The sequence below is a fragment of the Roseateles sp. genome (assembly GCF_039929605.1).
Classification (GTDB): Bacteria; Pseudomonadota; Gammaproteobacteria; order Burkholderiales; family Burkholderiaceae_C; genus Pelomonas.
The window spans coordinates 1-40,757 of the sequence record NZ_JBDSQX010000178.1 but is presented as its reverse complement, the minus strand read 5'-3'; the positions used below and the strand labels follow the sequence as shown (position 1 = coordinate 40,757).

Genomic DNA, 40,757 nt, shown 5'->3' with positions numbered 1-40,757 from the left:
AGAACACCTTGGCATGGACGTAGTCGGGCGTGACCTCGATCGCATTGATCGTGGCCATGCCGATGCGCGGATCCTTGAGCTCGCGGATCAGCTCCGCCAGATCGCGCTGGATCTGGTCGGCGACGCGGAAGGCTCGGTTGGGGATGGCGCGTTTATGTCTCATGGCGGTTTCCTTAAAGGACAAACCCCGCCCCTTTCGGGCGGGGTCTGCGGGGTAACCCGAGGGGCTGGCGGTCAGAGCGTGCGGGCCACTTCCTTGATCTCGAAGAATTCCAGTTGGTCGCCTTCGGCGATGTCGCTGTAGTTCTTGAGCTTGATACCGCACTCGAAGCCTTCCTTGACTTCGCGAACGTCGTCCTTCTCGCGGCGCACCGACTCCACCTCACCGGTGTAGATGACGATGTTCTCGCGCAGCAGGCGGAAGCGGGCACCACGGCGCACCAGGCCGGACGTGACCATCGAGCCGGCCACCGTGCCGATCTTGGAAGCCACGAAGACCAGCCGGATCTCGGCCGTACCCAGCGCCTCTTCGCGCTGCTCGGGAGCCAGCATGCCGCTCATCGCCTTCGTCACATCGTCCACGGCGTCGTAGATGATGTTGTAGTAGCGCAGGTCGACGGCATTGCCCTCGGCCAGCTTGCGCGCACCAGCGTCGGCACGCACGTTGAAGCCGATGATGACCGCCTTGGACGCGATGGCGAGGTTGATGTCGCTCTCGCTGATGCCGCCAACCGCCGCGTGGACGATCTGCACCTTGACCTCGGCCGTGCTGAGCTTGAGCAGCGAAGAAGCCAAGGCTTCCTGCGAACCCTGTACGTCGGACTTGATGATGATGCCCAGCGTCTGGACTTCGCCACCCGACATGTCGGAGAACATGTTCTCCAGCTTGGCGGCCTGCTGCTTGGCAAGCTTGACGTCGCGATACCTGCCGGAACGGAAGGTCGCCACTTCACGGGCGCGGCGCTCATCGCTGAGCACCATGAACTCGTCACCAGCGCGCGGCACTTCGGTCAGGCCCTGGATCTCGACCGGGATGGACGGACCAGCCTCGGTACACGCCTTGCCGTCTTCGTCCAGCATGGCGCGAACACGGCCATAGGTGGAACCGGCCAGGACAACGTCGCCACGCTTGAGCGTGCCGGACTGCACCAGCACGGTCGCGACCGGGCCGCGGCCCTTGTCCAGCCTGGCTTCGATGACCAGGCCCTTGGCCATGGAGGCCACCGGCGCCTTGAGCTCCAGCACTTCGGCCTGCAGCAGCACCTGCTCCAGCAGCCCGTCCATGTTTTCGCCCGTCTTGGCCGACACGGCCACGAACGGCACATCGCCGCCGAATTCTTCCGGCACGACACCTTCGGCCACCAGTTCGCCCTTCAGGCGTTCAAGGTTGGCACCCGGCTTGTCGATCTTGTTCATCGCCACGACGATGGGCACGCCCGCCGCCTTGGCATGGTGGATCGCTTCCTTGGTCTGGGGCATCACGCCGTCGTCCGCCGCCACCACCAGGATGACGATGTCGGTGGCCGTGGCGCCGCGGGCACGCATGGCCGTGAAGGCCGCGTGACCCGGGGTGTCCAGGAAGGTGATCATGCCGCGCGGCGTTTCGACGTGATAGGCGCCGATGTGCTGCGTGATGCCGCCGGCCTCACCCGCGGCCACACGGGCACGGCGGATGTAGTCCAGCAGCGAGGTCTTGCCATGGTCGACGTGACCCATGACGGTGACAACCGGTGCGCGCGACAGCGACTCGTGCTGCTGCTCGGTGGTGCCCTCTTCTTCGAGGAAGGCGTCCGGATCGTCAAGCTTGGCGGGGAAGGCCTTGTGGCCCATTTCCTCGACCAGGATCATGGCCGTCTCTTGGTCCAGCTGCTGGTTGATGGTGACCATCTGTCCCAGCTTCATCAATTGCTTGATGACCTCGGCGGCCTTGACCGACATCTTGTGTGCCAGATCGGCCACCGAGATGGTTTCAGGCACGTGCACTTCCTGGATCTGCATTTCTGCAGGCGCCTGGAAGTTGGACGGGTTGTTGCCACCCCGGTCACCACCACCACGGCGGCCACCGGCACCGCCACGCGCCGGAGCGCGCCAGTTGCCACCGCCGCCCGGGCGAGCAGCGCCGGCCGGGCCGGAACCGATGGTCTTGAGGCCACGCTTCTTGGCGGCATCATCGGCCCAACTGGACGACAGCTTTTCGGACTTGACCGACTTCTTGTCGCCCGGCTTGGCAGCCGCGCCAGCAGCAGCCGGTGCGCCAGGCGCGCCGACCTTCTTGTGGATGGTGCCTTTGATGCCGGCAGCAGGTTCGGCCGGCTTGGGCTCTTCCTTCTTGGCAGCGACCATCACCTTCTTGGGCGCGTTCATCATCGCGCGGATGGCGGCAGCTTCGGCCTCGGCGGCCTTGCGGCGGCGGACCAGGTCGTCCTGCTTCTGCTTCTCTTCGGCAGCAGCGTCGACGGCCTTGACCACGCGCAACAGCGGCTTCGGAGGCTCGACCGGAGCGGCAACCACGACCGGCGCAGGCACTTCCACCGGCGCGGCGGCGGCCACCGGCTCAGGCGCGGGCGCCTCGACCGGAGCCGACTTGGTGCGACGGCTTGCCGCAGCCTTGTTGATGGCAGCCGCTTCGGCAGACGCCTTGTCGGAGCTGCGCTGGCGGGCTTCGGCAACGGCCTCCGGCTTGGCGGCTTCGGTGGCAACCTGTGCTGCGGCAGCTTGAGCAGCAGCAGCGGCTTCAGCGGCGGCCTGCTCCTCGGCACGGCGCGCCTCGGCGGCTTCGCGGGCGGCGCGCTCAGCATCCTCGCGGGCCTTCACCTTGGCGACCATTTCCTCTTCCTGCTGACGCAGCGCGGCGGCATTGGCTTGCGCCTCTTCCTCGCGGCGGACCAGCTCGGCTTCTTCCTGAGCTCCGCCGGTCTCTTCCCCGGCGTCGTCACGCTTGATGAAGGTACGTGTCTTCTTGACCTGGACCTGGATCGTGCGGGCCTTGCCACTGGCATCGGCTTGCTTGATCTCGGTGGTCGACTTCTTGACCAGCGTGATCTTCTTGCGATCCGCGCCGGCAGTGCCGTGGGAAGAGCGCAGGTGGTCGAGCAGGCGTTCCTTGTCGTGCTCGCTCAGCGAGTCATCAACGGAAGACTTCTTGACGCCCGCGGCTTGCAGCTGCTCCAGCAGACTGCTCGCCGGCTTGCTCAGCTCGGCGGCGAATTGGGCGACGGTAGTCACGGCCATGTGGGGATCCTTCAAATTACTTTTGGTGCAGCGCGGCGTGTCGAGATCAATCAATCGTTGAACCAATGTTCACGGGCCTTCATGATCAGCGTGCGTGCCGCCGCTTCGTCCAGGCCGGACAGTTCGACCAATTCATCCACGGCCAGGTCGGCCAGGTCATCACGGGTATTGATGTTGCCCTCGGCCAGCTTGCTCAACAGCTCGGGCGTCACGCCCTCGAGGTCGCGCAGGTCTTGCGAGACGTCATCGACCTTCTCTTCGCGGGCGATTTCTGCCGTCAGCAGCGCATCCTTGGCACGGGTGCGCAGCTCGTTGACGGTGTCCTCGTCGAAGGCCTCGATCTCGAGCATTTCCTGCATCGGGACGTAGGCGACTTCTTCCAGGCTGGTGAAGCCCTCGGCAATGAGGATGTCGGCGACTTCGGCATCGACGTCGAGCTTGTCGACGAAGAGCTTGCGGACGCTCTCGGCCTCGACTTCATGCTTGGCAGCCGATTCCTCGGCCGACATGATGTTGATGCGCCAGCCGGTCAGCTCGGACGCCAGGCGCACGTTCTGGCCGCCACGGCCAATCGCGATGGCGAGGTTTTCCTCGTCGACGACGACGTCCATCGCATGGCGCTCTTCATCGACGACGATGGATTGAACGTTCGCCGGCGCCAGCGCGCCGATGACGAACTGCGCCGGGTCTTCGCTCCACAGCACGATGTCGACACGCTCGCCGGCCAGTTCGGTGGTCACACCGTTGACGCGCGAACCACGCACACCGACACAGGTGCCGATGGGGTCGACGCGGCGGTCATGGCTGATGACGGCGATCTTGGCGCGGCTGCCGCTGTCGCGGGCACAGCTCTTGATCTCCAGCAGGCCCTGCTCGATCTCGGGCACTTCCTGCGCGAAGAGTTCCTTCATGAACTCGCCGCTGGAACGCGACAGCATGATCTGCGGGCCGCGCTGGGTCGGGTCCACGCCGAGGATGACGGCGCGCACGCGGTCACCGGTGCGCAGGTTCTCTTTCGAGATCATCTCGCTGCGCTTGAGGCGGCCTTCCACCCGGCCGCTCTCGACAATGATGTCGCCCTTGTCCAGGCGCTTGACGGTGCCGACGAAGATCCTCTCGCCGCGCGACATGAAGTCGTTCAGCAGTTGCTCGCGCTCGGCGTCACGGATCTTTTGCAGGATGACCTGCTTGGCAGCCTGGGCGCCGATGCGGCCGATGGGCAGCGACTCGACCGGCTCTTCGATGTGGTCGTCCACCTCGATGTCGGAAATCTGCTCTTGCGCTTCAAACAGCAGGATCTCGGCATCGGCAATCTGCAGACCCGCCTCGTTCGGCACAACGTGCCAGCGACGGAAGGTTTCGTACTCGCCGGAGTCACGGTCCACGCTGACGCGGATGTCGGCCTCAGCGCCGTAAATCTTCTTGGTGGCCGAGGCCAGCGCGGCTTCGACCGCACCGAACACGACATCGCGCTCCACGCTCTTTTCGCGCGAGATCGCATCCACCAGCATCAACATTTCGCGGTTCATTGCTTGAGACCTCCGTCAACCTTGTCTTGGCCGGGCGCCACCTCGATGGATGCGCCCGCTTGTTTCTTAGGTGCTGCTTTTTTCGGCTTGATGACGCCACGCTGGCCCGGCTTGCGGTCGGGTGCCGGCTCGCCGCCGCGCCCCTTGAAGCTGATCACGGGTACGAGACGCGCCTCACGAACTTCATCGAGCGTGAAGTCCAGCGCCTGATCGGCTTCGCCGTCGTCAAACACCAGACGCCAGGCCTGATCGCTTTCGGCTTGCGGCTGGGCGCTGACGACGCCGCGATACTTCTTGCGACCCTGGAAGGGAGCTTTCAGCGTGATGTCGATTTCCTGGCCGGCAAAGCGCGCGTAATGCGCGGCCTTGTTCAGCGGCCGATCCAGGCCCGGCGAGGACACTTCAAGCCGGGAATATTCCAAACCCTCGACCTCAAGCACATACTGCAACTGGCGGGTGACCTTTTCGCAGTCATCCACATCTATCAATTCGCCGGCATCCGCTTGCGGTTCCAGCAAGTCGATCGTCACGCGCAGCGTCCCACCACTGGCACTGCGTTCGCAGTCCACGAGTTCGTAACCGAGTCCGGTCACAGTCGTTTCCACAGCGGTTTGCCAACTCATGCGGGGATGGGCGAGGGGTAGAAGGAAAATCGAAAAAGCAAAAAAAATGGGCTGGATGAACCCGCCCAACTCGTTTCACCAAAGCCGAATTCGGCCAATTACGGCCAGCTCCGGGGGATGTCACCCGGTGCTCGCGAGGGCCGGCCTCGTTTCGGTGAAAGTCGGATTGTACGGTGCAAGTCCTATGCCGGCAAGTCGCTGGCTACGGCGCGTGACAGAATCTGAGGCTGTTTTAGACCTCACAGGAGACAAGAATGGGCTTTCTCGCCGGCAAGCGGCTGCTAATCACGGGCGTGCTGTCCAACCGCTCCATCGCCTACGGCATCGCTCGGGCCTGCCACCGCGAAGGCGCCGAGCTGGCCTTCAGCTATCAAGGCGAGCGCTTCAAGGAGCGCATCACCGAATTCGCGGCCGAGTTTGGCTCACAGCTGATCTATGACTGCGACGTGACCAGCGACGAGCAGTTGGAAGCGCTCTTCAATCAACTAGGCGAGGTTTGGCCCGAGTTCGACGGCTTTGTGCATTCGATTGGTTTTGCGCCGCGCGAGGCGATTGCCGGTGATTTTCTCGAAGGCATGACGCGCGAGAACTTCCGCATCGCCCACGATATTTCGGCCTACAGCTTCCCGGCCATGGCCAAACTCGCGGCGCCGCGGCTGCGCGCAGGTTCGGCACTGCTGACCTTGAGCTATCTCGGCGCACTGCGCATCGTGCCTAACTACAACACCATGGGCCTGGCCAAGGCCAGCCTGGAGGCCAGCGTGCGCTATCTCGCGCAGGCGCTCGGCCCCAAGGGCGTGCGGGTGAACGGCATCTCGGCCGGGCCGATCAAAACACTGGCGGCCTCGGGTATCAAGGACTTCGGCAAGCTGCTGGGCCAGTTCGCGGCTCAGGCACCGATCCGCCGCAACGTCACCATCGACGACGTTGGCAATACCGCCGCCTTCCTGCTGTCCGACCTCGCGGCCGGCATCAGCGCCGAGATCACCTACGTGGACGGCGGCTTCAGCCAGATCGCGATGGCCGGAGAGGCCTGAACTGCTCAGGCGCGGCGGCGGCGCCAGGAGGCGAAGCCCGCTGCGGCCAGCCCGAGCAGCGCCAGGCCGCCGGGCTCGGGCACCGAGGTCGTGTCGCGCACGATGATCGAGCCGGCGGCAACCTCACCGTTGTCGCCCACCTCGCCGATGTAGAGAAAGAGGCCGGCCGTCAAGACGGCGCCGGTCAGGTTGAAGTCGATGGCGCCGTCGTCGCCCAGGCTCAGGAAGCCGAAGACGGTCGGGCCGGTCGTGTTCTCGGCATCGAAAAGGCCCAATGTCGCGACCACGTTGTCGACTGCGACGCCAGAGCCATCCGTGCCGAAGAGCTTGGGATCGGCCGGCGCGCGCTGCGTGCCTGGCGAGAAGATCGTGCCCGTCGTGAAGTTGAACACCGACAACCCCACGGCGCCCTGCGCGCAGGTGGCGTCGCCACAGTCGGTCGTCGATAGCTTGATGGCATCGAGGTCGAAGCCCGAGAACTGGCCGGCCGAGCCGCCGAGCAAGCCGCTGTTGTCGCGGACACCGATGGACAGGACGCTGGAGAGGCCGATGCTGGACAGGTCGGCCTTGTAGACCGCCGTGCCAGACAGCGTGCCGCCGGTGACGCCCGTCAGCTTGGACAGCGCAACGGGCACGGCCTGCGCAGCAGACGCCAGCGCGAAAGCCGCCGTAGCGGTAGCCAGAACTTTGTAAGTCAATCTCATGGGATGCCTCCAGTCAGTGGTGAACAAGCATTTCTGAGCGCATAGCCCATGCCAGCCCGTCCCCCTAGCTCCCTTAAGTGACTGCTGCGTCTGCCATTTTCTCGAATCCTGCGCTACCGCCACGGGAGAAGACACGGCCGCAAACTCGTTGGTGTCATATCGACCGACACCCTAGTTCTAGGCTTGTGTGCGCGCAGCCCTGTAACAGCCTCACATCTGGTGACTCCGCTCACGCAGGAAGCAGTCGCGCCGCAGGACCTGGGTTTCATGGCCTGTTCACGCCGCCCGCACGCAGTCCACGTAGTAGTGGCCGCGGCCGGTCTCTTCGTCCACCTCATGCACGAGGCCGTGCACGTCGGTCGCGAAGCCGGGGAACTTCGAGTTGAAGTTCCGCGTGAACTTCAGGTAGTCGACGATCTTCTTGTTGAAGCGCTCACCGGGCACCAGCAGCGGGATGCCAGGCGGGTAAGGCGTCAGCAGCGAGGTCGTGATGCGGCCTTCCAGCTCATCGATGCCGACTCGCTCGGTCCGGCGCTGCGCGATGTGCGCGTAGGCATCGGTCGGCGTCATGGCTGGCTGCAGGTTGGACAAATACATGTCCGTCGTCAGCCGCGCAATGTCGCCTTCTGCGTAAGCCTGATGGATGGACTGACTGAGGTCACGCAAGCCCATGCGCTCGTACTTGGGGAACTTCGCGCAGAACTCCGGCAGGATGCGCCACAGCGGCGCGTTCTTGTCGTAGTCGTCCTTGAACTGCTGCAGCGCCGTCAGCAACGTGTTCCAGCGGCCCTTGGTGATGCCGATGGTGAACATGATGAAGAACGAGTACAGGCCCGTCTTCTCGACGACGACGCCGTGCTCCACGAGGAATTTGGTGACGACGGACGCCGGGATGCCGGTTGTGGCAAAGCGCCCTTGCATGTCCAGCCCGGGGGTGATGATGGTGGACTTGATCGGGTCCAGCATGTTGAAGCCTTCGGCCAGGCCGCCGAAGCCGTGCCAGTCCTCGTCAGCATGCAGCATCCAGTCCGCCGAGACGGGCACATTGCCAGGCTCGTCGCGCAGGAAATCAGGCCCCCAGACCTTGAACCACCAGTCGTCGCCGTAGTCGCCCTCGACCTTGCGCATCGCGCGGCGGAAGTCGAGCGACTCGCGGATGCTCTCCTCCACCAGCGCCGTGCCGCCGGGCGGCTCCATCATCGCGGCGGCCACGTCGCAGCTCGCAATGATCGAGTACTGCGGGCTGGTGCTGGTGTGCATCAGGTAGGCCTCGTTGAAGAGGTGCTTGTCGAGCTTCACCGTTTGCGAGTCCTGCACGAGCACCTGTGACGCCTGCGAGATGCCCGCCAGCAGCTTGTGCGTGGACTGGGTCGCGTAGACCATGGCTTCCTTAGGGCGCATGCGGTTCTTGCCCATCGCGTGGAACTGGCCGTAGAAATCGTGGAAGGCCGCGTGCGGCAGCCAGGCCTCGTCGAAGTGCAGCGTCGGGATGTAGCCGTCGAGCTTCTTCTTGATCGTCTCGGTGTTGTAGAGCACGCCGTCGTACGTGCTCTGCGTCAGCGTCACGATGGACGGCATGACGGTCGCGGCATCGATGTGCGCCAGTAGCGGGTTGGCGGCGATCTTGGCGCGGATGGTCTCCGGGCTGAACTCGCTCTCGGGGATGGGGCCGATGATGCCGTAGTGGTTGCGCGTGGGCGTCAGGAAGACGGGAATGGCGCCGCACATGATGATGGCGTGCAGGTTGCTCTTGTGGCAGTTGCGGTCGATGACGACGACATCGCCCGGCGCCACCGTGTGATGCCAGACCATCTTGTTGGACGTGCTGGTGCCGTTCGTGACGAAGAAGCAATGGTCCGCGTTGAAGATGCGCGCGGCGTTCTTCTCGCTCTGCGCGATCGGGCCGGTGTGGTCCAGCAACTGGCCCAGTTCCTCGACGGCGTTGCACACGTCGGCGCGCAGCATGTTCTCGCCAAAGAACTGGTGGAACATCTGCCCGACCGGGCTCTTCAGGAAGGCGACGCCGCCCGAGTGGCCGGGGCAGTGCCAGGAATAGGAACCGTCCTGGGCGTAGTCCATCAGCGCCCTGAAGAACGGCGGCGCCAGCCCGTCGAGATAGCTGCGAGCCTCGCGAATGATGTGGCGCGCCACGAACTCCGGCGTGTCCTCGAACATGTGGATGAAGCCGTGCAGTTCACGCAGCACGTCGTTAGGCAGATGCTGGCTGGTGCGGGTCTCGCCGTAGACGTAGATCGGGATGTCCGGGTTGCGGTTGCGGATCTCCTGGATGAACTTGCGCAGGCTCAGCACCACCGGGTCGAGTTCCGGGCCGGCGGTGAACTCCTCGTCGTCGATGGACAGGATGAAAGCCGACGCACGGCTTTGCTGCTGGGCGAACTGGCTCAGATCGCCGTAGCTGGTGACACCCAGCACCTCCATGCCCTCCTTCTGGATGGCTTCGGCCAGCGCGCGAATGCCGAGGCCCGAGGTGTTTTCCGACCGGTAGTCTTCATCGATGATGACGACGGGGAACTTGAACTTCAGCATGCGGCCTCCAGCGGGCGGGACGGAAAAACGAAGCCGCGAAGTGTAGGGCCGCAGCGTGTCAGAGCCGCGTCACCCCAGCCCTGACCGCGGTCTAAACTGCCCCAACACCAAAGACATGGGAGAGACAAGATGGATTGGAACTGGGCCACCGTCTGGTGGGTCGCGGCGGGCCTGCTGATCGCCGTCGAATTGGCCAGCGGCACCTTCTATCTGCTCATGCTGGCGGTGGGCGCCGCCGCCGGTGCGCTGGCCGCGCATCTGGGCGTGGGCCCGACCGGCCAGGTGCTGACGGCCGCCATCGTCGGCGGCGCTGCGATCGTCGGTTGGCATGTGAGGCGCAGCCGCATGCCCGCAGCAGCACCCGCGGCGAGCAATCCCGACGTCAACCTCGACATCGGCCAGTCCGTGCAAGTCACGTCTTGGACGCCCGACGGCCTGGCCAAGGTGCAATACCGCGGCGCGGCCTGGCAAGCCCGCTTCATCGGCATTGCGCCAGCGCAGAGCGGCCGGCATGTGATCCGCGCGGTTGAAGGCAGCTGCCTGCTGCTCGACCGCTGAACCGTCAAATCAACAACACCAGGGAGACCTCATGGGGTTCCAGATCGCACTCGTCATCCTCGTCATCGCAGCCATCTTCGTGGTGCGCTCGATCAAGGTCGTCCCACAGCAAAACGCCTGGGTGGTGGAGCGCCTCGGCAAGTACCACGGCACGCTCACGCCGGGCCTCAATTTCCTCGTGCCCTTTGTCGACCGGCTCGCCTACAAGCACTCGCTGAAGGAAATCGCGCTCGACGTGCCCAGCCAGGTCTGCATCACCAAAGACAACACCCAACTGACTGTCGACGGCATCCTCTACTTCCAGGTCACCGACCCCATGCGCGCGAGCTATGGCGCGAGCAACTACGTCATCGCCATCACCCAGCTCGCGCAGACGACGCTGCGCTCCGTCATCGGCCGCATGGAACTGGACCGGACCTTCGAGGAACGCGCGGTGATCAACACCTCGGTCGTCGAAGCGCTGGACGAGGCGGCGCTGAACTGGGGCGTCAAGGTGCTGCGCTACGAGATCAAGGACCTGACACCGCCGCCGGCCATCCTGCACTCGATGCAGGCCCAGATCACAGCGGAACGCGAGAAGCGCGCACTAATCGCCGCCTCCGAGGGCCGGCGCCAGGAACAGATCAACATCGCCACCGGCGAGCGCGAAGCCGCGATTGCCCGCTCAGAGGGCGAGAAGCAGGCCGAGATCAACAAGGCCCAGGGTGAAGCGGCGGCCATCACGGCGGTCGCCGACGCGTCGTCGGACGCCATCCGCAAGATCGCTGCGGCCATTCAGCAACCGGGCGGCGATCAGGCCGTGCAACTCAAGGTCGCGGAGAAGGCCGTCGACGCCTTTGCCCAGCTCGCCCAGAAGAACAACACGATGATCGTGCCCGGCAACGTGAGCGAAGTTGCGGGCCTCATCGGTACCGCCATGAGCCTGCTCAAGGCCGGCGGCAAGGCCTGAAGCACTGCGGGGCGCACGCCGTAGGAACGGCTTGCCCGCGAGAGGTCGAGCGGGTGACCGCAGAGCCCCCGCCTTGTCCTGTAGCGCCGGATGCCGAATCTGAATCATGTCGTTCATCAGATCGGCGGGCGACGGTTCATTCATCCGCTCAGACGCTGCATCAGCGAAATGCTGGGTTATGATTGAGGGCTTGCAGGAGAGGTGGATGAGCGGTTTAAGTCGCACGCCTGGAAAGCGTGTGTGGGTTTATCCCCACCGCGGGTTCGAATCCCGCCCTCTCCGCCAGGAACCCGTATAAGTTGTTGATTTAGATAAGTTTTCAACTCACAAATCAACGACTCAGAAGTCAACTCATAACGCCGCAGTGGCATGGTCACTGCGGCGTTTTGATTTCCGGTCGGGCTTTTTCGCGACTTACGCTGGCCCTCGCGCTTGAGCGCCAACTGGACGGAATCCAGGCGCCGCGCCCTGGGCAGGACTCGCCGCACGACTGGGCCAGCGAGAACCCGCTGGACCGGCTGGCGCACGCAGACGGCGCACGCTTTTTGCGAGAATCCGCCGACCCCATCCCCATGTATCCAGGCTGCCACCGACCCGGCCACGCAGCCACCATCTGAGGCTCCAGCACCATGGACACCCGCACCTCCGAAACCCGCCTGCGCATCGAGCGCCTGCGCGATGCCCTGGCCGCCCACGGCGCACAAGCCGTGTTCGTGCCGTCGAGCGACCCGCATCTGTCCGAATACCTGCCCGGCCGCTGGCAAGGCCGCGAATGGCTGTCGGGCTTCACCGGCTCCATGGGCAGCCTCGTCGTCACGCGAGACCGTGCCGCACTGTTTGCCGACAGCCGCTACTGGGACCAGGCCGAGGCCCAGCTCGCCGGCAGCGGCATCGAGCTGCAGAAGACGAGCTCGGGCGCCTCGACGCAGTACATCGAGTGGATCGCCCAGCAGTTGCACGCCGGTGACACGCTGGCCGTGGACGGCCAGGTGCTCGGCCTGGCGCTGGCCAACGCGCTGCGCGCCGGCCTTGGCCGCAAGGGCATCACGCTGCGCACCGACACCGACCTGCTGCAGCAGGCTTGGGACGACCGCCCCACGCTGCCGATGGATGCCGTCTACGAACACCTGCCGCCGCAGGCCGCCGTCAGCCGCGCCGACAAGCTAGCCCGTGTGCGCGCGGCAATGGGCACTATCGGTGCGACCCACCACCTCGTCTCGACCGTCGACGACGTGGCCTGGCTGCTGAACCTGCGCGGCAGCGATGTGGAATGCAACCCGGTCTTCATCGCCCACCTGTTGCTGGACCTGCAAGGCGGCCGCCTGTTCATCGGCAGCGGCAAGGTGCCTGCCGACGTCGCTGCCCGGCTGTCCACCGATGGCATCCAGCTCGCCGCCTACGACCAGGCCGCCGCCGCACTCGCCGCGCTGCCGGCCGATGCCACGCTGCTGATCGACCCGCGCCGCGTGACGCTGGGCCTGCGCGAGGCCGTGCCGGCCGGCGTCAAGGTCGTCGAGCAGATCAACCCCAGCACGCTGCTGAAGAGCCGCAAGACGCCCGCCGAGGCGGTGTTCATCCGCGAAGCCATGGCCGAGGACGGCGCGGCGATGTGCGAGTTCTACGCCGACTTCGAGGCGTCGCTGGCCCGTGGCGAGCGCTGGAGCGAGCTGGACGTGGACGCCAAGCTCTCCGCCCAGCGCAGGAAGCGCAAGGGCTTCGTGGGCCTGAGCTTCTCGACGATTGCCGGTTGGATGGCCAACGGCGCCCAGCCCCACTACCGCGCCCTGCCCGAGTCGTTCGCGCAGATCGAGGGCAACGGCCTGCTGCTGATCGACTCCGGCGGCCAGTACCTGGGCGGCACGACCGACATCACGCGTGTGTGGCCCATCGGCACCGTCAGCGCCGAGCAAAAGCGCGACTACACGCTGGTGCTGAAGGGCACGCTGGCGCTGTCGCGCACCCGCTTCCCGCGTGGCACGCTCAGCCCCATGCTGGACGCCATCGCTCGCGCGCCGCTGTGGGAGCACGGGCTGGACTACGGCCACGGCACCGGCCACGGCGTGGGCTATTTCATGAACGTGCACGAAGGCCCGCAAAGCATCTCCAAGGCCATCCCCGAGGCGACCATGGCGATGGAGCCTGGGATGATTACGTCCATCGAGCCCGGCCTGTACCGCCCGGGTCTGTGGGGCGTGCGCATCGAGAACCTCGTGCTCAACGTCGCCATCGACACGCCGGAGAAGAACGCCTTCGGCGAGATGCTGGAATTCGAGACGCTGACGCTGTGCCCGATCGACACGCGCTGCCTCGACAGGAGCCTGCTGCGCGCCGACGAGATCGCCTGGCTGAACGGCTATCACGCGACGGTGCGCGAGCGCCTGCAGCCGCTGGTGAGCGGGCCGGCGCTGGCCTGGCTGCTGGCGCGCACCGAGCCGGTGTCGGCATGAGGCGGCTGGCCGCGCTGCTGCTGATCGCGGCCGGCGCGGCCGGGGCGCAGACACGCTACGAAGGCCTGTGCGACGCCTCGGCGGGCGTCGCGCTGGACGCACGTCATTTCGTCGTGGCGGACGACGAGCACAACAAGCTGAGCGTCTACCAACGCGGCGAGCCGAAGCGGGTCGGCCAGGTCGACCTCAAGTTCCTGAAGGCCGACAAGGAGGCTGACCTCGAAGGCGCGGCTCAGGTCGGCCAACGCATCTACTGGATCGGCTCGCACGCCCGCAACAGCAGCGGTGAGGTGCGCAAGGACCGGCACCGCTTCTTCGCGACCGAGATCGTCGGCACGACGGTCGAACCCGTCGGCAAGCCCTACACCGCGCTGCTGGCGGACCTGCTGGCCGCCCCTGCGCTGGCGCCGCTGAAGCTGGCCGACGCCGCCGGCCGCGCGGCCGAGGCCGAGGGCGGGCTCAACATCGAAGGCCTGGCCGCAGCGGCGGACGGCAGCCTGCTCATCGGCCTGCGCAACCCCATCCCGCTGGGCAAGGCCGTCGTCGTGCCGCTGCTGAACCCGGCCGAACTGGTCGACGGCAAGGGCCCGGCGCGCTTCGGCGCCGTCATCCGGCTGGACCTGGGCGGGCGCGGCGTGCGCTCCATCGAGCGCGTCGGCGCCGGCTACCTGATCGCTGCCGGGCCAGCGGCCGACACGGGCACGTTTGCCCTCTTCCGCTGGAGCGGCAAGGCGGCGGAAGCGCCCTCACCCGTCCAACTGGACCTCAACGCGCTGCGGCCGGAGGCGCTGTTCGCCTGGCCCGACGGCCACGTCACCCTGCTGAGCGACGACGGCGGCGTGATGGTCGGCAAGAAGGCCTGCAAGGACGCCGACAAGGCCAAGCGATCTTTCCGCACGTTGGATTTCAGGCCTTAGGCGCCAGCACCGGATACCGCCATACCAGCGCCGCGCTGGTCAGCAGCAGCAACAGCACCGCGCCGAACAAAGGCAAGGCGCTGCCCACGCCGCCCAGGAAGGGTGCGACGAGTTGCGTGCCCAGCGCACCGGCGGCCAGCAGCGCCAGCACCAGCAGCGCCGTCGCACGGCCCATCTGCGCGGGCGGCACGGCGAGCGCGTCCACAAACGTGGCCGGCCCGCGGATGGCCAACGCGCCGCAGAAGCAGACCCAGTAGCCCGCAACGACCGCGTAAGGTGGTTGCTGCCACAGCCACACCACGGCCAGCGCCAGCACGCAGGCGACGATTTGCACCGTGCAGCCCACCTTCACCACGCGCGCATGGCCCAGCCGCTTAGCCAGCCGGCCGGACTGCGACGCGCCGAGCATGAAGGCGCTGACGCCCAGCACCTGCATCAGCGCAAAGGCGTCGGTGCCCAGGCCCAGCGTGTGTTGCAGCAGCTGCGGCGCGCTGGCCAGGAAGGTCAGCAAGGCGCCGATGCACAGCGCATGCGACAGCGCCAGGCGCAGGTAGCTGCGGTTGCGCAGGATGCCCGCGTAGCTCGCGTCATGCGCGAGGTTGAGGCCGGGCAGCTGGCGCGGCGCGATCTTGACGACCCAGGGCAGCACGAGCAGTGACAGCGCGGCCAGCACCCAGAAGGTGCCGCGCCAGTCCGTGAAGGTGAGCATCAACGCGCCCAGCACCGGCCCGGCCGCCGGCACGATGGCCTCGACCATCGAGATGGCCGCGATGCCGCGCACCACGTCGCCATCGGCCAGTGTGGCGCGCACGACGGTGGGCGCCACGACAGTCGCTGCCGCCGCAGCCACGCCCTGCAGCAGGCGCATCAGCAGCAACACCGCGATGTTCGGCGCCAGCGCGCAGCCCAGGCTGGTCAGCGCCAGCAGCGCCAGGCCGATCTCCATGCAGCGGCGCGGGCCGAGCCGGTTCAGCAGTTCGCCCCACAGCAGTTGGGCAGCGGCCAGGCCGGCGAGGTAGACGGCCACGGTGGCCTGCGCGAGCGGCACGCTGATGCCCATGCCGGTTTGCAAGGCAGGCACGGCGGGCAAGTAAAGGTCCATCGCGGCCATGCTGACGCCGGTGACGAAGGCCAGCGGCAGGATGGTGCGTATGGAGGCTGAAGCTGAGACGGAAGCTGAATGCACGGACAACCCTTTTCACAAAGGGCGCCCTGGTTCTGTCGTCTCTGCCGAGCGTGGCGGAGGCCTTTCACCGGGCTCTCCGTCGCAGCACCCCTCGGCAGGACGGCATCGCGAGACTGGATGTCCGACGCGACGCGGGGCGCATTCTAGAAGCCCGCTGGGCGCCCAGGAACCGGTCAGAGTCCAGGCTTGAGCGCAGCGTCCGCCGCCGCGAAGCTGGCGGCCAGTTGTGCCTGCACGCCCGCGAGTTCGGCTGCAGGCTTGCCCTGGGCCTGCAGCGACTGCAACAACCCACGCAGCGCCCAGCCGCTGGTGGGGTGCTCGGCCAGGGCGGTGCGAAAGCTCTGCTCGGCCTGAGCCCAACGTGCGGCCTTCAGCTGCATGTCACCCAGCGCCAGCCGCGAGCCGGCGGCGAGCATCGGCGGCTCGGTGCGGTCGGTGAACTTGCTGGCTTCCACCGCCTGCGCTTGCAGTTGCAGCGCCGCGTCTGCCTGCCCCTCGGCCAGCGCGACCTCGGCACCCAGCCGGGCCTTGGCCATCTGCACCACGCTGCGTGCGACCTTGTCCATGAAGTCGTCGCCGGCATGCGCGTTGACGAGCTTGTCCGCTGCGGGCGACAGCAGCGCCAGCGCACGTTCGTTGACGGCGGCGGCTTCGGCATAACGCCCCAACAGACCGAAGGTGTGCGCGGGCGTGTGCACCAGATGGGGCGCCTGCGGCGCCAGGCGCCCAGGCGCTCGGCCGCCACGAGGGCGCGGTGGGCCTGGCGCGGCGTGTCCAGCGCATGGATAAGTTAGTGGTTGACGCCGGTGTGCTGTGGGTGGCGGGCCACAGCCGCCTCCAGCCGCGTGCCAAGTTCACCGATGCGGCCACGCGGCTCGCCGGTGTCCTCGTCCCACCAGCCGCCACGGTTGGCGACCATCTCCGCCTCGACGTACAGCGACAGCAGGTCCGGGTCGTCGGGCGTGCGGTCGGCCAGCGCGTGCAGGCGGTCCGCATACGCCACGTCCAGCGGGTCCGCGCGCTTGCTCGATCCGCCGGAGGCCTGGCCGCAGACGGGCGAGGTCAGCACGGCCACTTCGGCGCGCTGGCTGGCATGGGCGTAGCGCAATGCCATCGCGTCGATCAGCTCGCGCTCGCTGGGGCTGGCGTTGGCGCGCAGCCGCACGGCCAGGTCCACGTAGCGCTTGGCTTCGGTCAAGTCGCCGCGGTCCGGCCCGTTGATGTTGGGGCCGAGCTGCCAGGCCACGCCCCAGGCGCACAGCGCGCAGTCAGGGTCGGCGGCCAGCGCGGCCTTGAAGCTGCGCACGGCCTCCTCTGCGTGAAGGCATAGCTTTCGGCGGATGGCGTGGACGTGGACGAGCCCACGCCGACGGCCAGCGACCCGGCCACGCCGGTGTTGCCAGTGGCCGCACCCGAGGTGGCGGTCGTCGTCGCATCGCTACGCTGGCCGGTCACGGTGGTCGCGCCCAGGGCCAGGCCCTGCTGCTGACGCTGCCTGTGCCACTGCCGCCGACGCGGGCGCTGCTGCCGACCTCCGCCACGTTGATGGCCACCGCCGCGCCGATGTTGGTGCTGCCATTGCTGGGTCGGCCGCCGTGCTGTTGGCGTCGGGCTGGGTCGTCGCCTTGGCGGTGACGGTGGAGTTGGAGGCCAGCGTGATCTTGCCGGCGGTCGCGTTCAGGTTGGTCACACCGGACAGCGTGATCTGCGCGTCGGAGCTGGTCTGCACGAAGGCGACCTTGATCAGGTTGCTGGCGTAGCTGGAGTCCTGCGTGCTGACGTTGACGCAGGTGCTGACGATGAGGCCGATACCGCTGGCCGTCAGCGTCGCGCCGACCAGGTTGATGGCGCCGCTGGCGTTGCCGAGCAGGTTGACGCCGTCCAGCAGCGTCACGCCATCGGTGACGACCTTGGTGACGCCCAGGTACATGTCACTGGCCTGCAGCGTCACGCCGCTGGCGGTGATGGCCTCCTGCGAGTCGACGTTGAGCTTGCCGGTGGTCGTGAAGCTGCTGGCGAAGACGATGTCGTCGGTGCTCTTGAGAAACAGCGTCGTCGGGTTGTAGAAGTCCGGGCCGCTGCTCTGGAAGGTCAGCGTGTCGTCGCTGAGCAGCGGGATGTCGGTGCCGCCATCCAGCTCCACCATGACGGCGAAGGGCGATGTGGCGGTGGTGCCGGCGGCGCCGTCGTCATAGCCGAGGTCGACCTGCACCTTGTCGCCGATGCCGGGCAGGCCGCTGATGCTGATCTTGACGTTCTGGTTCAGCGCCACCTTGCCGAGCGAGGTGCCCAGCGTGTTGTCCCAGACGCGGATCTCGGCCCGCCGCCGCTGTAGACGGTCTCGACCTTCAGGTCGCCGGAGTGGACGTTGATGGTCAGCGTGCCGGCCGGTGCGAAGGCCGCCAGCGGGATGGGCGTGTCCGACAGCAGCAGGCGGGGCTCAAGGTGCTCGAAGACGAGCTTCTCGCGTACCGCCGCAGGCGCATTAGGTTTGGCAGCGGGAGCCGGCGCGGAGGCCTTGGCCGCGTCGCCAACGCAGGCCGATTCGGGGTGACCCCACCGTTTCGCGGGTAAACCACGAAGCCAAACGCGACAAGTCGCCTCGCTGCGGTCGGATGCCCTAGGCTGGCGGCCCATGGACAGGGTCGAAATCATCGTCATCGGCGCGGGCGTCATCGGCCTCGCGGTGGCGCGCGAGCTGGCGCAACGCGGGCGTGAGGTCGTCATCGTCGAAGCCGCCGGCGCCATCGGCACGGGCATCTCCTCGCGCAATAGCGAGGTCATCCACGCCGGGCTCTATTACCCAACCGGCAGCCTGAAGGCGCGGCTGTGCGTCCGCGGCAAGGCGCTGCTGTACGACTACTGCGCCGCTCGCGGCATCGCGCACCGGCGCTGCGGCAAGCTGGTCGTGGCGACAAGGCCCGTCGACCTGCCCCGGCTGGAGCAGATTGCCGCGAGTGGCGCGGCCAACGGCCTCGACGACTTGCGCCTGCTGGGCCAGGCCGAGACGCTGGCGCTGGAACCGGCGCTGCAAGCGGCCGGCGCCCTGCTCTCGCCGTCCAGCGGCATCGTCGACAGCCACGGCCTGATGACGGCGCTGCTGGCCGATGCCGAACACGCCGGCGCGACGTTGGCGCTGAACAGCCCGTTGACTGGCGGCGCGCGCGACGGCGACGGCTGGCGCTTGCGCGTCGGCGCGGACTTCAAGCTGGGCGCGCGCTGCGTCGTCAACGCCGCAGGGTTGTTCGCCGCGCGAGTCGCCGCAGCTCTCGGCACGCCGGCGCCATCGCTGCGCTTTGCACGCGGCCACTACTTTTCGCTGGCCGGCCGGGCGCCGTTCTCACGGCTGATCTACCCGCTGCCAGTAGATGGCGGCCTGGGCGTGCACCTGACGCTGGACCTGGGCGGCCAGGCGCGCTTCGGGCCGGATGTGCAATGGCTGGCCGACACCGATCCGGTCTCGCTGGACTACGCCGTCAATCCCGCCCTCGCGCCGGCGTTCGAGGCCGAGGTGCGCGGCTACTGGCCGAGCCTGCCGCCGGGCGCGCTGCAGCCGGCGTACAGCGGCATCCGGCCCAAGCTGAGCGGGCCAGGCGAGGCTGCGGCGGACTTCTCTATCGACTGCCGCATGCCCGGTCTCGTGCAGCTGTTCGGCATCGAATCGCCGGGGCTGACCGCCTCGCTTGCGCTGGCCGAGGAAGTGGCTGCGCGGCTCTGAGCGGCGCATGACCGCACGGTGCGCCGAGCCGCTGCCTCGGACTCACCCGGCCAGTCGATGCAAGTCGTCGAGATCTATCCGCCGTTGAGCGACGCGGCGCTCGTAGCTCGCCTGGTTCTTGCTGCACACCAGCACATGCGGGCTGCCTTGGCGCTCGGTGCGGCAATCGACATCGTGCGACCCCTGACGAATCGCGTCCTCGACATGGCGGCGGTCCGCCTCGCGGGCCTTGAAGCGCCAGACGTCCTCGTCGGCACTCAGCAGAAAACCGGTCAATCGCTGGCAATGCTCGCAACGGCAGGCCACCCGGGCGTCGCGTCGCCAGTCGGCCGGCGGCGCCAGGTCCAGCGACACCCGGGCGCGCAGATGCGCCAGCGCCGCAGCAAGCAGCCGCTGGCCGGCAGGGTGGGCCAGCGGCCCAGGCCGCTGATGCAGCTCCGTCAGGAAGCGCAGGGCGGGCACGATGACGGTGTCCAGCCCATACGCGGCGGGCCAGGCCAGCCAATGCGTCACGGCCTGATCGGCCAGCGTGGCGAGGCCTGGCTGCTGACCCAGGACGAGGGCGCACAGCGTGTCGTGAACCACCGCCGCGTCCGCGCGTTCGCGGCGCCAGGCGTCAGCCTGTGTCTGGGGCCGGGACGGGTCACCCGGCATCGCCTGCAGCAGCGCCTCGGCAGCGACCTGCAGATGGCCGCGCCAGGCCGCGACGGCAGCGGCACGGGCGAGCAAGTCGGCGCAAGCGGCGAGATGCACTTCGGCGTTGCCCTGCACCACGCCGCCCAGCAGCATGGCCACCCGCGACGGTGCCAGCGACTTCAGGGCCTGCACCAGCGCCGGGTTGTCCTGCGCGGCGTAGGCGCCGGCCGCAACGGGACCGGCCAGCATGGTGTCGATGTGTTCAAGGTCGTGCAGCCGCGTCAGATGGGCCAGCATCACCGTCTCGGCGCTGGCTCCTTCAGAAACGTTGGCTGTCGCTCGCGCGGGCCAGCAGGCCAACATCTGCGCAACCAGGGCATGGGCCTCGCGCCAGGTCCCGCCGCCCGGTTCGGCACCCTCGCCCACCCACGCGTCCACCGAACTGCCCAGCAGGGGCAACGAGGCCGCGAATCCGGAGCAGGCGAGCAGCTCGTGCTTTTGCGCCTGCGGCCACAGCACCAGCGCCGCACGTTGGTAACTGCGCTCGAATGAGGCGCCTTCATTGCCCGTGGCCTCTTCGAAATGCTGCTCGTCGGGGTCCATGTCGGCCAGCGCATCGGCCGGGCTGACCTCGCTGTCGACAAAGGGCATCGTGCCCAGCGATACGGCCGCACCGTCAGGGCGGCTCCAGTTCGACAGTGTCGCCACGCGATCGAAAATTTCGGCAACGGTGAAGCCGTCGTCGTCTCCCTCGTCATCATCATCGCGATAACGCCGGGAATAGCGCGAGTGGGAGCGACCGCTGTACTCAGCCGCGCCGCTTTCCTCGATGCGCAGCAGCGCCACGTGTAGGTCGCATGCGCCGTCGCGCGCAGCCGCAGCCAGCACGCCGGCAGCAGCCGCATCGGCACCCTTCAGCGCAGCGAACGACAGCTCGGCCGGCGTGTAGGCATGTTCCAGCGGGTAGACGAGCTTGGCCGGCATGTCCTGCGCGTCATCTGCCGACGGCTCGCTCCAGCGACGCAACAACTGGCCGAGCACGGCCGCTTCCTGGTCGTAGGACGGCGGTCGCGGCAGGCCGCCCTGGCCCGGGCGCAACAGGTTGTAGACGAGCACGAGCCGGCATCCTGCGGTGATGGGCAGCACTTCGTGCGCGCAGTCGGCGTAGAACGCGGCCCAGGCCAGCTCGGACGCATCGGCGCCACGCAGATCGAGCTTCACCCCTCGCCCGCGGTGGCGCACTTCCAGCTCACCACCGGTGTGCAGCGACGGCAGCGCGACGATCAGCGTGGCGAACATGCCTGGCGACTTCTCGGTGTCGCGATGGGTCACGAAGAAGCTGCCCTCGTCGTAGACCAGCAGCTTGTACAACTCGGCGGTCACACCGGCACCGGCGCCCAGGCCGGCGGCCGCGCGCTGGACGATGCCCTCCAGCATCTCTCGCCAATGTTTGCCGGCAATGCGGACATGATCGGCGCCGACTTGCCAAGTCCGGCGCACATCCGTGTCGACCAGCGTCTCGCCACCGCGGCCGTAGGGCGCGCGCTCGGCCACGGCGATGAGCTGCGCGGCCTGCACCGGCAGCAACGGCAACGCGATCGGGCCGACGCCGTCGACCTCGATCAGCGGCATAGACAGGGCGCACTCGCCCGAGGCACAGAAGTCGCCGGGTGTCCGGACGTTCTGCAAGGCAGCGGCCAGCGCGTCGTTGATCGAATCCATGGTCGTCTCCCTCTAGACGCTGCGCCGATCAGCCGGCGCCACACAACGAGCGGCCTCTGCGCTGCCAAAAATGAAAAACGGCCTAGAGGCTCTCGCCTCTAGGCCGTTAATTTACTTAGCATTTTTGGGGTGGCTGATGGGGCTCGAACCCACGACAACAGGAATCACAATCCTGGACTCTACCAACTGAGCTACAACCACCGCTGAGCCGCGCAGTATAACGCAGAAATCAGGGGGCGCTTGCGGCCGACGCCGGGGCGGCGACCTTGATGACAGCCTTGTACTGGGACTTGAGCACTGCCAGATAGGCCTGGCTCTCGGCACGCGCCCAGGCGCTGGCGTATTGCTGAACGGCACGCTTGTCGTCGATGACGGCGGCGTCACGCGGCTGCAACTGGTTGATGCGCGCGACGACATAGCTGCCGTCGTCTGCCGCAACACCCACGGCTGCCGGCAGCTTGGCCGCGTCGGCACCCAGCACGGCTTCGAGCTGGGCACGCGTGAGGTTCAGCGGCTTGGCGCGCGAGACGGTGACGGCGGCGCCCAGGCCGGCGGTGTCAGCGGCGTTGGCCTTCAGCGCGGCCAGGCGAGCCTCGCCGGCCTTCTTGGCGTCGGCGATGGCCAGCTTGTTGACGAGCAAGCCACGCACCTTGTCCTTCACGTCGGCGAGCGATGGCACGCGGGTCGGGTTGTACTGTGTGACGCGGGCGGCGACGAGCTGGCTGGGGCCGGTCTCGACCGCCTCGGTGTTGCGCTTGTTGCGCAGCGCGTCGGCGCCGAAGACGGCGTCGAGCAGCTTGGGCGACGCCAGCGGGCCAACGGCGCCCGGCTGCGGTTGGCGCGACACGGTGGCCGTCTGAACCTGCAGCTTGAGCTTGTCGGCGGCGGGCTGCAGACTGTCGGACTGTTCATAGACGAGGTTGCCAAACTGCTCGGCGGCCTCGGCGTAGCGGCGCTGGGCGAGCTGCTTGCGCACCTCGGCCTCGACCTCGGCGCGCACGGCGTCGAAGGGCTTCTTCTCGCCGCCGCGAGCGCCGGTGAACTGGATGATGTGGTAGCCGAAGTCGGTCTCGACGAGGTTGCTGATTTCGCCCGGCTTCATCGCGTAAACGGCGGCGTCGAACTCCTTGACCATGGCGCCGCGGCCGAAGAAGTCGAGATCGCCGCCATTGACGGCCGAGCCCTCGTCCTGCGAGTTCTTCTTGGCGACTTCGGCGAAGGACGCGGGGTTCTTGCGTACCTGCGCCAGCAATTCCTCGGCCTTGGCCTTGGCCTTGGCGCGCTCGGCGGCGGGCGCGCTGCGCTCGGCCTTGATGAGGATGTGGCTAGCGCGACGCTCTTCCGGCACGCCGTAGCGCGAGGCGTTCTCGGCGTAGTACTTGCGCAGGTCTTCCTCGGTGAAGCTGACATCCTTCTTCAGCGCGTCGAGGTCCAGCACGAGGTACTGGATCTGGGCCGATTCGGGCAACTGGAAGCCGGCGACGTTGGCCGGGTCCTTGTAGAAGGCTTCGAGCTCGGCGTCGCTCGGGTTGAGCTTGGCCGCGAAGTCCTTGATGTCGAAACGCTGCAATTGCACCTCGCGCTGCTGCAGCAGCGCGTCGAAGGCGAGCTTGGCGTTGGCGGTGCCCGCCACGGTGGAGGTTTCCACCGGTGCGGTGACCTGGCGCAACGCGAAGTCCTGGCGCAAGCGCTCCAGGAAGCCGGACGGCGTCATGCCCTGGGCGGCGAGGATGGCCTTGTTGACCGTGCCATCGGGATTGCGCAGGAAGGCGAACTGGGGGTCGTTCCAGAAGCGCGCGTTGACAGCGTCGATGCTGGGCGTGAAGTGCTGGTGAGCAGCTGCGGCTTGCAGCGTGCGCTCGTTGACGAGGCCGTCGAGGGCTTGACGCTTGATCTCCGGCGTGTCCAGCAGCTTGGCATCCACGGTGGGGTTCTGGCGGCGGATGCGGTCGCCCTGCTCGCGTTGGGCCAAGTCCCATTCGGCCTGGGTGATCTTGCGGCCATCAACGCTGGCGACGCCGGCATTGGCGCCACCCATCATGCTGGTGTAGCCCTGCATGCCGACGAGGGCGAAGGACGGCAGGATGAGCAGCAGCAGGATGCCTTGGAACAGGCGCATGTGTGCGCGGACAAATTCAAACATTTCGGCGAGCCTTGAGGGATCAAACGCAACAAAGGCGAACCGGGGTTCGCCTTCGAGGGGAGTCGCATTCTATGGTGGGCGCTGACGGGCTCGAACCGCCGACAATCTCCGTGTAAAGGAGGTGCTCTACCAACTGAGCTAAGCGCCCGGGAAAACCGGGGAAATCAGAAAATCGGAACCGGCGAGGGATTCAGTTCACAGCGTCCTTGAGCGCCTTGCCGGGCTTGAATTTTGGCACCTTTGCCGCTTTGATCTTGATCGCCTCATTGGTACGAGGGTTGCGGCCAGCGCGAGCAGCACGCTTGGTGATGCTGAAGGTGCCGAAGCCCACCAGGGAGACGCTACCGTTCTTCTTCAGCGTCGTCTTGACGCCGCCGATGACGGCTTCGAGCGCACGGCCGGCAGCGGCCTTGGAAATGTCAGCCTGCTTGGCGATGTGCTCGATCAATTCGGACTTGTTCACTCGTGCCCCCAGATTGGACGATTCGGCGGATGGGCGCTACATCCGTGGCCGAGATGCAGAGCTGCTTTGCGAATGGTTGCCCGCGTACTGCCGGGAGCCACAGGAGGCCGCGAAATCGACGACCCGAGGCTCACGCGGGAAGCGGATTCTAGACGCGAGCCAGACGCCGCGAGGGGCGGGAAAAGTCCCGATACAACTCGTTTGGGGGGTGTCTTTTCAGCGTGCCTTGGCGCGAATTTCGGGCACGGCCTTGCGCATGTAATAAACCATTGACCAGATCGTCAGCACCACAGCCGCATAGATGAGCCAGGTCCCCCATACATGCGTGGGGATGACACCGAAAAGTCGGCCGTCGTAAAGCAAAAAGGGGATCGCCACCATCTGCGCCGTGGTCTTGAGCTTGCCGACCATGTGAACGGCCACGCTGCGTGCCGCACCGATCTGAGCCATCCATTCACGCAGCGCGGAGATGGTGATCTCGCGCCCGATGATGACCAGCGCCACGAAAGCATCCACGCGCTGCAGCTTGAGCAGCACGAGCAGCGCCGAGCACACCATCAGCTTGTCGGCCACCGGGTCGAGGAAGGCGCCGAAGGACGAGGTCTGGTTGAGCTTGCGGGCCAGATAGCCGTCCAGCCAGTCGGTCAGCGCGACGACCACGAACATCACCGTCGCAAGCTGGTTCTGGTGGTCGGGCGTCATGTCCAGGTAGAACACCCCGACGATCAGCGGGATGGCCACGATGCGGGCCCAGGTCAGCAGAGTCGGAACGGTCAGGAACATGCGGGGATTGTGCACAACACCGGGGCGTCTGCACCGGGGGTCTGTGGCGGCGAACTGTCAGTCTAGGCTGCGCGGCTTGAAGCGGCGGTCCTCGTCGAAGAGGAAGGTTTCGGTGAACCGCCAGGGCTCGGGCATGCGGCGCACGTCGCCGAAGGGCGCGGCGCGGTGCACGGCGTCGATGGCCATCTGCAGCGTTTCGGGGCCGAACCTCGGCGGACGGACGACATTGATCTTGCGCACGCTGCCGTCGGCCTTCACTTCCACGTCCAGTACGACGAGGGTCAGCAGATGCGACGGCGCGGGCGTCATGAAGCTGCGCTCGGGGTTGGCCATAACGAGGCGTTCTGCGGCCTGGCGGCGCAGCTCCTCGTGGGTGCGCACCGGCTTGGGCGCCGGCATGCCCTGCGGTTTGTGGAGGGCGGCCGAGGGCTGCGGCGCGGCGGCAGGCGGTGCCGCAGGCACCATCGCCACCACGGGTGCTGGCGCCGGCTGGGGCGCAGGCGCTGGAGCCGGCGCGCGCGGCGCGGCGCCGCAGGCGGCCAGCAAGGGCGCGATCAGCCATGGCGTGGCGCGCCTGGAACGGTCATCGATGGGCATGGTGTTCTCCTCCGGTTCCGATTCTTGTCTCGTTTTTGTTCAGTGCAGCGCGCGGTAGATGTCCTCGGCCAACTCGCGCGAGATGCCTTTCACGGTGCAGAGCTCATCGACGCTGGCGCCCGCCACACCGCGCACGCCGCCAAAGCGCTGCAACAGCTGCGAGCGCTTCTTGGGGCCGACACCGGGCACGTCCTCCAGCCGCGAGCCGCCCGTGCGCGTGGCCGCGCGCTTGGCACGCATGCCGGTGATGGCGAAGCGGTGGGCCTCGTCGCGGATCTGCGCGATCAGCATCAGCGCGGCGGAGTCGCGGCCGAGGTAGACCTTCTCGCGGCCATCGGCAAACACCAGTTCCTCCAGACCCACCTTGCGGCCCTCGCCTTTCTCGACGCCAGCGATCAGGCTCAAGTCCAGCCCCAGCTCCTCGAAGACTTCGCGCGCCATGCTGACCTGGCCGCGGCCACCGTCCACCAGCACGAGGTCCGGCAGGCGCGCTGTGCCGAGCTGGGCAGCCTCGGCCATCTTGCTGTAGCGGCGCGTCAGCACCTGGCGCATGGCGGCGTAGTCGTCGCCGCCGGTGATGCCTTCGATGTTGTAGCGGCGGTACTGGCTGCTCTGCATCTGATGGCTCTCGAAGACCACGCAGCTCGCCATCGTCGCCTCGCCGGCGGTGTGGCTGATGTCGAAGCACTCGACGCGGAACTTGTCGATCTCCGCAACGGACAGGTCCAGTGAATCCACCAGCGCCCTTGTCCGCGCCTGTTGCGAGCCTTCCTCAGCCAGCAGCCGCGCCAGCGCCAGCTCGGCGCCCTTGACGCACATCTCCAGCCAGATGCGCCGCTGGCCGCGCGGCTGGGCCTGCACGGTGACGCGGTTGCCGGCCTGCGTGCTCAGCGCATCGGCGAGGCTCGCGTCGACCGCCTCGCTGACGACGATGAGCCCGGGCAGCGGCGACGCCAGGTAGTGCTGGGCCATGAAGGCCTCCAGCACCAGGCGCTCGGGCGACAGCAGCGCTTCGTCGTCCAGCTGCATGGCCGTCGCGTCCTCGACATGTTTGGGAAAGAAGGCGCGGTCGCCCAGGTGCCGGCCGCCGCGCACCATGGCCAGGTTCACGCAGGCCTTGCCGCCCTGCACCTTGACGGCCAGGATGTCGACGTCACGCTCGCCGCCGGTGGCGCTGCTCTCTTCCATGACCTGCTGCTGCAGCACCTTGGACAGCGCCTGGATCTGGTTGCGCACCTCCGCCGCCAGCTCGTACTGGAAGCGCTCGGCGTAGGCCGCCATCTGCTCCTGCAGCGACGCCATCACCTCGCCCGTCTCGCCGCGCAGGAAGCGCTCGGCGCTGTGCACATCGCGGGCGTATTCCGGTGTCTGGCCGGCCGGCACGCAGGGGCCCGAGCAGCGCTTGATCTGGTGCAGCAGGCAGGGCCGACTGCGGTTGTTGAAGACGCTGTCCTCGCAGGTGCGCAGCTTGAAGACCTTCTGCATCAGCTGGATGGACTCCTTCACCGCCCAGGCGCTGGGGAAGGGGCCGAAGTACTGATGCCGCTTGTCCACCGCGCCGCGGTAGTAAGCCATGCGCGGCCAGGGGTGCGAGGTGATCTTCAGGTAGGGGTAGCTCTTGTCGTCCCGGAACAGGATGTTGAAGCGCGGGTTCAACGTCTTGATGAGGTTGTTCTCAAGCAGCAGCGCCTCGGCCTCGGTGCGAACGACCGTCGTCTCCATGCGCGCGATGCGCGACACCATCACGCCGATGCGCGTGCCGCCATGGTTCTTCTGGAAGTAGCTGGAGACGCGCTTCTTCAGCTCCCTCGCCTTGCCGACGTAGAGCACATCGCCCTTGGCGTCGAAGTAGCGGTAGACGCCGGGCATGGCCGGCAGCGCATTGACTTCGACGAGCAGCTTCTCGCGCGTCTCGCGTGCGGCAGCTTCCATGTCAGCGGCGCGTAGCTTTTCGGCGGCTTCGATGGCGGCGCGCTCGGCTGGGGCTGGCTCGGAGGGGTCGGCGTTGGAAGGGATGGAACTGGACATTGACGAGATTCTGGCCTGGGACAATGAGAGCCATGCTCTGGGACCTTTTCTGCCGCGTCATCGACAACCACGGCGACCTCGGTGTCTGCTGGCGGCTGGCGCGTGACCTGGCGGCTCGGGGTCATCAGGCAAGACTTTGGATCGACGATGCAGCCGCGCTTGCGTGGATGGCGCCGCAGCGGCCATACGGCATCGAGATCCGCGCCTGGCCTGATGGTGACGTGGACGTGCAACCGGGCGATGTCGTCATCGAAGCCTTCGGCTGCGACCTGCCGCCCGCCTTTGTCGCCCGCATGGCCGCGCGCCAGCCCGCGCCGCGCTGGATCAATCTGGAATACCTCAGCGCGGAGGACTACGTCGAGCGCAGCCACGGCCTGGCCTCGCCGCAGTTCAGCGGGCCGGGCGTGGGGCTGACCAAGCATTTCTTCTACCCGGGCTTCACGCCGCGCACCGGCGGGCTGCCGCGCGAACCGGGGCTACTGGATCGCATCGCTGCCTTCGACGGCCCCGGCTGGCTGGCCGAGCGCGGCTGGGCGCCAAGGCCGGGCGAGCGCGTCGTCAGCCTGTTCGCCTACGCCAACCCGGCGCTGCCGGCACTGCTGGAGGCGCTTGGCCGTCAGCCGACGCTGCTGCTCGCCTGCCCCGGGCCATTGCAGGCTCTGGTCACCGACCGGCTTGGCCTGCGCACCATCGCCCTGCCCTATCTGGCGCAGGACGATTACGACCGCCTGCTCTGGGCTTGCGACTTGAACTTCGTTCGCGGCGAGGACTCGTTCGTCCGCGCGCAGTGGGCTGGCAAGTCCTTCGTCTGGCAGATCTACCCGCAGGACGACAACGCCCACCATGCCAAGCTGGAGGCCTTCATGGCCCGCGCCGGCCTGCCCGAAGCCTGGCGTGGGGTGTGGCGCGGCTGGAACGGCCTCGGCGGCCAAGCACTGGTCGGACTGGCGGGTCTTGGCGAAGCTACCGCGCATGCACCGGGCTGGCGTGCTCAGTTGGTGGCCCAGCCGGATCTGCTCAGCCAGCTTCACGGGTTCCTGGGGCCTTCCAGCTAGAATATTTGGCTTTGCCGCGCCAAACCGAGACGGAAGACTGTGTCTGGTGCGCTGGTTCATCGGCTGGTATCTCCCGGCCCCAACTCGCAACACACCATGAAACTCGCTCAAGAAATCCGCGCCGGCAACGTGATCATGCACGGCAAGGACCCGATGGTCGTGCTGAAGACCGAATACAGCCGTGGTGGCCGCGGTGCCGCCACCGTGCGCATCAAGATGAAGAACCTGCTGAACGGCTCTGGCGCCGAGCTCGTCTTCAAGGCCGACGACAAGATGGAGCAGATCATCCTCGACAAGAAGGAGTGCACCTACACCTACTTCGCCGACCCGATGTATGTCTTCATGGACACCGAGTACAACCAGTACGAAGTCGAGTCCGAGAACATGGGCGACGCCCTGTCCTACCTTGAAGACAGCATGGCCGCAGAAGTGACCTTCTACGACGGCAAGGCCATCTCCATCGAGCTACCCACCAGCGTGGTGCGCGAGATCGAGACCGAGCCGGCCGCCAAGGGCGACACGTCGGGCAAGGTCATGAAGCCTGCGCGCCTGAAGGGCACCGGCTTCGAAATCTCGGTGCCGGCGTTCGTCGAGAACGGCGACAAGGTCGAAATCGACACCCGCACGCACGAGTACCGCAAGCGCGTCTGAGCGCCGCCGGCCTCGCCTGTTAAAACGCCCGCCTCCTCACGGAGCGGGCGTTTTGCTTTATTCAGCGTCGTCGGAGAGATCGGGGATTTCGATGTCTGCTTCGGCGTCGATATCGCTGTCGAAATCGGCGCTGGCCTTGACCGGAATCCACGGCCGGTCCAGCGGGCGATAGACGCGGCGCTGCAGACGGGTCAGGCGGTCGGAGCACTCGATGGCGTGCATCACCTGCTCGGGGGCGATCAGCATGGCAAACGGATCGGCCAGATTCGGGGCGGTGGACAGCATGGTGAGCCTCCTGTTGACGATGAATCCACTGTAGGCAGGCCCAACTTTTCGCAACAGTCGGCACAGCGCGCTAGGCGCTGTAAGACTTTGCCTTACACGCCTGCTGCGGCGTGAATTACTTCTCGCTACTTCTCACTCAAGGCGGCGCGCTGGCGTTGCGTCATGGCCTCGCGCAGTTCCGCAGCCATTTTGTCGCGGCCGCTGCGCTGGGCGAAGTCCGCCGCCGTCAGCTCCTGCTCGTTGGCGGCACGCGGTTCGGCACCAGCCTTGAGCAGCAGGGGCACGAGGTCGCCATTGCCGTAGCGGGCAGCCATCATCAGCGGCGTCGTGCCGTTCTCGGAGCGCGCGTTCAGCTCGGCGCCTTCAGCGATGAGAAAGGCAGCGACGCCGTTGTCCGGCCCGCTGCAGGCGTAGTGCAGCGGCGTCCAGCCCTTGCGATTGACGGCCGCGCCTCGCTTCACCAACGCCTTGGCGGCCGGCAGCGAGCCGCGGACGGCGGCGAGCATCAGGGGTGTTTCGCCATCCGCGTTGAGCGCGTCCACCCGGGTCCTGGGCTCGGCCAGCAGGCTTTCCAGTGCCTGCTGCGAGCCTTCGCGCACGGCGGTGAAAAGGGCGGTGCGGCCACGCTCGTCGGCCAGGTTCGGGTCGACACCCTTCAGCAGCAGCGCCGTCACTGCGCGCGGATCGTTCATCTCGGCCGCGAAGACGAGGTCGCCAACAGGCGTGGCCTGAGCGCCTGTAACGGCGGCGAAGGAGAGAGCAATCAACAGCGATCTCATGCCGGCTCCGGCAACTTGAACAACCGGCGCGTGTTGGCCGTCGTGAGGGCGGCCAGTTCGGGCACCGGCAGCCCGAGCGCATCGGCCACGGCCTTGGCCACATGCGGCACGTAAGCCGGCGAGTTGGTCTTGCCGCGAAAGGGCATGGGCGCGAGATAGGGGCTGTCGGTCTCGATCAGCACGCGGTCCAGCGGTAGCAGCTTCAGCAGGTCGCGCAGGTCCTGCGCGTTCTTGAAACTGACGATGCCCGAAAACGAGATGTAGTAGCCGCGTTCCACGGCCGCCAGCGCCACTTCGGCCTTCTCAGTGAAGCAGTGGAAGACGCCGCCCGCCTGCTCGCCCCCCTCCTCGTCCAGCACGCGCAGCGTGTCGGCGGCGCTGGAACGGGTGTGGATGACCAGCGGCTTGGCGGCCTGCCGGGCGGCGCGGATGTGGGTGCGAAAGCGCTCGCGCTGCCACTCCATGTCGTCGATGCTGCGGCCGTTCAGGCGGTAGTAGTCCAGCCCGGTCTCGCCGATGGCGACGACACGCGGCAACGCTGCCAGCCGCACCAGCTCGGCCACGTCGGGCTCGCGCATGTCTTCGGTGTCGGGATGCACGCCCACCGTCGCCCAGAGCACGTCGTTCTCCAGCGCCAGCGCGTGCACGGTCTCGAACTCTTCCATCTGCGTGCAGATGCAGATGGCCTGCTCGACCTGCGCGTTGCGCATGTCGGCAAGGATGGCGGGAAGGTTCTCCCTCAGCCCCGGGAAGCTGAGGTGGCAATGCGAGTCGACAAACATCAGAGCGTTTGCGTGGGTTTGCTCGACGAGATGGCCGTGCCCAGCACTTCCTCGATGCGCACGCGGATCAGCCGGGTCTTCTCATCGCCGGGGAAGCGCACGCCCACGCCCTGGGTGCGGCCACCGGAGGCGTTGGCCGGCGTCAGCCAGGCGACCTTGCCGGCAACGGGGTAGCGCTGGTTGTCCTCGGGCAGGGCCAACAGCAGGTAGACGTCCTCGCCAAGCTTGTAGTCGCGCGTGGTCGGCACGAACAGGCCGCCCTCACTGAATGCCGGGATGTAGGCCGCGTAGAGCGCCGACTTCTCGCGGAAGACGAGCTGGATGACGCTCGGCCGGGCCTGCGAACTGCTGGCCGAAGCACCCACCGTGGGCAGCGGCAGGGCGCCACCATGCTGGCTGGGCTGGAATTGCAGGGAAGCCGGGCCCTGCTTGGATGTGGCGTCACTCATTGCCCGAGTGTAAGAGCCAGACTCAGCGCACCGCCGCTGACATCGCCGCCCGGGCTTGCGCCACCAGCGCCTCTATCCACAGACTGGCGTTCAGCGGGTGATCGGCATGGCGGGCGGCGCGGCGCAGCTCGGCGTCCCAGGCCAGCAGCGGGGCGGCGCGTTTGGGCGACGACAGCGAAGCCGGTGCAAAGAACTGGCCCGGCTGACCATGGCTGCGGCGTACGAGGTCGTGGCACAGGCGCTGCAAGGCGTCGATGGCACGCGGCGGCGCCAGGTCGGACAGGGCCTGCACCTCGCCGCGAGCGACGCGCTTGGGCATGGCCTGCCAGGCGGCGTCGGTCAGCCCGGCCTGTGACCACTCCAACGCCTGCTGCGGCCGGCCACCGGTGGCGTCGAGCAGGCCCTCGGCGCCGTCGACGCCCTTGGACGCCAGCCAGGCCAATGCCGCATCGCGCGGCGGCAGGGGCAGCGGCACCGGCTGGCAGCGGCTGCGGATGGTGGGCAGCAGGCTGGCGCTGTCGTGGCTGGCGAGCGCAAAGCGCAACAGGCCGGACGGCTCCTCCAGCGTCTTCAGCAGCGAGTTGGCCGCGACGCCATTCAGCGCCTCGGCCGGGAAGATGACCACCACCTTCGCCTTGCCGCGCGCCGACGTGGCCTGGGCGAAGGCAAGCAGGTTGCGCACCGCCTCGACCTTGATCTCGCGGCTCGGCTTGGCCTTGCCGGCCTTGGTCTCGATCTCCTCGAACGGCAGGCCGAGCGACTCGCGCGCCGACGCGTCCAGGGCTTCGGGCAGCAGCAGCTGGAAGTCGGGGTGGGTGCCGCTGGCGAAGAGCTTGCAGCTGGGGCAGTGGTTGCACGCAGGCTGGGCGGGCGCGGCAGCTTCGCAAAGCCAGCTCTGGGCGAGCTTGACGGCCAGTTCAAGCTGGCCGACGCCGGCCGGGCCTTGCACCAGCAGCGCGTGCGAGCGGGCGCGAGCCAGAGCGTCGGCGAGCGGCGCCTGCAGCCAGGGGAGATCGGCGTTCAGCATGCGGCGTAGTGGCTTTCGAGCACGGCGATGACGGCGGCGCCGACCTGCTCGACGGTGCCGCTCGCATCGACACGCACGATGCGCTGCGGCGCCTGGGCCGCGCGGGCCGCGTAGCCGGCGCGCACGCGCTCGAAAAATTCCAGATCCAGCTGCTCGATGCGATCCGCCTCGCGCGCACTGGCACGGCGCGCGGCGGCTTGGCTCGCGGGCAGGTCGAACCACAGCGTCAGCTCGGGCTCGGTGCCTTCCTGCACCCAATCGGCCAGCGGATTGAGCACGCTCAACGGCAACCCTCGGCCGCCGCCCTGGTAGGCAAAGCTGGCATCGGTAAAGCGGTCACAAAGCAGGGTCCGGCCTCCGGCAAGTGCGGGCTTGATGACGGTTTCCACGTGATCGCGACGGCCGGCGAACATCAGCAGCAGCTCGGTCAGCGAGCCCATCGGCTCCTTCAGCACGAGGTCGCGCAGCGACTCGGCCAGCGGCGTGCCTCCCGGCTCGCGGCTGAGCTGCACGACGGCGCCTCGGGCGCGGAACCAGTCGGCCACGGCCTGGATGTGGGTGGACTTGCCGGCACCGTCGATGCCTTCAAAACTGATGAAACGTCCGCTCACTGGCCACCGCGCTGGTATTTATTGACGGCGCGATTGTGCGCGGCGAGGTCGTCGCTGAACTCGCTGCTGCCGTCGCCCCGCGACACGAAATAGAGCGACTTGACCGGCGCCGGGTTCAACGCCGCCCGCAGCGAAGCGGCGCCGGGCATGGCGATGGGCGTGGGCGGCAGGCCGCCACGCGTGTAGGTGTTGAAGGGCGTGTCGGTCAGCAGGTCGCGCTTGCGCAGGTTGCCGTCGAAGCGCTCGCCGAGGCCGTAGATGACGGTCGGGTCGGTCTGCAGCGGCATGCCAAGGCGCAGGCGGTTGATGAAGACGGCGGCGACGCGGCTGCGGTCGGCCGACGTGCCGGTTTCCTTCTCGACGATGGAGGCCAGAATGAGCGCCTCTTCGGCCGACTTCAACGGCAGGTCGGCGGCGCGCTTGCTCCAGGCGGCGGCGAGGCGGCCCTGCATCGCGGCGTGGGCGCGCTTGAGCACGGTCAGGTCGCTGACGCCGCGGCTGTAGGCATAGGTGTCGGGAAAGAATCGGCCTTCGGGCGCGACGCCGGGCTCACCGAGCGCGGCCATCACGTCGGCATCGCTCATGACCGCGATCTTGGGCTTGAGCGACGGCGCGGCGGCGAGGGCCGCCCTCACCTGGCGCCAGCTCCAGCCCTCGGTGAGGCGCAACTGCTCCAGGATCTGGTCCCCACGCACCATCTTGTCGAGCAGCGCGCGTGGCGTGACGCCGGCGTGCACTTCATAGCTGCCGGCGCGGATCTGCTTGGCCTGGCCGGACCACTTGAACCACTGGTAGAGATAGCGCGCATCCGTCTGCACGCCGGCCGCGACCCAGGCGCGCGCCACCTCGGCCGGGTTGGTGCCGGGCTCGATGGACAGCTCCACCGACGGTGCCGTCAGGGCCAGCGGGCTGCGCAGCCACTGCCACACGGCACCTGCGGCCAGCGCCGAGATCAACAACAAGACGAGCAGCGCCCGCAACAACCACTTCATGCCCTTGCCCGGGGTCCGTCAACAGGGCGCTGATGATAATTGGCCCATGCCTGAACCGACCCAACTCCGACTCCTCGACTGGGGCGTCATCCGCGCCCAGGGCGCCGACGCTGCCAGCTTCCTGCACAGCCAGCTGACGCAAGACTTCGCGCTGCTCGACCGCGAGCATGCTCGCCTCGCGGGTTTTTGCACCGCCAAGGGCCGGCTGCTGGCGACGCTGGTGGGCTGGAAGCACGGCGAGGATGAAGTCCTGCTGGCGCTGCCGGCCGAGACGCTGGCGGCGACGCTGAAGCGGCTGTCCATGTTCGTCATGCGGGCCAAGTGCAAGCTGAGCGATGCGAGCGGCGAGTTCGCCGTTTATGGCTTGCTCGGCGCGACCGAAGCCGAGGCCTGGGCCCTGGCTCGCGACGGCGACGCCGTGCAGATCGCCCTTCCAGGCGCAGGCCGTGCGCTGCGCGTGCAAGCTGTCGATGCGCCCGCTCCGACCGGCGAGACCATCACCCCCGACGACTGGGCCTGGGCCGAGGCCGAGGCCGGCGTGGCCTGGGTGCGTGGCGCGACCGTCGAGGCCTTCGTGCCACAGATGATCAACTTCGAAGTGCTGGGCGGCGTGAGTTTCAAGAAGGGCTGCTACCCCGGCCAAGAGATCGTCGCGCGCAGCCAATACCGGGGCACGCTGAAGCGGCGGCTGCAGGTGTTCGAGACGGACGCGCCGGCCACCGTGGGCCAAGAGATATTCAACAGCGCCGACCCCGAGCAACCCGCCGGCGTCGTCGCCAGCACCGGCACGCGCGGCGGCCGCACGCTGATCGCTGCCGAGATCAAGCTGGCGGCGCTGGAGAGTGGCAGTCTGCACCTGGGCAGTGCTGCTGGCGCGACCTTGCAGTCACGCGCCCTGCCCTACGAAATCCCCCCCCAAGACTGATGCAGCTCTACGTCTACTACCGCGTGGCGGCGGAGCACGTCGACGAAGCCCTCATCGCCTTCCGCAAGGCCCGCGTCGAGGCGCCCATCGAACTGCTGCAACGGCCCGAGCAGGACGCCAATGGCCGCTGGACGTGGATGGAGATCTACCCCGAAGGCTGGGGCCACCGCGAGCCGCAGGTGGCGGCGGCGATGGCTCAGTGGCTCGTTGGTGAGCGCAAGGTTGAGCGGTTCGAGATGCTGGGCTGACCGCATCACTACCAAATCGCGTCACGGAGCGATTCCCAGAAGACGCGCCCCCATCGAGCGGACGCATATGCAAATGAAACTGGCACGACGGTGAACAACAGCAGGGTCGCGATCGGCCCTGGGCGGTCCAGCACCAGCCATAGCAGACTGGCTGCGCCAAGGCCAACCAGGAACCCGCACAAAGCGGCGAGGTGAACCCTGATGCCATCGGGCTCGGGGTCGGGCAGGAACAGCGGCTCGCCGCGTTCGTGCGGCTTTGTCACAGCGCCCTCACCATCTCCACGTGGCCGATGCCGGCCTCCTCGAAGGACGCGCCCCTTCGCTGGAACCCCGCTCGCAGATAGAAGTTCTCCGCTGACAGCTGCGCATGCAGCAGCACCTCGCGGTAGCCCTGCTGCTTCGCCTCGGCCATCAGCGCGTCCAGCACCTGGCGGCCGATCTGCGTGCCGCGCATGGGGCGCAGCACGGCCATGCGGCCGATCTTGGCGACGCCAGGGACGTGCTCCAGCATGCGGCCCGTCGCCAGCGGCATGCCGAAACGGTTGCGGGCCAGCGCGTGCAGGCAGCTGGCGTCGGCCGCATCCCATTCCATGTCGGCCGGGATGCCCTGCTCCTCGATGAAGACTTGGCGGCGGATGGCGCCCGCAGCGTCGCCGAGTTCCTGCCAGTGGCCAATGCCGACGTCGATCACCGGCTGTCCAGCCTCAAAGCCGTTCACCACATCACGCAGCGCGTCGGGCAGGCGCTGCGGCGTCTGCGCCACCGCATCGGCAAAGACGTAGATCATGTCCGCCTGCACCAGCAACTGCTCGCCACGAAACACGGCGGCGTCGACCTTCATCGAGCTGTTGCCGAACTCGCGACAGCGCACGCCGATGTCCAGCCGGTCGTCGTAGCGCGCCGAGCCCAGGTAGTCCAGCGCGGCGCGGCGCACGAAGAGGTCGCCGCCGAGCTGCTTCATGGTGTCGGCATAAGGCAGCGCGAGGGCCCGCCAGTAACCGCTCATCGCGGTGTCGAGGTAGGTCAGGTAGTGGCCGTTGAAGACGATGCCCTGGGCGTCGATCTCGACCCAGCGCACGCGCAAGGTTTCGAGGTAGCGGAAGTCGGTGCGTTTCATGATTTGAGGTGGTCTCGGATCGCGGCGGCGCAGGCGTCGAGGGCCGTGAGGGCCTCGGGGATGTGGCGGCCCATCTTGATGAAGTCGTGGGTGACGCCCCGGTAGAGCTCCAGCTGCACGGCCACGCCGGCGGCGCGCAGCGTGTCGGCGTAGGCGATGCCCTCGTCCACCAGCGGGTCGCACTCCGCCAGCACGACGCAGGCGGGCGCGAGGCCGGCGTGATCCTCGGCTTCGAGCGGCGCGAAGCGCCAGTCGTGGCGGTCGTGGCGGTCGATGTAGTGGTCGAAGAACCACGCGATGCTGGCAGCGTCGAGAAGGAAGCCGTTGCCGAACAGCCGGTGCGACGGCGTACCGGGCCGCGCGGCGGCGCCGGGCGTGACGAGCAGCTGCAACGCCAGCGGCAGGCTGCGGTCACGGGCGAAGAAGGCGGCGCTGGCCGCCAGCGTGCCGCCTGCGCTATCGCCGCCGACGGCCAGACGCGATCCGTCCAGGCCGAGCGAGGCGGCGTGCTCGTGCAGCCAGGCGAGCGCGGCCCAGGCGTCGTCGACGGCGGCGGGGAAGCGGTGCTCGGGCGCAAGGCGGTAGTCCAGCGCGAGAACGGCGGCGCCGCTGCGAAGGCTGAGCTGGCGGCACAGGCTGTCGTGGGTTTCGAGGCCGCCGATGGTGAAGCCGCCGCCGTGCAGATAGAGCATCACGGGCAGCTTGTCCGCGCTCGGTGCGTACAGCCGCGCAGGGCAGCCGGCGACTTCGAGGTCTTCCACACGCAGCAGCGGCACGCGCGGCAGGTCCAGGATCTCGGCACCCATGCGGTAGGCCAGGCGAGCCTCGTGCGGCGTCAGCGTGTGGAAGGGCGGGCGATTGGCGCGGCGGATGCGTTCGAGAACGCCGGCCATGCGGGGCGTTAGCAGCTGGATGGATTGCGTCATTGCGCCCGCATTCTCGGCGGCACCCACGGGTCGCGCAGCGGTGCCTGGAAGGCGCTCTCTGCCGTTGGGGCGACGCTGCCCGGCGTCTGCGGCGTGCCGGCTCGGTCGCTGGCGACGACAGCCCTGGCCTCCAGCGCGCGGCGCTCGGGGCCGAGGTCGGCGGCGGCCCGCAGCGCCAGCGTGCCGGCGTAGAAGGCCTTCATGTCGGCGAGCTCGGCCATGCGGGTCGCGTCGTCCAGATAGCTCATGTGGCCGCCCGCGTAGTTGCGGATCGTCACGCGGCTGGCATCCACGCGGGCCAGGTCGGTCTCGGTCAGGTGAAAGGGCGTGGCCAGGTCGTGATAGCCGCTGACGGCCAGCACGCGCAGGCGTGGGTTCTGCGCCAGCGCCGCAGCGAGGTCGGGCAGCGTGTCGAGCAGCGCGCGGCCGGCGTGGCTGAAGTCCCAGCTGTTGATGGCGTTGCTCAGCACGACGTAGGTGGAGGCGTTGCGATAGCCGAGCTGGTCGCGCAGATGCGCGGCGATGCCTTGAGCAAAGCTCTCGTTGATCCAGGTGCTGGACGGGTCGCCCTCGGCCGCAAGCTGGCTGCCGGTGGCGGCCTTCATGCAGCCGTCGTAACGGCCCAGCAGTTGGCCGCTGATCAGCCACTGGCGGTAGTCATCCGCGCCCACATTGAGCGTGACCTGCCAGCGGTTCACGGGCAGCCCGGTCAGGTCGGCCAGCGGCTGCCACAGCGCGGGCGCTTGCTGGCCGCCGGTGACGAAGGCCTGCAGCGCGGGGGCATACACCTGATCGGCGTAGTTGCGGGCGTTGGCGGCCCAGGCGCTGAGGTCGGTGGGCACCGGCTGGGTCAGGCGGTGGAAGGCGCCGACGGCGGCGAAGGTAGGCAGGAAGCCGCCGCAGCCCCGGCCGTTGGTGATGGCGCAATTGCTGTTGTAGTCCATCGCCGGGGACTGCAACACGACGCCGTCCAGCATGACGCCGGCCTCCTGTAGCCGCCGCGCCAGCACGGCCGTGCGCGGGCCGCCGTAGCTCTCGCCGAACAGGTATTTGGGCGAAGCGGCGCGGCTGTTGACGGCGAGGTAGCGCAGGATGAAGTCGCGGAACAAGGCGGCGTCACTGTCCACGCCCCAGAAGCTGCGGTTGGTGAAGGGCGCGATGGCCTGCGAGTAGCCGGTGCCCACGGCATTGATGAAGACGAGGTCGCTCTGGCCCAGCAGGTGCTCGGCGTTGTCGACTATCGGGAAGGGCCGCGCGGCGGTCGTGTCCGGCACACCGCTGACGAGCCGCCTGGGGCCGAAGCTGCCGAGCTGCAGCCACACCGAGGCCGAGCCGGGGCCGCCGTTGTAGAAGAAGGTGACGGGCCGCGTGGCCGCGTCGGCGCCGGGCAGCGTGTAGGCCACGTAGAAGACCGAGGCCTCGGCCGTTCCGACCGAGTCGCGCGCGATCAGGTGGCCTGCGGTGGCGGTGTAGCTCAACGTCTGGCCATTGGCGGTGAGCGTCTGCGTGCTGACGGCGGCGGCCTCGACGGCGCCGGGCAGCGAGGCCTCGGCCGCCGAGGAATAGACCGTCGTGTCGGTCAAACCGGGCAGGTTGTCGATGGGCGGTGTGGTGGGTGACCCGCCTCCTCCTCCACCGCCGCCACAGGCCACGAGCAGAAGGACGAGCAGCAAAGGCAGTGAAGTCGCGCGCATGACGTCAAGTCTAGACAGCGCGAACTACGATGCTGAAAGACATCAAGGGGAGCACCCCATGGCCCAGATCCTCTACCTGACCCGCATCGAGCTGGCCTTCGGCGCCTGCAAGCTGCTGCCGGCCGAATGTGAGCGCGTCGGCATGAGTCGGCCCCTTGTCGTGACCGATGCCGGCGTACGCGCGGCCGGCGTGCTGGACGAGGCGCTGGCCGCCTTCGAGGTCAAGCCGCCGGTGTTCGACCGCACGCCCGCCAACCCGACCGAATCCGCCGTGCGGCTGGCGGTGCAGGTGGCGCAGGAATTCAACTGCGATGGCCTCATCGCCATCGGCGGCGGCTCCAGCATGGACCTGGCCAAGGGCGTGGCCATCGCCGCCACGCACGAGGGGCCGCTAAAGCGCTGGGCCACCATCGAGGGCGGCGCCGTCAACATCACGTCCAAGGTGTTGCCCCTCATCGCCGTGCCGACGACGGCGGGCACCGGCAGCGAGGTGGCGCGCGGCGCCATCCTCATCGTCGACGACGGCCGCAAGCTGGGCTTCCACAACTGGGAGCTGCTGCCCAAGGCCGCCATCTGCGACCCGGCGCTGACGCTGAAGCTGCCGCCCGCGCTGACCGCCGCGACCGGCATGGACGCCATCGCCCACTGCATCGAGACCTTCCTCGCGCCGGCCTTCAACCCGGCGGCCGACGGCATCGCGCTGGAAGGCCTGCGCCGCGGCTGGGGCGCCATCGAACGCGCCACGCGCGACGGCCAGGACCGCGACGCGCGGCTGGACATGATGTGCGCCAGCGTGCACGGTGCGCTGGCCTTCCAGAAGGGCCTGGGTGCCGTGCACTCGCTGAGCCATTCGCTGGGCGGCATCGACCCGCGCCTGCACCACGGCACGCTGAACGCGGTCTTCCTGCCGGCCGTCATCCGCTTCAACGCCGAGGCCGACAGCGTGCGGCGCGAGCGGCGCATGCAACGGCTGGCGCAGGCAATGGATCTGGCCGGCAACGACGCCGATGCGGTGGCCGAGGCCATCACCGCGATGAACGCCCGGCTGGGCCTGCCGTCAGGTCTTGCCGCCATGGGTGCTGGGCCGGAGCTGGACGACCGCATCGTCGAGCACGCACTACTCGACCATTGCCACAAGACCAATCCGCGCATCGCCGGCCCGGAGGACTATCGCGCGCTGCTCGGAGCAGCGCGGTGAGGGGTCAGGTGAGGAGTCAGGTGAGCGGCCTGCACCGCCGCGACCTGCTGGGCCGTTCGCTGGCCCTGGCTGGGCTGCTAAGAGGTTATCCGTAAATAGTAAACTCTCGTCCCGAACCGCCATTCACGCGGTGGTTGGGTTAAGGCATGGCGACACGCAAGAGAGTTGAGTCGTGGGTGGTGACCGATGATTTCTGGCAA

38 protein-coding genes, 3 tRNA genes and 1 riboswitch are annotated in these 40,757 nt (G+C 67.7%); of the genes, 12 read left to right on the top strand and 29 right to left on the bottom strand.

Annotated elements, in window-relative coordinates; genetic code table 11:
• From ABIS05_RS24050 to rimP, 4 genes are all read right to left on the bottom strand, one after another.
• A partial coding sequence (locus ABIS05_RS24050) for a ribosome-binding factor A (RefSeq protein ID WP_348009942.1) occupies positions 1-163 on the bottom strand: 163 nt, incomplete at its 3' end.
• A 71-nt stretch (positions 164-234) separates the two neighbouring features.
• Positions 235-3,231 carry a translation initiation factor IF-2 gene (infB, locus tag ABIS05_RS24045; protein WP_348009939.1) on the bottom strand — a complete coding sequence of 999 codons (2,997 nt, stop codon included), beginning with the start codon at positions 3,229-3,231 and terminating at the stop codon, positions 235-237.
• Between the two features lie 50 nt (positions 3,232-3,281).
• Positions 3,282-4,760, bottom strand: a complete 1,479-nt coding sequence (gene nusA / locus ABIS05_RS24040; RefSeq protein ID WP_348009938.1) for a transcription termination factor NusA — start codon at positions 4,758-4,760, stop codon at positions 3,282-3,284.
• Positions 4,757-5,383, bottom strand: coding sequence for a ribosome maturation factor RimP (rimP, locus tag ABIS05_RS24035; RefSeq protein ID WP_348009937.1), 627 nt, complete (start codon positions 5,381-5,383; stop codon positions 4,757-4,759). The genes nusA and rimP overlap by 4 nt, the downstream gene beginning before the upstream one ends.
• A 254-nt stretch (positions 5,384-5,637) precedes the next feature.
• On the opposite strand from rimP, the gene fabI reads away from it, so the two are divergent.
• Positions 5,638-6,420, top strand: a complete 783-nt coding sequence (gene fabI / locus ABIS05_RS24030; RefSeq protein WP_348009936.1) for an enoyl-ACP reductase FabI — start codon at positions 5,638-5,640, stop codon at positions 6,418-6,420.
• Between the two features lie 5 nt (positions 6,421-6,425).
• Here fabI and ABIS05_RS24025 read toward each other — a convergent pair whose 3' ends face one another.
• Positions 6,426-7,124, bottom strand: coding sequence for a PEP-CTERM sorting domain-containing protein (locus ABIS05_RS24025; RefSeq protein WP_348009935.1), 699 nt, complete (start codon positions 7,122-7,124; stop codon positions 6,426-6,428).
• Positions 7,125-7,400: 276 nt separating this feature from the next.
• The gene (locus tag ABIS05_RS24020) at positions 7,401-9,671 is read right to left on the bottom strand and encodes an arginine/lysine/ornithine decarboxylase (RefSeq protein WP_348009934.1); all 2,271 of its coding nucleotides are present in this window, start codon (positions 9,669-9,671) and stop codon (positions 7,401-7,403) included.
• Positions 9,672-9,800: 129 nt separating this feature from the next.
• Here ABIS05_RS24020 and ABIS05_RS24015 point away from each other — a divergent pair, with 129 nt between their 5' ends.
• The 5 genes from ABIS05_RS24015 (at position 9,801) to ABIS05_RS23995 (ending at position 14,542) form a co-directional block, all read left to right on the top strand.
• Entirely contained in the window at positions 9,801-10,229 is a 429-nt protein-coding gene (locus tag ABIS05_RS24015) for an NfeD family protein (protein WP_348009933.1), read from the top strand.
• A 31-nt stretch (positions 10,230-10,260) separates the two neighbouring features.
• A complete protein-coding gene (locus tag ABIS05_RS24010) occupies positions 10,261-11,178 on the top strand; it encodes a stomatin-like protein (protein WP_348009932.1) in 918 nt (305 codons plus the stop codon).
• 195 nt (positions 11,179-11,373) lie between these two features.
• Positions 11,374-11,463 (top strand) — tRNA-Ser (locus tag ABIS05_RS24005).
• Positions 11,464-11,807: 344 nt separating this feature from the next.
• A complete protein-coding gene (locus ABIS05_RS24000; RefSeq protein WP_348009931.1) occupies positions 11,808-13,625 on the top strand; it encodes an aminopeptidase P family protein in 1,818 nt (605 codons plus the stop codon).
• Complete coding sequence (locus ABIS05_RS23995) at positions 13,622-14,542, top strand: DUF3616 domain-containing protein (RefSeq protein WP_348009930.1); 921 nt, start codon at positions 13,622-13,624, stop codon at positions 14,540-14,542. The genes ABIS05_RS24000 and ABIS05_RS23995 overlap by 4 nt, the downstream gene beginning before the upstream one ends.
• On the opposite strand, the gene ABIS05_RS23990 is transcribed toward ABIS05_RS23995, so the two are convergent.
• From ABIS05_RS23990 to ABIS05_RS23970, 5 genes are all read right to left on the bottom strand, one after another.
• Positions 14,532-15,728, bottom strand: a complete 1,197-nt coding sequence (locus ABIS05_RS23990; RefSeq protein ID WP_348009929.1) for an MFS transporter — start codon at positions 15,726-15,728, stop codon at positions 14,532-14,534. The genes ABIS05_RS23995 and ABIS05_RS23990 overlap by 11 nt on opposite strands.
• 12 nt (positions 15,729-15,740) lie before the next feature.
• A riboswitch (S-adenosyl-L-homocysteine riboswitch) is annotated at positions 15,741-15,827 on the bottom strand.
• A 74-nt stretch (positions 15,828-15,901) separates the two neighbouring features.
• Complete coding sequence (locus ABIS05_RS23985; protein ID WP_348009928.1) at positions 15,902-16,426, bottom strand: hypothetical protein; 525 nt, start codon at positions 16,424-16,426, stop codon at positions 15,902-15,904.
• Between the two features lie 92 nt (positions 16,427-16,518).
• A complete protein-coding gene (locus ABIS05_RS23980) occupies positions 16,519-17,034 on the bottom strand; it encodes a hypothetical protein (RefSeq protein ID WP_348009927.1) in 516 nt (171 codons plus the stop codon).
• 132 nt (positions 17,035-17,166) lie between these two features.
• Complete coding sequence (locus ABIS05_RS23975; protein WP_348009926.1) at positions 17,167-18,000, bottom strand: hypothetical protein; 834 nt, start codon at positions 17,998-18,000, stop codon at positions 17,167-17,169.
• Positions 17,991-18,389: an LEPR-XLL domain-containing protein gene (locus tag ABIS05_RS23970; RefSeq protein WP_348009925.1), complete on the bottom strand. Its 399-nt coding sequence runs from the start codon at positions 18,387-18,389 to the stop codon at positions 17,991-17,993. Before ABIS05_RS23970 ends, ABIS05_RS23975 begins: the two co-directional genes overlap by 10 nt.
• On the opposite strand from ABIS05_RS23970, the gene ABIS05_RS23965 reads away from it, so the two are divergent.
• The gene (locus tag ABIS05_RS23965; RefSeq protein ID WP_348009924.1) at positions 18,364-19,446 is read left to right on the top strand and encodes an NAD(P)/FAD-dependent oxidoreductase; all 1,083 of its coding nucleotides are present in this window, start codon (positions 18,364-18,366) and stop codon (positions 19,444-19,446) included. The two genes, ABIS05_RS23970 and ABIS05_RS23965, sit on opposite strands and share 26 nt — an antisense overlap.
• A 42-nt stretch (positions 19,447-19,488) precedes the next feature.
• On the opposite strand, the gene ABIS05_RS23960 is transcribed toward ABIS05_RS23965, so the two are convergent.
• From ABIS05_RS23960 to uvrC, 8 genes are all read right to left on the bottom strand, one after another.
• On the bottom strand, positions 19,489-21,804 hold the full coding sequence (locus ABIS05_RS23960; protein WP_348009923.1) for a 2OG-Fe(II) oxygenase: 2,316 nt from the start codon (positions 21,802-21,804) through the stop codon (positions 19,489-19,491).
• A gap of 125 nt (positions 21,805-21,929) precedes the next feature.
• Positions 21,930-22,005, bottom strand: a tRNA-His gene (locus ABIS05_RS23955).
• Positions 22,006-22,033: 28 nt separating this feature from the next.
• Positions 22,034-23,947: a peptidylprolyl isomerase gene (locus tag ABIS05_RS23950; RefSeq protein WP_348009922.1), complete on the bottom strand. Its 1,914-nt coding sequence runs from the start codon at positions 23,945-23,947 to the stop codon at positions 22,034-22,036.
• Positions 23,948-24,019: 72 nt separating this feature from the next.
• Positions 24,020-24,095 (bottom strand) — tRNA-Val (locus ABIS05_RS23945).
• Positions 24,096-24,137: 42 nt separating this feature from the next.
• Positions 24,138-24,410 (bottom strand): HU family DNA-binding protein, encoded by a 273-nt coding sequence (locus ABIS05_RS23940; protein WP_348009921.1) that lies wholly within the window; start codon positions 24,408-24,410, stop codon positions 24,138-24,140.
• Between the two features lie 216 nt (positions 24,411-24,626).
• The gene (pgsA, locus tag ABIS05_RS23935; protein WP_348009920.1) at positions 24,627-25,193 is read right to left on the bottom strand and encodes a CDP-diacylglycerol--glycerol-3-phosphate 3-phosphatidyltransferase; all 567 of its coding nucleotides are present in this window, start codon (positions 25,191-25,193) and stop codon (positions 24,627-24,629) included.
• 57 nt (positions 25,194-25,250) lie between these two features.
• Positions 25,251-25,790 (bottom strand): hypothetical protein, encoded by a 540-nt coding sequence (locus tag ABIS05_RS23930; protein WP_348009919.1) that lies wholly within the window; start codon positions 25,788-25,790, stop codon positions 25,251-25,253.
• A gap of 39 nt (positions 25,791-25,829) precedes the next feature.
• Positions 25,830-27,818 (bottom strand): excinuclease ABC subunit UvrC, encoded by a 1,989-nt coding sequence (uvrC, locus tag ABIS05_RS23925; RefSeq protein WP_407074829.1) that lies wholly within the window; start codon positions 27,816-27,818, stop codon positions 25,830-25,832.
• Between the two features lie 23 nt (positions 27,819-27,841).
• Here uvrC and earP point away from each other — a divergent pair, with 23 nt between their 5' ends.
• The gene (gene earP, locus ABIS05_RS23920; RefSeq protein WP_348009918.1) at positions 27,842-28,873 is read left to right on the top strand and encodes an elongation factor P maturation arginine rhamnosyltransferase EarP; all 1,032 of its coding nucleotides are present in this window, start codon (positions 27,842-27,844) and stop codon (positions 28,871-28,873) included.
• Between the two features lie 96 nt (positions 28,874-28,969).
• Complete coding sequence (gene efp, locus ABIS05_RS23915; RefSeq protein WP_348009917.1) at positions 28,970-29,524, top strand: elongation factor P; 555 nt, start codon at positions 28,970-28,972, stop codon at positions 29,522-29,524.
• A 57-nt stretch (positions 29,525-29,581) separates the two neighbouring features.
• On the opposite strand, the gene ABIS05_RS23910 is transcribed toward efp, so the two are convergent.
• The 7 genes from ABIS05_RS23910 to mltG form a co-directional block, all read right to left on the bottom strand.
• Positions 29,582-29,809: a hypothetical protein gene (locus ABIS05_RS23910; RefSeq protein WP_348009916.1), complete on the bottom strand. Its 228-nt coding sequence runs from the start codon at positions 29,807-29,809 to the stop codon at positions 29,582-29,584.
• 125 nt (positions 29,810-29,934) lie between these two features.
• Entirely contained in the window at positions 29,935-30,588 is a 654-nt protein-coding gene (locus ABIS05_RS23905; protein ID WP_348009915.1) for an ankyrin repeat domain-containing protein, read from the bottom strand.
• Entirely contained in the window at positions 30,585-31,370 is a 786-nt protein-coding gene (locus tag ABIS05_RS23900; protein ID WP_348009914.1) for a TatD family hydrolase, read from the bottom strand. Before ABIS05_RS23900 ends, ABIS05_RS23905 begins: the two co-directional genes overlap by 4 nt.
• A complete protein-coding gene (locus tag ABIS05_RS23895; RefSeq protein ID WP_407074831.1) occupies positions 31,370-31,744 on the bottom strand; it encodes a PilZ domain-containing protein in 375 nt (124 codons plus the stop codon). The genes ABIS05_RS23900 and ABIS05_RS23895 overlap by 1 nt, the downstream gene beginning before the upstream one ends.
• A 97-nt stretch (positions 31,745-31,841) precedes the next feature.
• Positions 31,842-32,846, bottom strand: a complete 1,005-nt coding sequence (locus tag ABIS05_RS23890; RefSeq protein ID WP_348009913.1) for a DNA polymerase III subunit delta' — start codon at positions 32,844-32,846, stop codon at positions 31,842-31,844.
• Positions 32,840-33,457, bottom strand: coding sequence for a dTMP kinase (gene tmk, locus ABIS05_RS23885; protein ID WP_348009912.1), 618 nt, complete (start codon positions 33,455-33,457; stop codon positions 32,840-32,842). Before tmk ends, ABIS05_RS23890 begins: the two co-directional genes overlap by 7 nt.
• Positions 33,454-34,449, bottom strand: coding sequence for an endolytic transglycosylase MltG (gene mltG, locus ABIS05_RS23880; protein WP_348009911.1), 996 nt, complete (start codon positions 34,447-34,449; stop codon positions 33,454-33,456). The genes tmk and mltG overlap by 4 nt, the downstream gene beginning before the upstream one ends.
• A gap of 46 nt (positions 34,450-34,495) precedes the next feature.
• Between mltG and ABIS05_RS23875 the strand changes: the two genes are divergently transcribed.
• Both ABIS05_RS23875 and ABIS05_RS23870 read left to right on the top strand, forming a co-directional pair.
• A complete protein-coding gene (locus ABIS05_RS23875; RefSeq protein ID WP_348009910.1) occupies positions 34,496-35,374 on the top strand; it encodes a folate-binding protein in 879 nt (292 codons plus the stop codon).
• Positions 35,374-35,622 carry a DUF4936 family protein gene (locus tag ABIS05_RS23870; RefSeq protein ID WP_348009909.1) on the top strand — a complete coding sequence of 83 codons (249 nt, stop codon included), beginning with the start codon at positions 35,374-35,376 and terminating at the stop codon, positions 35,620-35,622. The genes ABIS05_RS23875 and ABIS05_RS23870 overlap by 1 nt, the downstream gene beginning before the upstream one ends.
• A gap of 259 nt (positions 35,623-35,881) precedes the next feature.
• Here ABIS05_RS23870 and ABIS05_RS23865 read toward each other — a convergent pair whose 3' ends face one another.
• The 3 genes from ABIS05_RS23865 to ABIS05_RS23855 are packed head-to-tail and all read right to left on the bottom strand — an operon-like array spanning position 35,882 to position 39,359.
• Positions 35,882-36,739 (bottom strand): YbgC/FadM family acyl-CoA thioesterase, encoded by an 858-nt coding sequence (locus ABIS05_RS23865; RefSeq protein ID WP_348009908.1) that lies wholly within the window; start codon positions 36,737-36,739, stop codon positions 35,882-35,884.
• A complete protein-coding gene (locus ABIS05_RS23860; RefSeq protein ID WP_407074830.1) occupies positions 36,736-37,632 on the bottom strand; it encodes an alpha/beta hydrolase in 897 nt (298 codons plus the stop codon). The genes ABIS05_RS23865 and ABIS05_RS23860 overlap by 4 nt, the downstream gene beginning before the upstream one ends.
• 29 nt (positions 37,633-37,661) lie before the next feature.
• The gene (locus ABIS05_RS23855; protein ID WP_348009906.1) at positions 37,662-39,359 is read right to left on the bottom strand and encodes a S10 family serine carboxypeptidase-like protein; all 1,698 of its coding nucleotides are present in this window, start codon (positions 39,357-39,359) and stop codon (positions 37,662-37,664) included.
• A 58-nt stretch (positions 39,360-39,417) separates the two neighbouring features.
• Between ABIS05_RS23855 and ABIS05_RS23850 the strand changes: the two genes are divergently transcribed.
• The gene (locus tag ABIS05_RS23850) at positions 39,418-40,557 is read left to right on the top strand and encodes an iron-containing alcohol dehydrogenase (RefSeq protein WP_348009905.1); all 1,140 of its coding nucleotides are present in this window, start codon (positions 39,418-39,420) and stop codon (positions 40,555-40,557) included.
• Positions 40,558-40,757 lie beyond the last annotated feature (200 nt).

Excerpts from the sequence above, each read along its gene's own strand:
- infB (WP_348009939.1), bottom strand. The coding sequence starts at position 3,231 with ATGGCCGTGACTACCGTCGCCCAATTCGCCGCCGAGCTGAGCAAGCCG.
- nusA (WP_348009938.1), bottom strand. The coding sequence starts at position 4,760 with ATGAACCGCGAAATGTTGATGCTGGTGGATGCGATCTCGCGCGAAAAG.
- rimP (WP_348009937.1), bottom strand. The coding sequence starts at position 5,383 with ATGAGTTGGCAAACCGCTGTGGAAACGACTGTGACCGGACTCGGTTAC.
- fabI (WP_348009936.1), top strand. The coding sequence starts at position 5,638 with ATGGGCTTTCTCGCCGGCAAGCGGCTGCTAATCACGGGCGTGCTGTCC.
- ABIS05_RS24025 (WP_348009935.1), bottom strand. The coding sequence starts at position 7,124 with ATGAGATTGACTTACAAAGTTCTGGCTACCGCTACGGCGGCTTTCGCG.
- ABIS05_RS24020 (WP_348009934.1), bottom strand. The coding sequence starts at position 9,671 with ATGCTGAAGTTCAAGTTCCCCGTCGTCATCATCGATGAAGACTACCGG.
- ABIS05_RS24015 (WP_348009933.1), top strand. The coding sequence starts at position 9,801 with ATGGATTGGAACTGGGCCACCGTCTGGTGGGTCGCGGCGGGCCTGCTG.
- ABIS05_RS24010 (WP_348009932.1), top strand. The coding sequence starts at position 10,261 with ATGGGGTTCCAGATCGCACTCGTCATCCTCGTCATCGCAGCCATCTTC.
- ABIS05_RS24000 (WP_348009931.1), top strand. The coding sequence starts at position 11,808 with ATGGACACCCGCACCTCCGAAACCCGCCTGCGCATCGAGCGCCTGCGC.
- ABIS05_RS23995 (WP_348009930.1), top strand. The coding sequence starts at position 13,622 with ATGAGGCGGCTGGCCGCGCTGCTGCTGATCGCGGCCGGCGCGGCCGGG.
- ABIS05_RS23965 (WP_348009924.1), top strand. The coding sequence starts at position 18,364 with ATGGACAGGGTCGAAATCATCGTCATCGGCGCGGGCGTCATCGGCCTC.
- ABIS05_RS23970 (WP_348009925.1), bottom strand. The coding sequence starts at position 18,389 with ATGACGATGATTTCGACCCTGTCCATGGGCCGCCAGCCTAGGGCATCC.
- ABIS05_RS23960 (WP_348009923.1), bottom strand. The coding sequence starts at position 21,804 with ATGGATTCGATCAACGACGCGCTGGCCGCTGCCTTGCAGAACGTCCGG.
- ABIS05_RS23950 (WP_348009922.1), bottom strand. The coding sequence starts at position 23,947 with ATGTTTGAATTTGTCCGCGCACACATGCGCCTGTTCCAAGGCATCCTG.
- pgsA (WP_348009920.1), bottom strand. The coding sequence starts at position 25,193 with ATGTTCCTGACCGTTCCGACTCTGCTGACCTGGGCCCGCATCGTGGCC.
- ABIS05_RS23930 (WP_348009919.1), bottom strand. The coding sequence starts at position 25,790 with ATGCCCATCGATGACCGTTCCAGGCGCGCCACGCCATGGCTGATCGCG.
- uvrC (WP_407074829.1), bottom strand. The coding sequence starts at position 27,818 with ATGTCCAGTTCCATCCCTTCCAACGCCGACCCCTCCGAGCCAGCCCCA.
- earP (WP_348009918.1), top strand. The coding sequence starts at position 27,842 with ATGAGAGCCATGCTCTGGGACCTTTTCTGCCGCGTCATCGACAACCAC.
- efp (WP_348009917.1), top strand. The coding sequence starts at position 28,970 with ATGAAACTCGCTCAAGAAATCCGCGCCGGCAACGTGATCATGCACGGC.
- ABIS05_RS23910 (WP_348009916.1), bottom strand. The coding sequence starts at position 29,809 with ATGCTGTCCACCGCCCCGAATCTGGCCGATCCGTTTGCCATGCTGATC.
- ABIS05_RS23905 (WP_348009915.1), bottom strand. The coding sequence starts at position 30,588 with ATGAGATCGCTGTTGATTGCTCTCTCCTTCGCCGCCGTTACAGGCGCT.
- ABIS05_RS23900 (WP_348009914.1), bottom strand. The coding sequence starts at position 31,370 with ATGTTTGTCGACTCGCATTGCCACCTCAGCTTCCCGGGGCTGAGGGAG.
- ABIS05_RS23890 (WP_348009913.1), bottom strand. The coding sequence starts at position 32,846 with ATGCTGAACGCCGATCTCCCCTGGCTGCAGGCGCCGCTCGCCGACGCT.
- mltG (WP_348009911.1), bottom strand. The coding sequence starts at position 34,449 with ATGAAGTGGTTGTTGCGGGCGCTGCTCGTCTTGTTGTTGATCTCGGCG.
- ABIS05_RS23875 (WP_348009910.1), top strand. The coding sequence starts at position 34,496 with ATGCCTGAACCGACCCAACTCCGACTCCTCGACTGGGGCGTCATCCGC.
- ABIS05_RS23870 (WP_348009909.1), top strand. The coding sequence starts at position 35,374 with ATGCAGCTCTACGTCTACTACCGCGTGGCGGCGGAGCACGTCGACGAA.
- ABIS05_RS23865 (WP_348009908.1), bottom strand. The coding sequence starts at position 36,739 with ATGAAACGCACCGACTTCCGCTACCTCGAAACCTTGCGCGTGCGCTGG.
- ABIS05_RS23860 (WP_407074830.1), bottom strand. The coding sequence starts at position 37,632 with ATGGCCGGCGTTCTCGAACGCATCCGCCGCGCCAATCGCCCGCCCTTC.
- ABIS05_RS23855 (WP_348009906.1), bottom strand. The coding sequence starts at position 39,359 with ATGCGCGCGACTTCACTGCCTTTGCTGCTCGTCCTTCTGCTCGTGGCC.
- ABIS05_RS23850 (WP_348009905.1), top strand. The coding sequence starts at position 39,418 with ATGGCCCAGATCCTCTACCTGACCCGCATCGAGCTGGCCTTCGGCGCC.